The 57671-nt window shown below is 38.9% G+C and carries 48 protein-coding genes (2 of these 48 cut by a window edge); 24 read left to right on the top strand and 24 right to left on the bottom strand.

Translation table 11 applies throughout. The features are described from left to right. The 4 genes from K2X50_06735 to K2X50_06720 form a co-directional block, all read left to right on the top strand. Positions 1–371, top strand: the end of a protein-coding gene (locus tag K2X50_06735; protein ID MBX9586939.1) for an acyl-CoA dehydrogenase. Its footprint begins 2056 nt before the window's first position; the window shows 371 of its 2427 coding nt (coding positions 2057–2427); its start codon lies beyond the left edge, outside the window; the stop codon is at positions 369–371. 73 nt (positions 372–444) lie between these two features. Beyond that, the gene (locus K2X50_06730; GenBank protein ID MBX9586938.1) at positions 445–1743 is read left to right on the top strand and encodes an acetyl-CoA C-acetyltransferase; all 1299 of its coding nucleotides are present in this window, start codon (positions 445–447) and stop codon (positions 1741–1743) included. 19 nt (positions 1744–1762) lie between these two features. Beyond that, entirely contained in the window at positions 1763–3847 is a 2085-nt protein-coding gene (locus K2X50_06725; protein MBX9586937.1) for an enoyl-CoA hydratase/isomerase family protein, read from the top strand. A gap of 27 nt (positions 3848–3874) precedes the next feature. Further along, positions 3875–4267 carry an acyl-CoA thioesterase gene (locus K2X50_06720; GenBank protein MBX9586936.1) on the top strand — a complete coding sequence of 131 codons (393 nt, stop codon included), beginning with the start codon at positions 3875–3877 and terminating at the stop codon, positions 4265–4267. A 76-nt stretch (positions 4268–4343) separates the two neighbouring features. On the opposite strand, the gene K2X50_06715 is transcribed toward K2X50_06720, so the two are convergent. From K2X50_06715 to K2X50_06695, 5 genes are read right to left on the bottom strand one after another with little or no spacing between them, the layout of a single operon-like run. Further along, positions 4344–5057, bottom strand: coding sequence for a dienelactone hydrolase family protein (locus tag K2X50_06715; protein ID MBX9586935.1), 714 nt, complete (start codon positions 5055–5057; stop codon positions 4344–4346). A 2-nt stretch (positions 5058–5059) separates the two neighbouring features. Continuing rightward, positions 5060–5146, bottom strand: coding sequence for a cytochrome bd-I oxidase subunit CydX (gene cydX, locus K2X50_06710; protein MBX9586934.1), 87 nt, complete (start codon positions 5144–5146; stop codon positions 5060–5062). A 17-nt stretch (positions 5147–5163) separates the two neighbouring features. Further along, a complete protein-coding gene (gene cydB, locus K2X50_06705) occupies positions 5164–6303 on the bottom strand; it encodes a cytochrome d ubiquinol oxidase subunit II (GenBank protein MBX9586933.1) in 1140 nt (379 codons plus the stop codon). Beyond that, positions 6293–7870 carry a cytochrome ubiquinol oxidase subunit I gene (locus tag K2X50_06700; GenBank protein ID MBX9586932.1) on the bottom strand — a complete coding sequence of 526 codons (1578 nt, stop codon included), beginning with the start codon at positions 7868–7870 and terminating at the stop codon, positions 6293–6295. Before K2X50_06700 ends, cydB begins: the two co-directional genes overlap by 11 nt. Beyond that, positions 7854–8039, bottom strand: a complete 186-nt coding sequence (locus K2X50_06695) for a hypothetical protein (GenBank protein ID MBX9586931.1) — start codon at positions 8037–8039, stop codon at positions 7854–7856. The genes K2X50_06700 and K2X50_06695 overlap by 17 nt, the downstream gene beginning before the upstream one ends. A 136-nt stretch (positions 8040–8175) precedes the next feature. Between K2X50_06695 and K2X50_06690 the strand changes: the two genes are divergently transcribed. From K2X50_06690 to K2X50_06675, 4 genes are read left to right on the top strand one after another with little or no spacing between them, the layout of a single operon-like run. After that, the gene (locus tag K2X50_06690; GenBank protein ID MBX9586930.1) at positions 8176–8658 is read left to right on the top strand and encodes a L,D-transpeptidase; all 483 of its coding nucleotides are present in this window, start codon (positions 8176–8178) and stop codon (positions 8656–8658) included. 51 nt (positions 8659–8709) lie between these two features. Next, the gene (locus K2X50_06685) at positions 8710–9324 is read left to right on the top strand and encodes a DUF924 domain-containing protein (protein MBX9586929.1); all 615 of its coding nucleotides are present in this window, start codon (positions 8710–8712) and stop codon (positions 9322–9324) included. Next, positions 9321–10301, top strand: coding sequence for a beta-N-acetylhexosaminidase (nagZ, locus tag K2X50_06680; GenBank protein MBX9586928.1), 981 nt, complete (start codon positions 9321–9323; stop codon positions 10299–10301). Before K2X50_06685 ends, nagZ begins: the two co-directional genes overlap by 4 nt. A gap of 11 nt (positions 10302–10312) precedes the next feature. After that, on the top strand, positions 10313–10873 hold the full coding sequence (locus K2X50_06675) for a hypoxanthine-guanine phosphoribosyltransferase (GenBank protein ID MBX9586927.1): 561 nt from the start codon (positions 10313–10315) through the stop codon (positions 10871–10873). Between the two features lie 21 nt (positions 10874–10894). Here K2X50_06675 and K2X50_06670 read toward each other — a convergent pair whose 3' ends face one another. After that, positions 10895–12862, bottom strand: coding sequence for a DUF2779 domain-containing protein (locus K2X50_06670; protein MBX9586926.1), 1968 nt, complete (start codon positions 12860–12862; stop codon positions 10895–10897). Positions 12863–13150: 288 nt separating this feature from the next. On the opposite strand from K2X50_06670, the gene K2X50_06665 reads away from it, so the two are divergent. From K2X50_06665 to K2X50_06655, 3 genes are read left to right on the top strand one after another with little or no spacing between them, the layout of a single operon-like run. Then, positions 13151–15973 (top strand): N-6 DNA methylase, encoded by a 2823-nt coding sequence (locus K2X50_06665; protein MBX9586925.1) that lies wholly within the window; start codon positions 13151–13153, stop codon positions 15971–15973. Beyond that, positions 15966–17885 carry a DEAD/DEAH box helicase family protein gene (locus tag K2X50_06660; protein ID MBX9586924.1) on the top strand — a complete coding sequence of 640 codons (1920 nt, stop codon included), beginning with the start codon at positions 15966–15968 and terminating at the stop codon, positions 17883–17885. Before K2X50_06665 ends, K2X50_06660 begins: the two co-directional genes overlap by 8 nt. Before the next feature lie 12 nt (positions 17886–17897). Next, a complete protein-coding gene (locus K2X50_06655) occupies positions 17898–18605 on the top strand; it encodes a hypothetical protein (protein MBX9586923.1) in 708 nt (235 codons plus the stop codon). Positions 18606–18624: 19 nt separating this feature from the next. Here K2X50_06655 and mfd read toward each other — a convergent pair whose 3' ends face one another. Then, the gene (mfd, locus tag K2X50_06650) at positions 18625–22068 is read right to left on the bottom strand and encodes a transcription-repair coupling factor (protein MBX9586922.1); all 3444 of its coding nucleotides are present in this window, start codon (positions 22066–22068) and stop codon (positions 18625–18627) included. A gap of 86 nt (positions 22069–22154) precedes the next feature. Between mfd and K2X50_06645 the strand changes: the two genes are divergently transcribed. Then, a complete protein-coding gene (locus K2X50_06645) occupies positions 22155–22907 on the top strand; it encodes a hypothetical protein (protein ID MBX9586921.1) in 753 nt (250 codons plus the stop codon). A 5-nt stretch (positions 22908–22912) separates the two neighbouring features. Here K2X50_06645 and mnmA read toward each other — a convergent pair whose 3' ends face one another. After that, positions 22913–24010 carry a tRNA 2-thiouridine(34) synthase MnmA gene (gene mnmA, locus K2X50_06640; protein MBX9586920.1) on the bottom strand — a complete coding sequence of 366 codons (1098 nt, stop codon included), beginning with the start codon at positions 24008–24010 and terminating at the stop codon, positions 22913–22915. 20 nt (positions 24011–24030) lie between these two features. Next, complete coding sequence (locus tag K2X50_06635) at positions 24031–24615, bottom strand: pseudouridine synthase (GenBank protein MBX9586919.1); 585 nt, start codon at positions 24613–24615, stop codon at positions 24031–24033. A 102-nt stretch (positions 24616–24717) separates the two neighbouring features. Between K2X50_06635 and icd the strand changes: the two genes are divergently transcribed. From icd to clpA, 3 genes are all read left to right on the top strand, one after another. Beyond that, positions 24718–25974 carry an NADP-dependent isocitrate dehydrogenase gene (gene icd / locus K2X50_06630; protein MBX9586918.1) on the top strand — a complete coding sequence of 419 codons (1257 nt, stop codon included), beginning with the start codon at positions 24718–24720 and terminating at the stop codon, positions 25972–25974. Positions 25975–26613: 639 nt separating this feature from the next. Beyond that, entirely contained in the window at positions 26614–26940 is a 327-nt protein-coding gene (gene clpS, locus K2X50_06625) for an ATP-dependent Clp protease adapter ClpS (GenBank protein MBX9586917.1), read from the top strand. 24 nt (positions 26941–26964) lie between these two features. Continuing rightward, positions 26965–29247, top strand: a complete 2283-nt coding sequence (gene clpA, locus K2X50_06620) for an ATP-dependent Clp protease ATP-binding subunit ClpA (GenBank protein MBX9586916.1) — start codon at positions 26965–26967, stop codon at positions 29245–29247. A 10-nt stretch (positions 29248–29257) separates the two neighbouring features. On the opposite strand, the gene infA is transcribed toward clpA, so the two are convergent. From infA to K2X50_06595, 5 genes are all read right to left on the bottom strand, one after another. Beyond that, the gene (gene infA, locus K2X50_06615; protein ID MBX9586915.1) at positions 29258–29551 is read right to left on the bottom strand and encodes a translation initiation factor IF-1; all 294 of its coding nucleotides are present in this window, start codon (positions 29549–29551) and stop codon (positions 29258–29260) included. A gap of 71 nt (positions 29552–29622) precedes the next feature. Next, entirely contained in the window at positions 29623–30576 is a 954-nt protein-coding gene (gene trxB / locus K2X50_06610) for a thioredoxin-disulfide reductase (protein MBX9586914.1), read from the bottom strand. 179 nt (positions 30577–30755) lie between these two features. After that, positions 30756–31793 carry a hypothetical protein gene (locus K2X50_06605; protein ID MBX9586913.1) on the bottom strand — a complete coding sequence of 346 codons (1038 nt, stop codon included), beginning with the start codon at positions 31791–31793 and terminating at the stop codon, positions 30756–30758. Positions 31794–31826: 33 nt separating this feature from the next. After that, positions 31827–32210, bottom strand: coding sequence for a hypothetical protein (locus tag K2X50_06600; protein ID MBX9586912.1), 384 nt, complete (start codon positions 32208–32210; stop codon positions 31827–31829). Positions 32211–32583: 373 nt separating this feature from the next. Then, the gene (locus tag K2X50_06595) at positions 32584–33597 is read right to left on the bottom strand and encodes a hypothetical protein (protein MBX9586911.1); all 1014 of its coding nucleotides are present in this window, start codon (positions 33595–33597) and stop codon (positions 32584–32586) included. A gap of 780 nt (positions 33598–34377) precedes the next feature. Between K2X50_06595 and K2X50_06590 the strand changes: the two genes are divergently transcribed. From K2X50_06590 to K2X50_06570, 5 genes are read left to right on the top strand one after another with little or no spacing between them, the layout of a single operon-like run. Further along, entirely contained in the window at positions 34378–36777 is a 2400-nt protein-coding gene (locus K2X50_06590; protein MBX9586910.1) for a DNA translocase FtsK 4TM domain-containing protein, read from the top strand. Then, complete coding sequence (gene lolA, locus K2X50_06585; protein MBX9586909.1) at positions 36778–37407, top strand: outer membrane lipoprotein chaperone LolA; 630 nt, start codon at positions 36778–36780, stop codon at positions 37405–37407. 16 nt (positions 37408–37423) lie between these two features. Continuing rightward, positions 37424–37723 carry a DUF190 domain-containing protein gene (locus K2X50_06580; GenBank protein MBX9586908.1) on the top strand — a complete coding sequence of 100 codons (300 nt, stop codon included), beginning with the start codon at positions 37424–37426 and terminating at the stop codon, positions 37721–37723. A gap of 26 nt (positions 37724–37749) precedes the next feature. Next, positions 37750–39024, top strand: a complete 1275-nt coding sequence (gene serS, locus K2X50_06575) for a serine--tRNA ligase (protein ID MBX9586907.1) — start codon at positions 37750–37752, stop codon at positions 39022–39024. Positions 39025–39059: 35 nt separating this feature from the next. Next, entirely contained in the window at positions 39060–41279 is a 2220-nt protein-coding gene (locus tag K2X50_06570) for an ATP-dependent RecD-like DNA helicase (protein MBX9586906.1), read from the top strand. A 90-nt stretch (positions 41280–41369) separates the two neighbouring features. Here K2X50_06570 and K2X50_06565 read toward each other — a convergent pair whose 3' ends face one another. Then, positions 41370–42530 (bottom strand): HlyD family type I secretion periplasmic adaptor subunit, encoded by a 1161-nt coding sequence (locus K2X50_06565; GenBank protein ID MBX9586905.1) that lies wholly within the window; start codon positions 42528–42530, stop codon positions 41370–41372. Further along, positions 42514–44697 carry a type I secretion system permease/ATPase gene (locus K2X50_06560; GenBank protein MBX9586904.1) on the bottom strand — a complete coding sequence of 728 codons (2184 nt, stop codon included), beginning with the start codon at positions 44695–44697 and terminating at the stop codon, positions 42514–42516. The genes K2X50_06565 and K2X50_06560 overlap by 17 nt, the downstream gene beginning before the upstream one ends. Positions 44698–45184: 487 nt before the next feature. Between K2X50_06560 and K2X50_06555 the strand changes: the two genes are divergently transcribed. From K2X50_06555 to K2X50_06545, 3 genes are all read left to right on the top strand, one after another. After that, positions 45185–45382, top strand: a complete 198-nt coding sequence (locus K2X50_06555; protein MBX9586903.1) for a hypothetical protein — start codon at positions 45185–45187, stop codon at positions 45380–45382. An 82-nt stretch (positions 45383–45464) separates the two neighbouring features. Continuing rightward, a complete protein-coding gene (locus K2X50_06550; protein MBX9586902.1) occupies positions 45465–46337 on the top strand; it encodes a DUF692 domain-containing protein in 873 nt (290 codons plus the stop codon). Further along, positions 46334–47119 (top strand): DNA-binding domain-containing protein, encoded by a 786-nt coding sequence (locus K2X50_06545; protein ID MBX9586901.1) that lies wholly within the window; start codon positions 46334–46336, stop codon positions 47117–47119. The genes K2X50_06550 and K2X50_06545 overlap by 4 nt, the downstream gene beginning before the upstream one ends. Before the next feature lie 785 nt (positions 47120–47904). Here the strand turns inward: K2X50_06545 and rmuC are convergent. The 3 genes from rmuC to K2X50_06530 are packed head-to-tail and all read right to left on the bottom strand — an operon-like array spanning position 47905 to position 52276. Beyond that, on the bottom strand, positions 47905–49170 hold the full coding sequence (gene rmuC / locus K2X50_06540) for a DNA recombination protein RmuC (GenBank protein MBX9586900.1): 1266 nt from the start codon (positions 49168–49170) through the stop codon (positions 47905–47907). A gap of 15 nt (positions 49171–49185) precedes the next feature. Continuing rightward, a complete protein-coding gene (locus K2X50_06535; GenBank protein ID MBX9586899.1) occupies positions 49186–50253 on the bottom strand; it encodes a hypothetical protein in 1068 nt (355 codons plus the stop codon). 19 nt (positions 50254–50272) lie between these two features. Further along, complete coding sequence (locus tag K2X50_06530) at positions 50273–52276, bottom strand: hypothetical protein (GenBank protein ID MBX9586898.1); 2004 nt, start codon at positions 52274–52276, stop codon at positions 50273–50275. 541 nt (positions 52277–52817) lie between these two features. Between K2X50_06530 and K2X50_06525 the strand changes: the two genes are divergently transcribed. Next, positions 52818–53651, top strand: coding sequence for an FKBP-type peptidyl-prolyl cis-trans isomerase (locus K2X50_06525; GenBank protein ID MBX9586897.1), 834 nt, complete (start codon positions 52818–52820; stop codon positions 53649–53651). Between the two features lie 97 nt (positions 53652–53748). Here the strand turns inward: K2X50_06525 and K2X50_06520 are convergent, their stop codons facing one another. The 5 genes from K2X50_06520 to K2X50_06500 all read right to left on the bottom strand — a co-directional run. Further along, on the bottom strand, positions 53749–54357 hold the full coding sequence (locus tag K2X50_06520; protein MBX9586896.1) for an ABC-type transport auxiliary lipoprotein family protein: 609 nt from the start codon (positions 54355–54357) through the stop codon (positions 53749–53751). A 1-nt stretch (position 54358) separates the two neighbouring features. Next, complete coding sequence (locus tag K2X50_06515; GenBank protein ID MBX9586895.1) at positions 54359–55222, bottom strand: MlaD family protein; 864 nt, start codon at positions 55220–55222, stop codon at positions 54359–54361. A 150-nt stretch (positions 55223–55372) separates the two neighbouring features. After that, a complete protein-coding gene (locus K2X50_06510; protein MBX9586894.1) occupies positions 55373–56143 on the bottom strand; it encodes an ATP-binding cassette domain-containing protein in 771 nt (256 codons plus the stop codon). After that, complete coding sequence (locus K2X50_06505) at positions 56143–57261, bottom strand: ABC transporter permease (GenBank protein MBX9586893.1); 1119 nt, start codon at positions 57259–57261, stop codon at positions 56143–56145. The genes K2X50_06510 and K2X50_06505 overlap by 1 nt, the downstream gene beginning before the upstream one ends. 12 nt (positions 57262–57273) lie before the next feature. Then, positions 57274–57671 carry the 3' portion of a peptidyl-prolyl cis-trans isomerase gene (locus tag K2X50_06500; GenBank protein ID MBX9586892.1) on the bottom strand. The gene runs 103 nt beyond the window's last position, so the window shows 398 of its 501 coding nt (coding positions 104–501); its start codon lies beyond the right edge, outside the window — the gene reads right to left on this strand; it ends in the stop codon at positions 57274–57276.

Here is a 57671-nt window from a genome sequence, read left to right as displayed (position 1 = left end):
CTCATTATAAGATGCCTAATGATGATTTAGCACTGCAAATTGCTAATGCAATGATGAAACCGGGTAGTCAGCGAGATCGATTAACGCAATTTTGCTTTATTAGTAAAGATCATAAAGATGCTGCCAATATTATGGAAAGAACCTTTATCGCTGCGGTTGAAACTGAAAATAGTTTGCTTAAAATTAAACAAGCGGTCAAACAATCTAAAATAGCTGCTGATTTATCAGTTGAAGAAAGAGTAAATAAGGCTCATGAGCTTGGCATTATCACATCAGAAGAAGCAGCACAGATCAAGGAATTCTACCAGTTACAAAATGAAGCTATTCAGGTGGATGTTTTAGAAGGGTTTGGGGTTAAGGAAAATCCTTAACCGGGAGATGCTTGATGTGTTGGAAAGTAAAAGTGTGTAAACTACCAGAAGTCTGTAAGAAAAAGGATTTACTATGACTGTAAAACAGGGATATCAACGAGATGTCTATATTATTGATGGAAGCCGAACCCCTTTTTTAAAAGCACGCGGTGAACCCGGACCCTTCAGTGCTTCTGATTTAGCGGTGAATGCAGGTCGGGAATTACTTGCACGACAACCTTTTTCACCTACTGAATTTGGAGAGGTCATTCTTGGTTGCGTCAGTCCCAGCGAGACAGAAGCTAACATAGCACGGATCATTGCATTGCGTTTAGGCTGTGGGAAATCAGTTCCTGCATGGACTGTGCAAAGAAATTGCGCTTCTGGTATGCAAGCCCTAGATTGTGCAGCCCAAGACATTGCTAGTGGACGTCACGATCTTGTTCTGGCAGGTGGTACTGAAGCCATGAGTCGAGCTCCACTGATTTGGAATAAAAAAGCTACGCAATGGTTTGCTGGATTAAGTAATGCGCGTAAACCTGTCGATAAATTAGCGAAATTAGCTGAATTTCGTTTCAATTTTTTACAACCTATTATTTCTATTCTTAGTGGATTAACAGATCCCGTTGTCGGTATTTCAATGGGGCAAACAGCTGAAAATTTAGCGGCTCGTTTTGGAATTACTCGTGAAGAAATGGATTCATTTTCGCTGCGTTCAAATGAACGCGTTGCTAAAGCACAAGCAGCAGGATTATTTTCAGAACTTGTACCCATGATAGGTTCGGATGGAAAATTATTTGGTTATGATGATGGTGTTCGACCCGATACTACAATGGAAAAATTAAATAGCCTCAAACCTTTTTTTGATAAGAAATTTGGTCAAATTACACCCGGTAATAGTTCGCAAATTACAGATGGCGCTGCGTTGGTGATTTTAGCCAGTGAAGATGCCGTCAAACGTTATAATTTACCTATAATGGGGCGTATTGTGGACTGCGAATGGGGGGCTTTAGACCCAGCGCAAATGGGATTAGGGCCTGTGTTTGCTGCAACCCCGATTATCAAACGACATCAATTAGCTCTAGAAGATATAGGTTGTTGGGAAATTAATGAAGCGTTTGCTGCACAAGTAATTGCCTGTCTTCGTGCCTGGGAAAGTGAAGAATTTTGTCAACAAGAATTAGGCTTAACGAAAGCATTTGGAAAAATAGATGAGAATTGTTTAAACGTTGATGGTGGTGCAATCGCTATGGGACATCCTGTAGGCGCAAGTGGTGCTCGAATAGTACTGCATTTACTCAATGTATTAAAACGTAAAAATGCTAAAACCGGAATGGCAGCGATTTGCATTGGTGGTGGGCAGGGCGGAGCAATGTTAATTGAATCACGTTGAAAATGAAGGAGACGCAAGGATGAAACAGACAGCTCACTATCAGCACTGGAAAATAGATCAGGATCAACAAGGTATTATGTGGGTCACATTCGATCGTCAGGATTCTAAAGTGAATACTTTAGGGAAAGCAGTATTAGAAGAGTTAAAAAATCTTGTAGAGAATATACCACCCACAGCAAAAGGTATTGTTTTTCAATCAGGAAAATCAACAGGATTTATTGCGGGTGCTGATATTACCGAGTTTGAGAATATTACCAGTGAAAAAGAGGCACTTGATTTTGTTGCTCGTGCGAAAACGACTTTTAATTCTATTGAAAAATTACCTATTACCACTGTTGCTTTAATTAATGGGTTTTGCTTGGGCGGCGGTTTCGAATTTGCATTAGCGTGTGATTATCGTATTGCACTCGATGATCCCAGCGTCCGAATTGGCTTACCAGAAGTTAAGCTTGGAATTTTGCCCGGTTGGGGAGGAACAGTACGATTACCACGATTGATAGGTGTACTGAATGCAATGAATATTATTTTACCGGGAAGTGCAGTTGATGCGTATAAAGCAAAAAAACTGGGGATGATCGATGATATTGCTCGCACAGATGACTTGTTAAAACGAGCGGCTGTTTATTACATAAACACAACGCCTCCCAAACATCAGCCTAGTTTTTTTCAGAATCTATTAGCACACAATTTATTGCGTTCGTTTGTTGCGAATCGATTAACTCAATCGGTCGCCAAAAAAGCCCCCCGCGAACATTATCCAGCTCCTTATTTAGTTATTGAAAATTGGCAACGTGATGGCGCTCAAGGTGAAGAGGCGATGGAACACGAGTCCAAAGCGATCGCAGAATTATTTTTTCATCCATCGACAGCGAGTTTAGTTCGCGCTTTCTTATTGCAATCACGTCTAAAAGAACAAGGTAAAAAACTGTTAACACCGATCAAGCATGTTCATGTGATTGGTGCGGGTACAATGGGTGGAGATATTGCATCCTGGTGTGCATTAAATGGTTATGCCGTAACATTACAAGATCAAACACCAGAAAAAATCGCACCTGCTATTAAACGCGCTTATGACTTATATCTGAAAAAATTAAAACAACCCCGAGTGGTTCAAGCCGCGATGGATAGATTGATGCCTGATACTAATGGATACGGTGTCAAACATGCGGACGTGATCATTGAAGCGATTTTTGAAGATCTTGAGGTGAAAAAAGCATTATATAAATCCTTAGAACCCAATATGAAATCGACTGCAATTTTAGCGACTAATACATCGAGTTTGCCGCTTGAGGAATTGTCTGTAGGATTAAAAAATCCAGAGCGATTAGTCGGTATACATTTTTTTAATCCGGTTTCATTGATGCAATTAGTAGAAGTTGTTCGTGGTAAAAATACGAGTGATGATACCTATAACCAAGCATTGGGATTCGTCACAAAAATAAAACGGTTACCATTACCCGTAATGAGCAGTCCTGGATTTCTTGTGAATCGTATATTAATGCCTTATTTACTCGAAGCGATTCAGCTATATGAAGAGGGTGTTGCACCCATGGCGATAGATAAAGCCGCCACTGATTTTGGAATGCCTATGGGACCTGTGGAGTTAGCCGATACAGTGGGCTTAGAAATTTGTCTATCAGTAGGCGAAATTTTATCGCATCATTTTTCAGTGCATATTCCAGAGTTATTGCGATCACGTGTACAAGAAAAAAAGCTGGGTCGTAAATCTGGACAAGGTTTTTACCAATATCGTGATGGCAAGCCAGTGAAGGTGCCTCTGTATCAAAATGCCGAAATTCCTGCCAATCTCACTGATCGATTAATATTACCGATGATTAACGAGTCAGTACGTTGTTGGCATGAAGGAATCGTGTCAGAAGAAGATTTTATCGATGCTGGTCTAATCTATGGAGTTGGATTTGCTCCATTTCGAGGTGGACCTATGCATTATATTGAGACAGAAGGTGCAGAAACTATTGTTCAAAGACTTGAAGATTTAGTGAAAGAATGCGGAGAGCGATTCAAACCTGATGCAGGTTGGCAAAAATTAATTAAACATCCGACTAAATCAGCATCAACTAAACAGTCGGTGAAAATAGAGTAAATAGGAATTCATGGAAGGAGTCTTATCATGCATGATCAAGAGTATATAGACAAACAACCGACATTACGTGTTACCACAATGCCTAATGACGCTAATGCTGCTGGCGATATATTTGGTGGCTGGCTGATGTCACAAATAGATATTGCTGGTGCAATTGAAGCTAAAGTACGAGCAAAAGGGCCTGTTGCTACGATCTCAGTAAAAGAATTAGTCTTTAATAAGCCTTTATTTGTTTACGATTTAGTGAGCTTTTATACTGATATTACTCGAGTAGGGACGACGTCAATAGAAGTTGCTGTAGAAGTATTTGCTCGACGTATGCGCGAAGGTGAATTTCAAACGATAAAAGTTGCATGGGCTACTTTTGTGTATGTTGCTATCAGCAAACCGGGTGTTAAACGAACTGTTCCAGCAGAATAAAATACTTCATTAAAGACGTTCGTGAAACAGGAATTATTTTTGACGATCTGGTAAAAAAATCTATTTTCGCATTTATTTACTCTGAAAAAATTTCTGCAAAAAAGTTTTTCATTGCTTGCCATGATCGCGTATCGGCTAATTTGTCGTAAATAAGTCCCAGTTTTTCATCGTGCGCTTGAGGATTGGTGAAAGCATGTTGAGTATTGCCGTAGGCATGAATTTGCCAATCGGCTTGAGCATTGGTCATTTCATCAGCAAAAGCGAGCAATTGATCAGGTTTTCCCATAGGATCATCATAGCCATGCAGAGCAAGGATTTTTGCAAGAATTTTTTTGTTGGTTGATGGCTCTGGTGCAGATAATAGCCCATGAAAACTGACGACACCTAAAATATCAGCGCCACTGCGAGCAAGATCTAGAACACATAGTCCTCCAAAACAAAATCCCATGGCAGCTATTCTTTTTGTATCGACTTGTTTTAAACTTTGTGCGGCATTCAATGCAGCGGTGATGCGTTGAGATAATAAGCTGCGATCGTGCATAAAGGGCGACATGAGTTCTGAATTTTCAGCATTTGATTTCCCCACTGTCGCGTTGCCATACATATCTAAAGCAAAGCCAATGTAGCCTAATTTAGCGATAGCTTCAGCTTTTTGACAGGCAAACTGATCGCGTCCTGCCCAGGCTGGTGCAATTAAAACAAGCGGGGCAGGCTCAGATGATTGAGGATATGCCACGTAGGCTTCGAGTGTAACATCACTATCTTGATAATTCAGAGTTTGAGTCGACATAATTAATTCTTTAATTCAAGCCACATTGCATTAAGGATTGAAAAAGTGCAAGCAAATCCAAGTCCTAAAATCCAACTAAAATACCACATTATGGGTTACCTCCAAATTAATATAATGTTTTATCATTACCTTTGATTTCTTCAACTGTAATAGGGCCACGCATTACTCTGATTACCCAGGAGGTGTAGATGAGAATAATGGGAAGAAAAATAGCTGTTGCATAGAGCATGATTGTCAGTGTGATCTGGCTAGATGATGAATCCCAGACGGCTAAACTTGCGGATGGAGTACTTGAAGATGGTAATATGATCGGAAACATACTAACACCGACAGTTGAAATAATTCCAAAAATACTCAGGCTGCTAAAAACCATCGATAATTTACTTCTCCACAATCCTGATAAAAGCATTGCGAATAGTGCGCCAGTAAATCCTAAAATAGGTGCAAGCAAAGTCCATGGTAATGCTGCATAATTTTTCAACCAGGCTCCGTTTTGTAATGACACGACTTTATGTAAGGGATTCGAAGGCCCTTCAGTTCCTAAGCTTGTGATGATGGTATAACCATCCAACTGTGAAATCCAATATCCGCCGGCTGCAAATAATAAGATAACGAGAAGTGACATTAATCGTGCGCTGAAGAGTGCGCGATTTCGAAGAGGCGCTTCTGTTTTAGTAGAGAGATAATAACCGCCTTGCATAATGATCATGGCAACGCTGAGAAGGCCGCATAAAAGTGCGAACGGATTTAATAATTGCCAAAAAGTACCGGTGTAAAACACGCGTAAATCGGGTGTAAAATGAAAGGGTACACCTTGCAACACATTACCTACAGCAACCCCAAAAATTAATGCACCAACAAATGCGGCGCCTGAGAGCAGACCATCCCATGTGTTTCGCCAGATTTTTTGTGGCATTTTTGAACGATATTTTATCGCGACGGGTCTTATAATAAATGTACACAGTAAAGCAAACATTGCGAGATAAAATCCAGAAAATGATACAGCATACAATGTTGGCCATGCCGCAAAAATTGCACCGCCACCTAAAATAAACCACACTTGATTACCTTCCCATACAGGTCCGAAGGTATTGATAATTACACGTCTTTCGTCATCAGTTCTTCCAACAAATGGAATTAATAGGGCAGAACCTAAATCATAGCCGTCCATGATGGAAAATCCGATGAGTAGAAGTCCTAACAGAACCCACCAAATTACTCGTAAAGTTGCGTAATCAAGCATAATCTGATCCTTTTGAAATGATTTTCTGATCGTCACCGCTGTTATAGTTCATTCCTTCAGGTCCCAATTTAATGTATTTCACCATCAAATAGAATTCAACGATGGCTAAGACCGAGTAAAATACTATAAATCCTGAAAGCGAAGTCCAAAGTTGTTGAGTAGTGACTGATGATGTTCCCATGAAAGTGGGTAATACACCTTCGATTACCCAGGGTTGACGACCGTTTTCAGCAATAAACCAACCTAATTCACTGGCAATCCAAGGCAACGGTAAGGAATATAAAGCGAGTCTGTGATACCAACGAACAGAAGTAATTCGTCGACGAGTAGTTAAATAGAAACCATAACCAAAAAATAAAATAAAGAAAAATCCACAGGCGACCATTAATCGGAATGAGAAAAAAATCGGTAGTACATTGGGAACTGTAGACCATGCAGCTTTATCAATTTCTTCTGTGCCTGCTTTAGCTGGATCATCAATGAATTTTTTCAATAATAAGCCATAGCCTAAATCATTAGCGTTGTCTTCTAATATTTTTTTCGCAGCAGAATTGGTAGGATCTTTTTGAAGTGTATTCAAAGCAACGTAGGCTTTCATTCCGTTGGCAATTCTAGGTTTTGAAGCTTGTACTAGCTCAACAATTCCTGGCAATTGTTCGTCAATTGAGCGAGTGGTAATTAGCCCTAACAGGTAGGGGATTTCAAGTTTGTAATGGGTTGTTTGAGAATCAATATCTGGTATCCCGAATACGGTAATCGCTGCAGGAGCCGGTTCTGTATGCCACATGGCTTCCATTGCAGCCACTTTCATATGCTGATGTGAAGTTGCTAAATATCCACTTTCATCACCCAGTACAACTACTGAAAGTGCTGTCGCTAATCCAAATGAGGCTGCAACAGTCATGGAACGTTTTGCAAATTCAATATTTCGTTTACGCAATAAATAATACGCGCTGATTGACATTACAAACATAGCTCCAGTGACATACCCAGCGCTGATGGTATGGACAAATTTGGCTTGCGCTACGGGATTAAAAAACACCTCAGAAAAATTCGTAATTTCCATTCGCATGGTTTCAAAATTAAATTTTGAACCTACAGGATGTTGCATCCAGGCATTAGCAATTAAAATCCACAATGCAGATAAACTTGAGCCTAATGCGACCAGCCAAGTGACAATGAGATGTTGTATTTTTGATAATCGTTTCCAACCGAAAAAGAATAATCCGACGAAGGTGGCTTCTAAAAAGAAAGCCATAAGTCCTTCAATAGCAAGTATGGAACCAAAAATATCGCCTACATAGTGAGAATAATAAGCCCAATTTGTGCCAAATTGAAATTCCATGGTGACGCCCGTGGCGACTCCCATGGCAAAATTAATGCCAAAAAGAACGCCCCAAAATTTTGTCATGTCGCGCCAAATTTCGCGATTAGTCATTACATAAACAGTTTCCATAATCCCTAATAAGACTGACAATCCTAGTGTCAGAGGCACAAAAATAAAGTGGTACATTGCCGTTGTGGCAAATTGCAAACGCGATAACATTACAATATCAAGGGCCATCATGATCACCTATGTAGTTACGGTCTATTAGTAAATGTTGGGTAGTCGTCTTATTGTTTACGGAATGGGTTAATGAATGCGAAAAACACAATTTCCAAAGCAACCACAAAAGCGCCACCTTGAGCACTAATGCTGCAGCAATTTCCCAGCGTAAATGACTTAAACGGTTCGTCATTAAATCACCCTATATATCATTACATTAACCATCATACCGTTATGGATTAGTTATATGCAAGTAATTATCATAAATAATAATGGTGATCATTCTCATTATCAGTTAAAATATAGTAGATTTTATAGAGGAGATAATTGTGACTGAACGCAATTTATTCATTGATGTTCCATCTCAGCAATTGAGATATATGATTGGCGACAAGGTAGAAAAAACTTATAGCATTGCTACTGCGTTGAAAGGTCTAGGCGAAGAAGAAGGCAGTGAGTGTACTCCACGAGGGTGGCATGCTATTCATCAAAAAATTGGTGAAAATGACCTGTCGGGAACAGTTTACGTCGGAAGAAGGCCAACGGGTGAAATCTATTCTCCTGACCTTGCCCAAGCTCATCCACAACGTGATTGGATCATCACGCGGATTCTCTGGCTAACCGGGCTGGAAGAGGGTAAAAACTTGGGTGGAACGGTTGATACCTTGAGCAGATACATTTATATTCATGGTTGCCCTGATGAGATAGAATTAGGCAAACCTTCTTCTCATGGATGCGTGCGTATGCACAGCGCGGACATTATTGATTTATTTGACCGCGTAGCTGTTGGCACAAAGGTTTTGATTATCTAATCCCAGGACTTACCGATTAACAGATTAAATGAAATTTTTTGAGAGAGCGTTATGGAACAACAAGAGATGATTGATACAGTTTTGCATTTTTGGTTCGGTCATATTGAAAGCACAGTATTACCTACACAAGAGAGGACGCGAATTTGGTTTGGCGCAACCCCTGACGGTGATCAAGAAATCATTGATCAATTCAAGAAAAATATTGAAGATGCTATTTGCGGTAATTTCGATACTTGGGAATCGGAACCACGTGGTAGTTTGGCATTAATAATTATTCTTGATCAGTTTTCACGCAGTATCTTTAGAAAATCTGCAATGGCTTTTACACAAGATCAAAAAGCATTGGATGTTTGTATTCGCGGAATTGAACGTCAATATGATCACGAATTAAGTCTGATTGAGAGAGCATTTTTCTATATGCCTCTTATGCATTCGGAAAATCGTGAGATGCAAGCAACATCTGTACGTGCATTCAAAATGTTAGTCGATTTATCTTTTCCAGAAGCTCGGTCGATTTATGACAATTTCTTTGAATACGCACTACATCATTTTGAAATCATCGAAAAATTTGGACGATTTCCTCATCGTAATGCCATTATGGGTCGCACTTCCTCAAAAGAAGAAGAAGAGTTTCTAAGCAAAAGCAAAGAGGGCTTTGGGCAATGAAAAAATTGAATATTGGACAGGTGATGTTGGATGTTGAAGGGCTATCACTCTCACCGGAAGATGAAATTATTTTACAGCATCCACAAGTGGGTGGCTTTATACTTTTTCGTCGGAATTATTCGAATAAAAAACAAGTGAGTGAATTAATCTCACATATAAAGTCAATTAATCCGAATATCATCATTGCAGTCGATCAAGAAGGTGGACGCGTACAGCGTTTTATAGAAGGATTTACTCGACTAGCGCCTTTGGGTGATTTAGGAAATATCTACAGTGAAAATCCTGAACAAGCATTTGCTTTAGTGAAAGACCATGCTCTTACCATGGCAAATGAATTAATAGATGTCGGTGTGGATTTAAGTTTCACTCCAGTTTTAGATCGTAATATTGGTGTGAGTTCAGTAATCGGTGACCGTAGTTTTCATGCAGAAACGGATGTTATTGTCGCATTAGCGGGCGCCTATATTAGTGCTATGCATGAAGCGGGAATGCCTGCAACAGGAAAACATTTCCCTGGGCATGGCGCAGTTGTGGCAGATTCACATATTGATCTTCCCGTAGATACTCGCGATTTCGCTACGATTTGTGCCACTGATTTAGTGCCGTTTAAAGCACTTGCTTCGCAACTGGATGCCGTAATGATTGCTCATGTAGTCTATCAACAAGTCAGTGATTTACCAGCAGGGTTTGATCATTTTTGGCTTAATGATGTGCTTCGAGATCAATGCGGATTTGAAGGCGTTGTGTTTAGTGATGCACTGGATATGGGTGCTTTGAAAAATAGTGGATCTATGAGTCAACGGGCAGATCTAGCATTACAGGCTGGTTGTGATATGGTGCTAGTGTGTAATGATCGTGCAGGTGCAATAGAAGTGCTTGAACATTTAGGCGATAAATTTAATCCTATTGCTCAACAGCGTATACAAAAGCTCTTGAATCGAAAATCCGCTAAAACAGAACTCGCAGAGAATTATTAGGAGATATGACAATGAATTTACCTCAAGATATTAGAGATGTTTTTTCTAAAGCAAAATGTCTTTTTACAAGAGACCAAATCGAAACAGCGCTTGATGAGATGGCGAAACAAATCAGTGAAAAATTAGCGGATAAAAATCCCGTATTTCTCTGCGTAGTGATTGGCGGAATTGTACCGTTAGGTAATTTACTCCCACGACTAGATTTCCCTTTAGAAGTGGATTATGTCCATGCAACGCGTTATCGCGGCGCAACATCGGGTGGTGAATTAGTTTGGAAAGCAGAACCAACAAATAGCCTACAAGGTCGAACAGTCATAATTGTTGATGATATTCTGGACAGTGGATTGACTCTCGCTGAAGTAGTCAATTATTGCCAAAAGAAAGGCGCGAGTGAAGTATATACTGCTGTGCTCGTTGATAAAACCGAAGCTCGACAACCCGGTGGATTACCAACAGCAGACTTTAAAGGTGTTGATGTTGGAGATTATTACGTTTTCGGATACGGTATGGATTACAAAGAATACCTGCGCAATGCACCTGGAATTTACGCTGCGGCTCCGGAGCATATGTAAATAGGTCGATGTTAGGGCACATTAACGTATGATATCCACCCAGCCCTCATAGAGCATTACCATTGCCAAAGTATCGAGTTCACAGTATCTGAGCAAACCTTGACATAAAGCATCGCGCTCTTCATTACTTATATCTATAAATTGCAGTCGGGCATAGGCGGTTGATGCAGCTCCACCATGTTGAATTTTATCTTCTTGACTCATTAACTCCAACTTTTCTTGATCTATCTCATCAAAGAGTTTAGGTAATCGATCATAAGGATTAACTATCTTCCCATTGACTTCTTGAAGCCAAGTCCAGTCATGGAAATTAAGACTAGATATCCCACCAGCAGCACCGTAAATAGGTTTATTGTATTTGGTTTTTAGCCATGATGATGAATTCAATAATGCTGGCAGAACATCTTTAATTGAGTTGGATCCAAGAGTAGCTGGATCATAATAATATGTTTTGACTAGATCCAACATATCCACCATGCAACGAGGACCACTCCATACTTTCTTCCTATTTTCCCTTAATATAGTTATAGATTTGATAAAAGCGATTAGCTCATTTTTATCTTCTGGTGGATGATTATCAGTCAATAATTGCCGGACTATTTCATTAAGTGTCGTGTTTTCATGAGTAAAATACTGAAAAATAGTCCCATCGTCCTGTGATAAATTCTCGCGTAAATGACGCACAAAGTCATAGTTAGGAAACTCACCTTGATTCACATTCAAATATTGTCCAGCATGGGTGACAGTACCATCAGCATCAACTCTATGATGAGAAAATTGAAAAGCAATAAGCTCGTAAGGATGCCGGCCTTTAACAAAAGGAATCGCAGGCTTTGCTGTTTCAAAATCAATGAAATGCAAAGGAAATACCCATTGTTTCATTTGTTGTTTTAACCCAGGCAGATCAATATACGGTGAGTTATCATTATTCTTAACCTTTTCGACTTGTAACCATTGGCGTTGAGACTGCGATAGAGTTTTTTCTTTTTCGGGTATCGGTTCTATATCTTGCTCTTCAACATCCGCTAACTTTACAATTCCACGAGAAATTAAAGTATCGAGCTTTTCTCTCAAGTTCCAAATTTCAAGAACATTGGGCTGAGAAAAATCGCTCTCGTCCCACCCAAGTACTTCCACCCAACATTCTTTAAAACCAGACTTCATTTGATTTTCTTCATCACCAGTGCACGTAAATTCACATTTTTTGCATTTGCTACCAAGTTCGGGCTTAATTTTTTTCCCTAAGCTATGTTGTTCGGATAAAAAATTTACTTGATCTGAAAAAGTTCCATGTTGATAGTCCGATCTTTCAAAAATCTGTTTAACTGCCTCGTCAACAGGCAGTTGGATTAGTAGTTTAGTGTCTAAATCAGCTTCACTAAGGTTGCTGCTAACTTTAACGGCTTTCCTATCATTACTATCTTGAATTATTCTAAATTTTTGGTTCATTCCTGAGGTAGTGGCTATAGCATTTTTATCCGCTAACATTAAGAAACTTTTGATCATAGCTTGAGGATAGACTAAGCTAAGAACATATGTCTGATAGGCTACATCAGTGATATAAGGACTCCATTTTGAACTTACGCTCCCATCATTATTCAAAATTTTTGTGGTGTTAACATCATATGATTTTGCCTTGACCTCGATTAGGTCAAAATGATTGCCGTCTTTTATAAGAATATCAACACGCGCGAATAAATTATTATGACGAATGGCTGCTTCAAAGATAATGGCCTGATCTTCATTGAGTAGACGTTGTGTTTCGGTAATCTGCTCTTCTATTGAGTGTGCTTTGATTTCAACACCACCTGGAAAGTACTGTTTTGCAAGCTCACCCACTTGATGGCCACTATCTGCCAATTCTTCTAGAAATGGATCAATATTTTTTTGATTAGCATATTCAGATGACCTAGCTGCATAATAGAGTTTCGTTGGGCACTCCAAGGCCGATTTAAGGAGGGATTTTGTAAGAAATTTCATTGACATTATTTACTCTACTCAAATCGCGAAGTTAGTAATTCTGCTTCGCACCTCATTAAAAACTAGCCAAAAAACATATTGCCCCATTTATTGATTATAGGATCGAAATGCAAAGCGTCAAATCGCAGAAAAGATCTGCCTTCATGAGTCACATTAATTTCAGGTTGGCTTTCTTATTTTATGCTATATTTAAACATATAGAGCATCAATTTCCTCTATTATGGTATTTTTAGGTGCATTGATAAAGGCTCAATGCCTTAAAAGATGCGATAACAAAGACAAAAAGGTAGAACAGCTATGGACATGGTACAGATTGAGAACAAACTTAGTGGATTGGTGAAACATATCTCAGACGAGACCTTCGTATTTGACTTTCTCAGAGCATACGGAGTTGCAAAAAGTGAAATAAACTTAATGAGATTTGGAAAGCTTAATCCTTCTAAGAAAGATGACCAACTTATTTACAGGAATAAATTGCTTTTTCAAAAAGCGACAAGCCAGGATATCGATGACCGCTTCGCCACTCTTTGCGATGACTTGACTGAGCACAAAAATAAACCGAGATTGATCCTAACTACTGACTTCAAAAGACTTCTAGCGTTTGACAACAAAACGAATAAGAAGATAGATATTCATATTAAAAATCTTAATGACTATTGCTCATTTTTCGAGTCATTATCACCTGGCATGGTGAATGAACGTAAAAAAAATGAATATGCTGCAGATCTCAAAGCAGCAGAGAAAATGGCAAAACTGTATGATAAAATTCAAAAAGATAATCAATTCAAAAGCAAACAAGAAGAACACGACTTAAATATCTTTTTTTCAAGACTTATATTCTGTTTCTTTGCCGAAGACATTAAAATCCTTAGCAAGAATACCTCCGAAGAGGTTGTTTTCACCAGTTACATCTATAAATATACAAAAGAAGATGGCAGCGATCTTGATAAGAAACTAAATGAACTTTTTAGAGTATTGAATACCGAAGAGGAATTACGAAAAAACACCCAAGACTATCTAAATAAATTTCAATACGTGGATGGCAGCTTATTCAACAATGGGTATCACATCCCAAAATTCACAGGTAAATCTCGTAAAATGATCATTGAATGTGGTGATATTGATTGGTCCGAAATCAATTTAGATATCTTCGGGTCTATGATGCAAGCCGTTGTTAATAAGAAAGATCGCAGTAGATTAGGAATGCACTATACATCACTCGAAAATATCATGAAAGTAATAAAACCACTCTTCCTTGATGAGTTAGAGGAAGAATTCAATAAAAACAAAAGCGATCCCGGGAAACTCAATAACTTACTTCAAAGGCTTACAAAGATTCGTATCTTTGACCCGGCTTGCGGATCCGGTAATTTTCTTACCATTACCTATAAAGAGCTATGCAAACTAGAAATGGAGATTCTTGAATGCCTAAGGTATCTGGATACAACAATGGATATTCCATTTTCGGTGATTTCACTACGTCAATTCTATGGTATAGAAGTTGATGATTTTGTACGAGAGATAGCTACTCTTTCACTTAGCCTGTCAAAAATTCAATTTAATAAACGTTTTCAAAAGAAATTTAATAAATCACGGAAATCTTTGCCCCTTGATAAAAAGAACAATATTTATCTTGGAAATGCTACTCATATTGACTGGGAAAACATATGTCCTAAAGAAAAAGGTTATGAAATATACATAGTTGGGAACCCTCCCTATCAAGGACATACCAAACAAGGAAAACAGCAGAAAAAAGATATGGATATTGTATTTAAAAACAACGGAAACTATAAAAATTTAGATTATATTTCTTGTTGGTTTTTAAAAGGGTCAGAATATATTGCAAACACAACCTATAGTTTAGCATTTTTAACGACAAAATCTATATGTCAGGGAGAACAAGTGCATGTGCTTTGGCCGAAAATATTCTCAAAATGTCTCGAAATATCATTCTGTTACAAACCATTTAATTGGATAAACTTTGCGAAGAATAATGCTGGAGTAACTTGCTCAATAATAGGTCTTTCATCAAAGAAAAGTACTAGAAAAAAAATATATAGCAGTGGTAGATACAAAGAAGTGAATAGAATTGGCCCTTACCTTTCCGAGTCCAACATTGACACTATGATAATAGGCCGTAGACAACCTCTATCAAATATCCCAACAATGGTTTTTGGAAACATGCCAAGAGATGGTGGCCATCTGCTTCTATCTAAAAATGAAATGAACGAAATAATCAAAAAAAATATGCTGTCGAAAAAATATATTAAACGAGCTCTAGGTTCGCGCGAATTTATAAATGATATTAGGCAATGGTGCCTGTGGATTAAAGATAATGAGGTAAATGATGCAATAAAAAATCCCCTGATAAAGTCAAGATTAGAACAGGTTTCAATTATGCGTAATGCTAGCAAGGCAAACTCAACTAGAGCCTTCTCTAAGAAACCACATCGATTTATACAAATAAGCCATAAAGAGACTTCAGCTATTATCGTACCAAGAGTTTCATCAGAGAAAAGACATTATATTCCTATAGGCTTTATAGAAAAAGGTATTATTGTAAAAGATCGTGCTAATGTCATCTATGACGCTCAACTCTGGTTATTTGGGATTTTAACATCTCAGATGCATATGGCATGGGTTAGAGCTGTAGCATGTAGCCTTAAGAATGATTACAGTTATTCAGCCACGCTTTGTTATAACACATTCCCAATTCCTGAACTCTCAGACAAACAAAAAAACATCATCGAACACCTCGCGAACAACGTGTTAGCAGAACGAGAAAACCACAGTGAAAGAACCTTAGCTGAACTCTATGATCCTAAAAAAATTCCTTTAGGTCTGAAAAAGGCTCATGAACAACTCGATTTAGTTGTAGACCAGTGCTATCGTTCAAAACCGTTCGCATCTGACGACGAGCGTTTGGAATTACTATTTAAACTTTATGATGAGATGATTGCTAATGAAAAAGCCGAAAATAATGAAAAAAAGATACACACTCACAAAGTTGTCAAAAAACTCGCCCATAAAATGAACAAAGATGAGCATCATCAAAAGAAATTGACGGAGACTGTTTCTGAAAATGTTGCATGGTACCAAAAGAGGAAAAAACGTGCGTAACATAATTGACATTAACTATGCTCAAACTAGTCAGAGCACAAAACTTAACACACTGGGTATGCGCGAAATGCAAGAACGTGCTTACGCTGTGCGCGATGCTCAATATCTCCTCATAAAAGCACCTCCAGCTTCTGGGAAGTCACGAGCGTTGATGTATATTGCGCTCGATAAACTTGCGCACCAAGGCATCAAAAAGGTCATTGTAGCCGTTCCCGAAAGATCAATTGCGGGTTCATTTAAACCTGTGGATCTTAAGTCTCATGGTTTCTTCGAAGATTGGCAACCAAATCCAGAGTTTAACCTGTGCTTAGGAGGTGCTGATAAAAGTAAAATAAAAACGTTTATTCGCTTCATGAACATCGATGAAAAAATTCTTATTTGCACCCATGCTACCCTTCGATTTGCTTTCGATGAAATCGATACAGAGCAATTTAATAACACTTTAGTCGTTATCGATGAATTTCACCACGTCTCTTCCGATAGTGACAATAGTCGATTAGGACGTCTTTTGCACGCAGTGATGGAAGGTTCGAATGCCCATGTGGTTGCAATGACTGGCTCATACTTTCGTGGAGATGCTGTTCCGGTGCTGATGCCCGAGGATGAAGAAAGATTTACTAAAGTCACCTACAATTATTATGAACAACTTAATGGCTATACTTACCTCAAATCATTGGGATTGGCTTATCCATTTTATCAAGGTAAATACACTTCTGCTATTGGACATATTTTAAATACAGATCAAAAAACCATCTTGCATATCCCAAATGTGAATTCAGGTGAATCTACCAAAGATAAATACCAAGAAGTTTATGATATTTTGGACATTATTGGGGAAGTGGATCATCAAGATCAGGAAACAGGGATCATTTATCTCAAGCGTCACTCCGATGGTAAAATGCTTAAAATCGCGAATTTAGTTGAAGAATCACAACGTGATCGAGTCATTAACTATCTGCGAAACATCAAGAATGTCGATGATATGGATTTGATTATTGCACTAGGAATGGCGAAAGAAGGTTTTGATTGGCCTTTTTGTGAACATGCTCTCACAGTAGGTTGTCGTGGTTCCTTAACAGAGGTCGTTCAGATAATTGGACGCTGCACTCGAGATAGCCCGAATAAAACCCATGCTCAATTTACTAATTTATTAGCACAACCTAATGCCACTGATGATCAAATCACTCTATCGGTAAATAACATGCTTAAGGCGATTACTTGTTCATTGCTAATGGAACAAGTTTTGGCCCCTAATTTTAAGTTTAAGACCAGATCGTCAGATCACAATAAATCAAAATCCGGTGAAATACATATCCGTGGATTTAAAGAGCCCAGTACGGCGCGAGTTGAAAAAATTATTGAATCAGATCTTCCTGATCTAAAAGTTTCAATCTTGCAAGATGACACGATGATAAGGGCAATTTCTGGAAATCTCGATCCTGAGGTTATTAATAAGATTATTATTCCAAAAATAATTCGACTTAAATATCCTGATCTTTCAGAAAATGAAGTAGAAGAAGTACGTCAATATGTTGTCGCTGATTCCATTGTTAAAGCAGGTGTAATACAAGCAAATGGCAACCAACGATTTATTCGTATAGCAGAACACTTTATCAACATTGATGACTTACATATTGACCTTATTGATCAAATCAATCCCTTCTACCAAGCCGTGGTCTATTTATCAAAGACGGTCACGGCAGACGTCTTGCATTTAATTCAAGAAGCTATAGAAGCCACACGAATTGATATGAGTGATGAAGAGGCCATGTTGTTATGGCCAAAGATCAAGCAATTCGTTAGGGATCATAATGGAAATCGACCAGACATAAATTCCTCAGACCCGCTTGAGAGAGTGTATGCTAGTGCACTGATTTATCTAAAAAAAGCACGTAGAGAGCAACATTTGTAATAGGAGGTTGTTGTGGAAAGACAAAAATTACTCCGATTAATCGAAGACGACGATCTAGAACTATTAAAATTAGAGCCTGAAAAACCACCTCCAGTTACCGAGAATGAAAGACTGCTAATTTCATTTCAAGAAATTAATAGATTTGTCTCATTACACGGACGCGAACCTCAGACAGGTAATGATATTCAAGAAAGCAAGCTTTTCGCTCGTCTCGAAGGGATACGTAAAAATAAAGAAAAAATTCAAATTCTTAGAGAATTTGATATACACGATTTATTGAATGTTGAAGTTAAAGAACTCAACACTATTGAAGATGTGTTCGCAGATGACGATCAAGGACTTTTAGAGGATGATGCCAACAACATTTTCAAATTGAACCATGTTCCTCAAAAAAAGAGGACGCCAGACTATATTGCTGTTAGAAAACCCTGTAGAGATTTTGAAAAATTTCACAAATTATTCACAGATTGTCAGGATGACCTCGCTTCAGGCATGCGAAAACTGGTACCTTTTAGGCTTGAGCAAACTATTGATGAAGGACATTTTTATGTTCTCAAAGGAGTTCTTGTTTATGTTGCTAAAATCGGCAAGCGCCAGATCAATGGTGTCAGAATAAATCCTCGTCTTCGCTGCATCTTTGAAAACCAAACGGAATCAGACTTATTATTACATTCCTTAGCTGCGGCTTTATATAAAGATGGTAAACGCGTTACCGATTAGCTCGATCAGTATCTAATTTTTATGTAAGGTTAGAGAGTAATTGCTGAATTGAAGAAATCTTAGAGGCGGTATCTGCCTTTTGTGTATTGAATCGAATGCAATTAGCGCCTTCAAATCGATATTTTGTAGGTTGTGATTGAATTAATTTAATTAAATTCTCGACGTTGATTTTGGGTTCTGGTTCGAGATCGAGACGCCCGTTTTGTTGTCGAACAAGAATTTTTGTAATACCGAGTCGTGTAGCGAGAAGTTTGATTTCGGCAATAATAAAAAGATGACGCGCAGGGTCAGGAAGCTGTCCAAATCGATCGATAAATTCAACTTGTAACTCTTGAAGCTCTTCATTATTTTTGCAACTTGACAGCCGTTTATACAGTGTCAATCTTAAATTAATGTCGTGTACGTAGGTTTCAGGAATTAAAGCGCTAATTCCCAAATCGATTTCTGGACCATGATTAATTTCACGATCAAGATCGATACTTTCGCCCGATTTAAGGGCTTTAACAGCGTTTTCGAGCAGCTCAGTATAGAGGGTAAAACCGACTTCTTGAATGTGTCCACTTTGTTCTTCACCCAATATTTCTCCAGCACCGCGAATTTCTAAATCGTTGGTCGCCAGCGCGAAACCTGCACCGAGATCAGAGAGACTAGCAATAGCTTCTAAGCGTTTTTGAGCATCAGCAGTGAGAATGTTCTCCGGTGGTGTGAGTAAATACGCATAGGCTTGATGGTGCGATCGACCGACACGACCACGAATTTGATGCAATTGCGCCAGGCCAAATTTATCGGCTCTATTGATAATAATGGTATTGGCGGAAGGTACGTCAATACCGGACTCAATGATTGTTGTGCAAACCAAAACACTAAAACGGCGATGATAAAAATCTGCCATCACTTTTTCTAATTCACGTTCACGCATTTGTCCGTGAGCGACCCCTGTTTTAGCTTCAGGAACTAATTGTTCAATTTCGTCAGCGATTTTTTTGATGGATTTAACATCATTATGCAAATAATACACTTGTCCGCCACGTAAAATTTCACGCAACATAGCTTCTTTGATCAGTGCAGGGCTATATTCATGCACAAAAGTATTAATTGCCAGACGACGCGCTGGCGGTGTTGCAATAATTGATAAGTCTCTAATGCTCGACATTGCTAAATTAAGTGTGCGTGGAATGGGAGTCGCTGTTAGGGTTAGAATGTCAACGTTAGCTCGTAATGATTTAATTCGTTCTTTTTGTCTGACACCAAATCGATGTTCTTCATCGATAATCAATAAGCCAAGATTTTTAAATTTGATATCGGGTTGTAGTAATTTATGTGTGCCGATAATAATATCAACTTTACCTTCAGCACAATTTGCGAGAATCGTTTGTTGCTCTTTTTGACTTCTGAAACGAGAAATCATTTCGATTGTTACCGGAAGTTTTGCAAACCGATCCCTAAAATTGTTGAAATGTTGTTCTGCAAGTAACGTTGTAGGGACCAAAACAGCGACTTGTTTTTGATGGTACGCAACAATAAACGCAGCACGCATCGCAACTTCTGTTTTACCAAATCCGACATCACCACAAATTAATCGATCCATAGGACGCGTTTTTGCCAAATCATTAATGACCATTTGAATGGCTTGCTGTTGATCGGGCGTTTCTTCAAAGGGGAAGGTGGCGGCAAAATCAACATATTCGGTCGGTAAAGCACCGTAGCTGTCGCGTATTTTACTTTCACGTCGAGCATAAATATCGAGTAATTCGGCAGCGGCATCGCGAGCTTTTTCAGCTGCTTTTCGTTTCGCTTTTTGCCAACGGCTGGATCCGAGTTGATGCAAGGGTGCGGTATCAGTATCTGCTCCAGAATAACGACTGACTAAATGTAATGAACCAACAGGCACATAGAGTTTATGTTTTTCAGCATATTCTATTGTTAAATATTCAGCTTCGATTCCGTCTGTAGTAATACTTTGAAGCCCTAGATAACGACCTACACCGTGATCAATATGCACGATGGGAGAGCCAATTTGAAGTTCAGAGAGGTTGCGAATGAGTGTATTAGGATCAAGACTACGTCCTTGTCTGCGACGTTGTTGAATGACTTTTTCTCCGAATAATTCGCCTTCAGTAAGAATCAGTATATTCTTGTCTTTTAAATTTACACCTTGAAATACAGGTGCAGTAGTAATGCCGTGTTGAGTTGAGCTGGAGATAAAATTCTCAAGATAATCGAATGTCTCGGGTTTAATGTTGGTTTTTTGTAATAAATCGTATAGTACTTGTTGACGACCTGCTGATTCAGCTACCCAAAGCACACGAATATTATCATCAAATAATGATTTTAGGTGGTGAGAAAATTCTTTTTTTTCTTCTATAGATACACTTGGTTTTTGAAGGTGTAAATTAATACGTCCAGGCTTATCTTCAACTTTTTCGTGAGTAATTTTAATCTGAGGGAATTTTTTAATATGTCCAAATAATTCATCGATAGCCAGCGTTATATCATGAGGAGCTAAAATAGGTCGTTCAGTATCGTAGCGAAGTTGTTCATAGCGAGAGAGTACTTCTTGACGAAAATGTTCTGCACCTGTTGCAATATCTTCAACAGAAATGACAAGTGATTGAGTGGGTAAATAATCAAATACTGATTCTAATTTGTCGTAAAAAAGAGGGAGGTAATATTCAATGCCGGGTGCAGTTAACCCATCGCTTATTGATTGGTATAGAGGAGATTTTGCAGGATTACCTGAAAAATTTTCGCGCCAGGACTGTCGAAACTGTGTTATGGCTTCTTCAGTGAGAGGATATTCTTGTGCTGGAAGTAAGGCTATTTTTTCAACAATTTCGAGAGAACATTGAGTATCAGGATCGAAGGTTCGAATGGTTTCTATTTCATCATCAAACAAATCGATTCTGTAAGGCAATAAGCTTCCCATCGGATAAAGATCAATGATGGATCCTCGTTGAGAATACTCACCATGCTCTAAGACTTGTGAAGTTGCTCTGTATCCAGCACGGATTAAGCGCTGTCTGAATGCGTCGCTATCAAGACGCATGCCTTTAGTAATAGAGAAAACGTGAGCTTCTAAATGCTGACGAGGTGCAATACGGTGCATTAAGGTGTTTACAGGAACAATCACAATCGCTCTTTTTGTCTCAGGAAGTTGGCTCAAGGTGAGTAAGCGTTCAGAGATGATGTCTTGATGCGGTGAAAAATGATCGTAGGGCAAAATCTCCCAGTCTGGCAAAAGGTACAATGGTAGTGGATCTGTTGGAGAGTTAACAAAGAGCAATTCATTGTGTAAGCGTTTAGCGCTGAGAGAATCGGAGGAAATTATTAACACTGGTCCGGATGCCTGATGTGCTGCAGATAGTATAGATAGGGCAATGCCGAGCCCAGAGACTTCCCCCCAAGACTGTACTTCACCAGGATTCTTTGGCAAATTGAGTGTAAATAGTGTATTATTTTTCATAGATAGCGCCCCTTGGGAAGGCATTTTAGCATTATTTATGCTAGAATACTAAGCATCCGGTATCTTACATCTTAGAAGGAGTTGAGATGTTTACGTTCAAAACGAAGGCTCAGTCATTGAGTGAAATCATTATCAGTGGTTTATCTTTATATTTAGCAGGATTAAAATCACTCTGGCCCTGGTTCCTTTTATTAGCCCTGATGTCTGGAATTCCTAGTTTGATTATGGGGTATTTGCTTAGACAACATTATCCTGAATCTGTTCTTATAGTGACGGGAATTTTGATGCTGCTTGTGTTACCCATCATTATTTTTCTTGTAGGCTTTATCCTTCATCAACTATTCCTGGTTGGTACTCAAACCACGATGAGTTTTCAAGAGTCTTCACAATATGTACTAAAAAAATTACCTCGATTATTAATTGCATTACCCATTATTTCCATACTGAGTTGGTTTGGATTGATCTTCTTAATTGCGCCAGGGGTTTTTATTGGCGTAGCATTTGTATTTGTTGCGCCATTAATTCTTCTTGATGATTATTCAGTCGTTGAGTCATTCCGCAACAGTTGGTTTTTAGTTTGGAACAGTTGGTGGAGAACATTTTCAATTATTGTAATTCCATTAGTTCTGAGTATTTTAGTTTCGCCCTATAGTTACGCTCAAATCCCTATTTTTTCATTCGGCCGAGTTGCGCTTAGTGTGATTGAAACATCTTTAATTAATCCGTTGTTTTTTTCGCTGATGTTGACGATGTACTATGATTCTAAATTACGTCATCATATACCCATGCGTCTTCCGCGAAAGAAAAAAGGAGAGGTTCAAACATCTGCTACAAGATAAGACGTTCAGCGACTGAGGTTAAGTGGGTATTCTGAATGGATAACCCCACCTCCTAAGCAAACATCATCTTGATAAAATACGATGGATTGCCCTGGAGTGATTGCACGTTGTGGCTGTTCGAAAATGACTTGATATTCCCCATCAGATATAGCGTTAACCTTACAGTTTTGATCGCTGCAGCGATAGCGTATTTTTGCTGTACATTTCAAGGGTAATTGTGGCGTTGCTTCATCAATCCAATGGATGTCCTGACAAATCAGAGAATTACTCATTAATAGAGGATGATCATGTTGTTGGGCTACGATTAGAGTATTTCTTGCAAGATCTTTTGTGACTACATACCAAGGTGCTTCAGTAAAATTATTAAGACCACCGATTCCTAAACCTTGTCTTTGTCCTAAAGTATAAAACATTAAACCGCTGTGTTTTCCTATTATTTTTCCATCGTCAGTTTCAATGTTACCGGGTTGTGCTAATAAATATTCACTGAGAAAAGATTGGAACTTTCTCTCACCTATAAAACAAATGCCTGTACTATCTTTTTTAGCATGATTGATAAATCCATAGTTTTGAGCCATTGTCCGCACTTGTGTTTTTGTTAATTCACCTAGTGGAAATCGACTGTGAGCTAATTGATGTTGGCCTAACGTATACAAGAAATAACTTTGATCTTTATTGGTATCTATGCCTCGTAATAATTGAAAGCGGTTACCTGCGTGAATGCGTGCATAATGACCGGTAGCAATAGCATCTGCACCTAAGGAGAGGGCATGATCTAAAAATGCCCGGAATTTAATTTCTTTGTTGCACAAGATGTCTGGATTTGGTGTTCGACCTGCGGCATATTCATCAAGAAAATGGCTAAAGACCTTATCCCAGTATTCTTGGGCGAAATTGACGGTTTTTAACGGAATATTGAGTTTGTCGCAAACGGTTCTGGCATCGGTTAAGTCTTGTGTGGCAGTACAATAAGGATCTTTATCGTCGCTGTCCCAATTCCGCATGAAAAGACCAGTGACTTTATAGCCTTGTTCACACAACAAGGCGGCAGTGACAGAAGAATCAACACCTCCCGACATTCCAACGATGATGTGCTCTTTCACAACAATTCCAACTCCAAAATCTAACTCGAGGTTTCCTCTTCGAGGGTAATATCATCATCTGAGAGTGAGGGTTTAATCTCACACCATTCACCAGGAGCAAGACCCGCGAGCGTCCATTCTCCGATTTTAAATCGAATTAAACGCAACGTAGGGAAGCCTACGGCAGCCGTCATACGACGAATAAGTCTATTTCTACCCTCACGAACACCAATTTCAAGCCAACACGTTGGTATAACTTCTCGAAATCGAATGGGTGGATCTCGATCCCAGACAGTGGGAGGCACGATGAGCTTAACTTCAGCCGGTTTTGTCGGTCCATCGTTCAGCTGAACGCCGAGTTGAAGTTGATTAATAGCATCGTGGTTGGGTTTTCCCTCGACTTGAACCCAGTAGGTTTTTGTCAGCTTAAATTGGGGATCTGAAATTTGATGTTGAAGTTTACCATCATCGGTTAAAACGACCAAACCTTCACTATCTCGGTCTAATCGCCCGGCAGGGTATACATTTTTGACTGGAATAAAGTCTGCAAGGGTAGAACGCCCTGATTTATCCGTAAACTGAGTTAAGACTCCATACGGCTTATTGAATAAAATCAGTCTGCTCATCGTTCAAACCTCAATCTTAGTAATTTCTATCATTCCAAAAGCGTGCTGTGATTGGTATAGTATACAGGATTTTACATTCGATTTGATAGAGGGAGTGACTCAATGAGCGATAAGAAAATTCAAGTGCCTGCGGAAGGTGAAGCAATTTCTGTGAATGCTGATGCTACGTTAAATGTACCCAATAATCCTATTGTACCTTTTATTGAAGGTGATGGTATTGGTGTGGATATTACTCCAGTGATGAGAGCTGTAGTTGATGCTGCTGTAGAAAAAGTCTATGGAAATAAGCGAAAAATTGCATGGATGGAAATTTATGCCGGTGAGAAAGCGAATCAGGTCTATGGTAAAGATGTTTGGTTGCCGGATGAAACATTGCAGGCAATACGAGATTATGTGATCGCAATTAAGGGCCCTTTAACGACTCCTGTTGGTGGTGGTATTCGTTCTTTGAATGTAGCCCTTAGACAAGAATTAGATTTGTACGTGTGCCTACGACCAATACGCTATTTTGATGGAACACCAAGTCCAGTGCGCGAACCTCAGAACACAAATATGGTGATTTTCCGTGAGAATTCTGAGGATATTTACGCAGGTATTGAGTGGGCTGCTGATACGGATGCGGCAAAAAAAATCATTAAGTTTTTGCAGCAAGAGATGGGTGTGAAAAAAATACGTTTTCCAGAAACTTGCGGAATCGGAATTAAACCTGTTTCTAAAGCGGGAACAAGTCGGTTAGTTCGACGAGCAATTCAGTACGCAGTTGATAACAATCGAGATTCAGTAACATTAGTTCATAAGGGCAATATTATGAAATTTACTGAGGGCGCATTTAAAGAGTGGGGTTATCAAGTTGCTCGTGAGGAGTTTGGTGCTCAGCCTTTGGAAGGTGGACCTTGGCATGTGTTTAAAAATCCTAACACTGGAAAAGATATTGTCATTAAAGATGTTATTGCTGATGCATTTTTACAGCAAATTTTGTTACGTCCTATGGATTATGATGTGATTGCAACGTTAAATTTAAATGGTGACTATATTTCTGATGCGCTCGCAGCACAGGTCGGTGGCATTGGAATTGCACCAGGTGCAAATTTAGGTGATACCGTGGGAGTTTTTGAAGCAACGCATGGTACTGCTCCAAAATATGCCGGAAAAGATGCTGTGAATCCAGGTTCATTAATTTTATCGGCTGAGATGATGCTCAGACATTTTGGATGGATTGAAGCGGCCGATTTAATTATTGCATCGATGGCACGTACTATTAAAGCAAAAACAGTGACGTATGATTTTGCGCGTATATTAGAAGGCTCGACGCAATTAAAAACGTCTGAATTCGGTCAAGCGATGATTAAACAATTTTAATCAAGAAATTTTTTACATAGAGCTACAATGATTTATCCTGTGGCTCTACGCTGCTGAAAAAAATTGATGTTGTGGAGATGGACTGGGCAAGACAACCTTTTCAAGACCGCCGTAAATACATCCGTGTAGTCTTCGTTCGGACATCCATGTCCTCAACGATCTTGAAAAGGTAGATCTTGCCCAGTCTTCTCAACTTGGTGCTAAATTCTTATTTTTGCGGCTCTGGAAAGCTTTTTAAAAAAAGTTCCGGAAATATTTTGAATTTTCTTGTGGCAAAAATTTAATTATCCTGAGTCGTGTAGGCGAAGAATCCAACTTTCTTGGAGGAAAATAAAGCGCAGCGAGGGGGACCCGAGCGAGCCATTTCCGGAAAGACAGTCGGATTCTCGCGCCGACTTTGAGAACTCAATAAAGTTTAGTGCTACTGCGGCGGTCGTGAAAAGGTAGATCTTGCCCAGTCCAACTCCTTATATATTTTTAGTAAAACAATACTAATAAATAGCAAATATAATGCGTTATGAGTCGCGGGAAAATGAAAATGCGGTGGTGCCCGGCGAGCACTAAATACTCAAAATTGCCTATGGCTACCGCGATACGACAAATTTTAAATATCTACTATAATGACAGTAAGAGGCATGTATGAATGAGAAGTTGGCGCCAGTTATAGAGAGCGAAGTAGAGGTTGGTGAATTATCTGCCGACCTGAAGGTGAAGAAGCCATCAATGTATGTGGTCATACTCATCAATGACGACTTTACACCGATGGAGTTTGTAATAGAGGTGCTTATGAAATATTTTGGTAAAAGTGCAGAGTTAGCAAGATTGATTATGTTACAGGTGCATTATCAAGGACGTGGAGTATGTGGGGTTTTTACACGAGAAATTGCAGAAACCAAAGTTACTCTTGTTAATGCCTTCGCGCGTAGTCATGAACATCCACTGTTGTGCACTATGCAAATTGCATGACAGAATTTAAAGGAGTGAATGGCCATGTTTAGCAAAGCATTGGAAGTGACATTGAATTCAGCCTTCTCACGAGCACGTGCGAAGCGACACGAATTCATGACAGTTGAACATTTATTTTACGAACTTCTCGACAACCCTGAAGCTCTAGAAGTACTCGTTGCATGCAACGCAAACGTAGATAGACTTCGTGCTGGAGTTGGTATATTTATAGACGAAACGACACCATTATTACCACCTGGTAACGATAAAGATATCCAACCAACACTCGGATTTCAACGCGTATTACAACGCGCAATATTTCAGGTTCAATCATCTGGTCAGGCAGAAGTCAGTGGAGCAAATGTACTCGCTGCAATATTTGGTGAACAAGAAAGCCAAGCCGTTTACTTTTTATCACAAGAAAAAGTGAGTCGCTTAGACGTTATTAATTATATTTCACACGGAATATCAAAAATACAACACATGGGTGGAGCAACACACCTCGAACATTCAGTCGACATGGGAATGGGTGGAGACCAAAACTTCCAAGAAAGTTTACTCGAACGTTATACCGTCAATCTAAACGATCAAGCTATGCTTGGAAAAATCGACCCTCTCATTGGTCGACAAGATGAAATTGACAGAACTATTCAAGTTCTATGCAGAAGACGAAAAAATAATCCATTATTTGTTGGTGAAGCAGGTGTGGGAAAAACAGCAATTGCTGAAGGACTCGCAACGAGAATCGTAAATAAAAAAGTTCCAGAACCGATGCTCAATGCTGTCATTTACTCACTCGACTTAGGTGTATTGCTCGCTGGAACAAAATACCGTGGCGACTTTGAAAAACGATTTAAATCTGTACTAAAAGAGCTAAAATCTATTCCGGGTGTCATTGTTTTCATCGATGAAATTCACACCATTATTGGTGCAGGTGCTGCATCAGGTGGAACCATGGATGCATCAAACTTATTAAAACCATTATTAAGTAGTGGCGAATTACGTTGCATGGGATCAACAACATTCCAAGAATATCGCACTATTTTTGAAAAAGACCGTGCATTGACACGACGATTTCAAAAAATTGATATTAGTGAACCTAGCGTAGAAGATACCTATCAAATACTGCAGGGATTGAAAACGCGCTTCGAAAGTTATCACGGAGTGAAATATACAAAAGAAGGTTTACGTGCTGCAGCAGAATTATCAGATCGATACATTAATGAACGTCATTTACCTGATAAAGCAATTGACGTTGTAGATGAAGCCGGTGCATTTCAACGACTACAACCAGTGAATAAACGTAAACGCACTATTGGAAAGCGTGAGATAGAAGAAATGGTTGCTAAAATAGCACGAATTCCATCTCGTAATGTTACTGCTACTGATAAAGAAGTGTTGCAAAACTTAGAACGCGATTTAAAAATGCTCGTTTTTGGACAAGACCATGCCATCGAATCACTTGCAACTGCAATAAAACTATCACGTTCTGGATTACGTGAACCACAAAAACCAGTAGGATCATTCTTATTTGCTGGACCAACCGGTGTTGGTAAAACGGAAGTGACTCGACAATTAGCAACTACTTTAGGGGTAGAGCTTGTTCGGTTCGACATGTCAGAATATATGGAAAGGCACAGTGTTTCCCGATTAATTGGTTCACCTCCAGGTTATGTTGGATACGAAGAAGGTGGTTTACTCACTGAAGCAATTACAAAACATCCTCATGCCGTATTACTCTTGGATGAAATTGAAAAAGCGCATACCGATATTTTCAATATTCTCTTGCAAGTAATGGATCACGGAACATTAACTGATAATAATGGACGGGTAGCTGATTTTCGACATGTTATTATTGTGATGACAACAAATGCCGGAGCAGATTTATTAGAACGCTCATCAATGGGATTTTTAGATGCTGATGTCACAATAGATGGCAGTGATGCAATTAAACGTATGTTTGCACCTGAATTTAGAAATCGATTAGACGCTGTTATTCAATTCCGACATCTTGATCCTGCGATATTAAGTCGAGTGGTAGATAAATTCTTAACAGAACTCGAAGTTCAGCTCGCTGCACGAAACGTTGTGATTGAAGTAGATTCTACGGCGCGTGAATGGTTAGCAATACATGGCTATGATCGAAAAATGGGTGCACGACCAATGGCAAGATTAATTCAAGAGCAAATTAAAAAGCCATTAGCTGATGAATTAATTTTTGGACGCCTTGTTGAGGGTGGAAATGTATTTGTCACAATCGAAAATGACAAAATTGTTTATAAAATTAGAGAGCTAGTAACGAGTAGATTAGCGACTCAAAAACAATAGATGCAGGACATTACTTTTTGTCCGCATCTGTTTGTGGTTCATCTGTAGTTGTTTCTGCGGGTGGTATCGCCCCAGGCTTTCTTTTTTCTGTACTACGGTAGGTAATTCGACCTTTCGTCAAATCATAAGGCGTTAATTCGACTCTCACTAAATCTCCCGTAAGAATTCGAATATAATTTTTACGCATTCGACCAGAAATATGGGCGATAACAGTGTGACCATTCTCGAGTTTCACGCGAAACGTGGTGTTGGGCAGGGAGTCAGTAACAACCCCTTCCATTTCTATATGATCATCTTTTGGCATGTAAATCCTACTATTTGTAATCAAATCGTTGATTTTGCCTTAAATACCCGAGAAATACAATCAAATGCTCATCATTTAAGCGCATCGAGATATTTTTCAGCATCTAGTGCTGCCATGCACCCCGTGCCGGCAGAAGTGATCGCTTGACGATAAATATGATCAGAGACATCACCTGCAGCAAAAACCCCTGAAACATTAGTTTCAGTGGCGTTTCCAGATTGGCCAGTGTTAACTCGAATGTAGCCATTATTCATCTCTAATTGCCCTGCAAAAATCTCAGTATTAGGTCGATGGCCAATCGCAATAAAGACACCTTGAACATCAATTTTCTGTGTATTCGTAGAATCAACTTGTTTGATGCGCAGCGCATTAACGCCTTTATCGTCGCCTAAAACTTCATCCAGCGTATGATTCCAGGCAATTTCAACTTTCCCTGATTCTACTTTTTGCATTAAGTGATCGATCAGAATTTTTTCTGCTTTGAATTTATCGCGTCGATGTATCACAGTCACTTTGCTTGCAATATTGGATAAATACAGGGCTTCTTCGACAGCGGTATTTCCTCCACCCACTACAGCAACGGGTAAGTTACGGTAGAAAAAACCATCACACGTTGCACAGGCAGAAACACCACGCCCCATGAAAGCAGTTTCAGAGGGTATCCCCAAATATTGAGCTGAGGCGCCAGTGGCAATAATTAATGCATCACAGCTGTACTCCACGCCAGTATCGCCTACCAGTAAAAAAGGACGTTGGGATAGATTACAGCTCACAATATGATCGCGAATGACCTGGGTGTTGAATCGTTCAGCATGTTTAAGCATGCGGTCCATCAAAGCAGGCCCTTGCAAACCTTCCACATCGCCTGGCCAATTATCGACATCTGTAGTCCGCGTTAGCTGACCGCCGGGTTCCATACCCGAAATCATGACAGGGTTTAAATTGGCACGGGCAGCGTAAATAGCCGCGGTGTATCCGGCCGGTCCTGAACCTAAAATTATTAATCGATGATGCTGTATTGGCATAGTAGTACCCTATTTTTTGCAGGTGATAAGTTTAACATGAAGAGTAGGGCAGGTCTAATGTAGAGAAATCGATTAGCGCCGAAATCTTAACCAGTAAAACCCGCGAACGTTCTCACCAGTTTTGTTTTACCATTCTTTCAATTATTAAGAAAATGACATTGCCAGGTAGTCTTCTTGATTTAAAACTTGTTGCGCAAATTACTTAAATCATCTTCTTGAATACTTATTTCAATATTCTGATAGCTTGGTTGTAGTGACAGTGATTTAAAAAATTCATAACAAAAATCAGTGATGGGAAAGCCATGACTTAACTCTGGATGATCCTTATAAACCCGTTTAACGAAATCATAGTATCGGTCTTGACCCATTCCCACTTTAAATAAAATTAAAACTGCAGTGGTACAAACATGAATAAGTTCTTGTTCTTTGTCTAATTCTAGAAATGGCGTGTTTTCAACACTTATCATTTTTGTTATAAGCTTATGTTCATCGAGCATGGCTTTTGCGAAGTAGGCGGCTGAGGGTAAGGCTGTTTCGAGAACTATTACATTGTTTTTTAGAACAGGTATCATCATCTCAAAACATTGCTCAACAATCTTCAGGAAATCTAAGTCACCCGCGAATTGTTGAACAAAATCGGGTTTACCATAATTCGACACGTCAGCTTGGAAATTATTATTAAATGCGGGGTATTTATAACGAAAGAAATTGCGACTTAACGCCGCCTTCCCTCTATCAAGGATGTAATCATCAGTACTCGTGCGCCCACGCCATTCTTCTGCCTCTAGTTCAGAGAATTTACCAAGGAGAGGTTTGTCATGATCTGGATATAAGCTCAAATAACATTCTAACCCTTTAATTTCAAGGGAGTTTTTGAGGCTCACTATCTTATTAATAATCGCTAGTTCACGAATTCGTTCTCTGAGTTCTTCATTGATACGAGGATTACTGCAATCTATTAAAAGCCTTCCGGCACTGTGTCCTAAAGGATCTATTAATGGGCCTACGCCTCTAACACGCTGAGCATACAGTCTCTTGGCTTCTGTTGTAGATAATACCTCTCGGCTAGTAACTTGCTCTGTCACATCATCAAATATTTTTTTAGAAGGTAACCAAATTAAAGTCTCTAATGTAGTGTGTGGTTTAACGCTATTATTTCTGTGCTCAAGAGTTGATGACATTCGTGTAAAAAACTCCACGATACTTCGTGTCCTCATGATAATTTTCTCGCTATTTACGGTGAATAATAATCAATACTTATTTTTTGGTAAATTTTCATTAATCAGGCTTGAAATTTCTGTTATTCTGTAAAAATCTTTGCCAAGGGCTGCTGGTAAAACATCCACCCTAGCTAAGTTTGAGTAGGCGTCGTCTGCAGTGATTCGGGCGTTTTTGTAATCTTTTTGTTTTAAATAACCTAAGGTACGGTGATAAGAAACTAAATATTCTTTATAATATTGCTGTGACTTAAGATCATCCTGCATGAGGTTGATAATAAACGAGGAGCTATGTTTTTCTAAATATAGACGGTTTGCTAACGACTCAGGTTGTGCAGTTGCGAGTGGGGTTTCGACAAGATTGTGAGCAGATCTCTTACCAGTCATGAATAAGCCAAATAAGCGGTTCTTTTTCACTTGATATTCCCTCACTAAACTAAATTATAATAAAAGATACCTGCTTTTAAGTATACCCTATAAAGGTTTGACATATCAATAGCTAGAGTTTTCCGCTGTAGGCAGCAGGGCAATTGTCCAAAATAGGTAGTACGCCCTGTAGGCTTCGGTCGAAACATCCTGTTTCTCACGATCTTGAAAAGGGTGATCTTGCCCAGCCTTCATAATCCGTGTTTGCTTTTGTTTATTTAGCTCTGGAGAGAATTTCAAGACCACTTCAAATCTTCAGATTGATTTGTGCTCTTAAATCAAATGGTTCTTAATCCCCTAAGATAGTCTTCCTTGCCACATTCTAATATAAAAATCTAAAAATTAGGAATGAATAGACGAGACCTTATTCAATCTTAGTTATAACTTTAATATTATTGAAAGCAACAGCCATACCAAAATCAAGATTTTCTTGTAAGCTAATATCGCTATAATGTCCAACTTGTAAATTTAGCATTTTGACAAGGCTATTCTTGAATTCTTGATCTAATTGATTAAACCAGGGTGGCTCAATTACGATATTGTCGTTATTGAAGAAAAAAATATTAATAAAATAGTTTGTTAACTTCTCAATCGGCATTGACTTGAGTGATTTTAAGTATTCACTGTGAATGTTATTATGTAAGGTATTAACTGTAGCAATTAATATGTATGACTCATTCTTCAGTGTGATCGCATTATATATGAATCCAAGTTGCTTTCGCCTTATATTTTGAACGGCCTGCCCGATAGGATTTATTAACGGAAAGTAGACACCAGTAGCTAGTATTGGAAGCCTTTCTAATTTGATTAAAAGATAACTTAGTCCGCCACTTTTGACCTTCATAATTTGATTATAGAGAAACTTATGATCTTTCATCTCTTGAATAAGATGTTTTTGATGCTCCTTAAAATAACTTGATTTCGTATACCCTGTTCTATCGAGACTTTTTAGATCTCCATCGCTTACTTTAATAAAAAATTGATGCAAACATTTCTTCAAAAAATATTCTCTGCATAATGAACGAAATGTAATATCATATATTTGATTATATAATCCCTGAAATGGTTCTTTCTCAAAAGAGCTGAACAATCTATTATCGTGATATTGACAAAAACCAGGCATAGTTGTTGCACTGTGAATATGTTTAAGCTGAAATTCAATCAAATTGTTACTCTGATTACTTGAGTATTTAGGAAGATATACTCTGCCATTTTCCGCAACAGATTTTAAGTACATTTTACTTATTCTATGTGATTGAACAATTTCTCCAGAACATGATTCTTTTGAATAGGCCATGCAATATTTGTCGTCAAAAAAGTATTTCTTAGCCATATAGTCTGGGGTGTGTATACATTTCAGAAATTCTTTCATATCCATTTTTTATCCCCCAATTAAATATGTAACTTAAGTTCAGTTCAGTGAGTCACGCAAGTGAAAGATATAGTAGTCAAATACAGGCATTGTGAATTCTCAAAAATCTAATTATCAAGACTACATCATGCCTAGACTTTTAACTCGCACTTGCTCACCTCATAAATACCCAAGAAGGTAAGCGCCAATATATCTACACACTTAATTATACAACATCTCTAAATTATGCCACCAAAATCATTAGGGAATTGGGGTAGAGGTTAGAGCTTTGACTGATGATTAGTGAACACATTTTTTTAGCTATAATGTCTTTTATAGCAGAATCCTTATCATCGACTAGTATGCCTAGAGCACTGGGAATAGAATATCCATGGATAATAACAAATTAGTCAAGGAAAGATCTGACTCTTGACTCTTTAAGCCAGAAAGGTCTTTCATTATGGAGGCTAATACTAATAATAGGTTAGCTTTGCGTAATGTTATCTAGAGTCAAAAAAATAAAAATGGCACGGAGTATCAGGACTGGGCAAGATCACCCTTTTCAAGATCGTGAGAAACAGGATGTTTCGACCGAAGCTTCCAGGGATGGATTTACGGCGTTCTTGAAAAGGGTGATCTTGCCCAGTCTAACACCTCAGTATCTCTACAATCGACCACCAATCGCTTTTCCTTATCCAGTGATTGCCTACAGCATATTTTGATCGAATCATTTTTTGCTTTTTTTCCCTCTTCTTTTTAGCAGTATGAAGACGTATAATCAGGCGTTTTAGGAATAAAGGAACCACAGTGGCTAGAGCAGGGCGCAAAAAAGAAGCTGACGAATTGTTCGCTGAACATTTTTATAAACGCTTGCGCGAAGGAATTTTGATCATCATTTCGGCAATAGCTGTTTTTGTGATGATCGGGTTAGTAACATACCATTCTTCAGATCCCAGTTGGTCTAATCTAGGTGGCAACGATCAGATTTTGAACGCTGAAGGTGCTGTAGGAGCCTGGGTAGCGGATGTATTGTTGTATTTATTAGGCTATATGGCTTACGGATTACCGGCGGCATTTTTTTTCGGCACCTGGTGGTTTTGGAGTGAGCAACATCAATCCGATCTTCCGTATCATTATCCCTTATTATGGTTGCGAATTTTTGGTGCCATTTTAGCGATTAGCGGATTCTCTGGCCTTTTGAGTTTGCATTTTCATGGATCACCCAATTGGGTACCCTTCACCTCAGGTGGTGTATTAGGCAATATCGTTGCGGCGCATTTAGTGTCTATTTTGAATGGTGCCGGAACTTCATTAGCTTTATTAGCGATCACTTTGGTGGGTGTAACCTTACTAACCGGATTATCCTGGTTACAGGTTGCCGATCGTATCGGAGAAAAAACACTGGCACTTTGGGATCTGATTGCAGAGCGATTTCAAGCGCACCGCGAACACTCTCAATCATTGAAAAAAGAGCTTGAACCCGAAATTCCCCAACGTTCACCGGGAAAATCTAAAATACGACGTGAACCGGAAATTCGATCAACAAGCAAAATTGATATTCAGCCCGATATAATCACTGTTGAACCTAAAATTGTGAGAGCGGCTCCAACGGAAGATGACGAACTTCCCTGGGACGAAATAGCTGTCGCTGCGCCATCAAAACCTCGTATTATGGCTAAACCTAAACCAGAGAAAGTTCATTTCGATTCGGCATTAGCAGGTACATTGCCGCCTCTTGAATTATTAGATCCTCCTGATCAAACAGAACGCAAAGGCTATAGCAATCAACAATTGGAAGAGATGTCTCGTTTAGTTGAATTACGGCTGCAAGATTTTGGTGTCATTGTCAAAGTGGTCGCTGTACATCCTGGACCCGTTGTAACACGTTATGAATTGCAACTCGCTGCAGGTACTAAAGTCAGTAAAATAACAGGATTAGCCAAAGATTTAGCGCGCGCATTATCTGTCACAAGTGTACTTATTGTTGAAGTGATTCCGGGTAAATCTGTGATAGGTTTAGAATTACCTAATGCATCGAGAGAAACAGTTCGTTTACGAGAAATTCTTGCATCGCAACGCTATGCTGCAGCTAAATCTCCGTTGGCCTTAGGCATCGGAAAAGATATTGCAGGTCATGCGGTGGTATTAGACTTAGCTAAAATGCCGCATTTGCTCGTTGCAGGTACTACTGGTTCAGGAAAATCGGTGGGATTAAATGCGATGCTTTTGAGTTTGTTGTACAAAGCAACGCCTAAAGAATTACGCATGATTATGATTGATCCCAAGATGTTGGAATTATCAATATACGATGGCATTCCTCACTTACTCACTCCTGTTGTGACGGATATGAAAGATGCGGCTAATGCATTGCGTTGGTGTGTCGCTGAAATGGAACGTCGCTATCGTCTCATGGCGTCACTCGGTGTTAGAAATTTAGCGGGTTACAATCAAAAAGTGGCGAAAGCCATTGCGGATGGTGAACCCATTTATGATCCACTCTGGTTGCCAAATTCTACAACAGACAAACCAGGTTATTTAGAAGAATTACCCTATATCGTTGTATTGGCAGATGAATTTGCCGATATGATGATGGTTGTGGGTAAAAAAGTTGAAGAGCTCATTACACGTATAGCACAAAAAGCACGGGCTGCAGGAATACATTTAATTTTAGCGACTCAACGTCCTTCAGTGGATGTTATCACCGGGTTAATAAAAGCGAACATTCCTACTCGCATAGCATTTCAAGTCTCTTCCAGAATTGATTCACGAACAATTTTAGATCAGTCGGGTGCAGAACAATTATTAGGTCATGGTGACATGTTGTATTTACCACCTGGAACTGCAGTACCGGTTCGCGTGCACGGCGCTTTTGTGGCAGATGAAGAAGTGCATCGTGTCGTGAGTGATCTTAAACGACGAGGGCAAGCCGAATATCTGGAAGATGTGATTGCTGGAGGTGGACTAAGCGATGCCAGTGAATCGGGTGGATCTGAGACTGATGACGGTGAACAAGATCCCATGTATGATCAAGCGGTTCAAATTGTTTTAGAATCTCGCCGAGCTTCAATTTCTGGTATTCAACGACGCTTGAAAATAGGATTTAATCGAGCTGCTCGATTAGTCGAATCGATGGAAGCAGCGGGAATTGTTGGGCCCATTGAAAATGGTGCACGTGAAGTGTTGATTGCTGCTCCAATAGAGGATTAAATGATGAAAAATTATGCTCGAGTTATATTCACTGTGTTGATGAGTTTTATTTTTAATTTCACTGTTAATGCAAGCAACCCATTACAAGAACTACAACAAAAATTAAATTCTTTTCACGGAATGCGTGCAAGTTTTCAACAAGCACTCTTTAGTGATGAACGAACTCCACCTCATCGTTCAAGTGGTACCATGGCTATCCAACGTCCCGGAAAATTTCGATGGGAAACTCAAAAACCTAATGAGCAAATTCTTATTGCAGATGGCAGTTTATTATGGATTTATGATGTCGATTTAGAACAAGCCACTAAGCAAAAAGTCGACACCACAGATAGCAATAGTCCCGCATTATTTTTAAGTGGAAATGTCGTCGATATTCCAAAACGCTTTACCGTTAAAAATGAAAATAATGCTAACAGTGTTGGATTTCATTTAGCGGCAAAATCAGCAGATGATATGTTTCAATCTGTAACCATTTTTTTTCAAGCCGATAAATTAAGTAAAATGGTAGTGGATACCCGTATCGGGCAACGAAGTGAATTTACGTTTTCCAAAGTGGAAATTAACCCCACGTTTTCAAATAATACATTTCACTTCAAACCACCGGCAGGAGTGGATGTTTTGACTAATTAATCCAAGGAGAGGAATTATGGAATCGGCGATGAAATATGCACGTGTTTATATAACTGAAGGCGATAAACTATTACCATTACTGATGGAATACTTACATAATGATGCAAAGGTTGCAGGGGTAACTGTGATTCGCGGTTATAGTGGATTTGGTAAATCAAAAGTGCTTCACAGCAAAGAAATACCCTATGAAGCAAACAATTTACCTTTGATAATAGAATTTATTGATACTGTAGAAAAAGTCGACAGCGTCATTCGGCACTTTAAAGATATGTTCAGATTAGGACATATTGTCTCATGGGCTGTGAATGTTGATTAATATATTCTTAGAAGAAGTGAGATAAAATGCTAGATCCTAAATTATTGCGAAACGACATTGAAAAAACAGCAGCAGCGTTATTGCAGCGTGGTGTGACGTTAGATGTTGATCGCATCACTCAGCTCGAATCGCAACGAAAAACCTTAGAGATAGCCACGCAAGAATTGCAACATACACGTAATTCTCAATCCAAATTAATTGGACAAGCCAAAGCAAAAGGTGAAGATAGTGCCCCTTATATGGCCATAGTCAATGAGTTATCAGATAAGTTGAAAGCTTCCGAAGAAAACTTAAAAGAACTTCAACAAGAACTGAATTCTATTTACTGGAATATTCCAAACATTCCTCATGTTTCAGTACCTGTAGGGAAAACAGAAAAAGATAATCAAGAAATTCGTCAGTGGGGCAAGATTCCGACCTTTGATTTCATACCTAAAGATCACGTTGAGTTGGGTGAAGGAATGTCTCAAATGGATTTTGCCAGTGCGGGTAAAATCTCTGGTGCTCGTTTCGTCGTGTTATCAAACAAGTTGGCTCGACTGCAGCGTGCTCTCGCTCAATTTATGCTGGATTTACACACTCAACAGCATGGCTATCTAGAAATGTATGTCCCCTATCTCGTCAAAAAAGAAAGTCTTTTCGGCACAGGGCAACTTCCAAAATTTTCAGAAGAATTATTTCATATTGATGGCGATCAAAAATTATCGTTAATTCCTACTGCCGAAGTACCACTCACTAACTTAGCAGCAGATACCATTTATGAGAATGATCAACTGCCAATCAAAATGGTTGCACAAACACCTTGTTTTAGAAGTGAGGCAGGATCTTACGGAAAAGATACTCGCGGAATGATTAGACAGCACCAATTTGAAAAAGTCGAATTAGTTCAAATAGTACGGCCGGAAGATTCTTATCAAGCTTTAGAAGAATTAACAGCCCACGCAGAAAAAGTACTGCAATTACTTGAGCTTCCGTATCGTGTCGTAGCATTATGCACAGGCGATCTTGGTTTTGCATCGTCTAAAACCTATGATTTAGAAGTGTGGTTGCCAAGTCAAAAAATGTACAGAGAAATCTCATCTTGCAGTAATTTTGAGACTTTTCATGCAAGAAGAATGCTAGCACGATATCGACATCCCGAAACACAGAAAACTGAATATGTTCATACCATTAATGGTTCAGGATTAGCGGTAGGACGAACATTAGTGGCGATCATGGAGAATTATCAGGATAATCGAGGGCGAATTCGAGTACCTGAAATTTTGCGCCCTTACCTACCCGGTATTGAAATAATTGAATAATCTGCTACGGTTTCCCTATTTGAGGATTTTATCGTATGTCAGAATCGACTGATAAAGTGAAATCATCGAGTTTACACGGCAGTATAGAACGAATAACTTTTCATAATGCGGACAATGGATTCTGTGTATTAAAAGTCAAAGTACCAACACAAGAAGAATTGGTAGTGGTTGTTGGTAATGCCCATGTAGTTACGCCGGGTGAATACATCGAGTGTAGTGGCGAGTGGATTTATGATCGTACTTACGGCCAACAATTCAAAGCCGACGAATTAAAAATTATCCCACCTACTCATGTTGAAGGTATGGAAAAATATTTAGCTTCAGGTGTCGTTAAAGGAATTGGTCCTTCCACAGCAAAATTATTAATCGAATCTTTTGGATTAGATGTTTTTCAAGTCATCGAAAAAGCCCCTCAAAAATTACTTGAATTACCGGGTATTGGAACAAAAAAACTAGAAATGATTACGACCGGATGGGATGAGCAGATGCGAGTGCGAGAAATCATGGTATTTCTGCAATCACATGGCCTTGGAACTGCTCGTGCAATGCGCATCTATAAAACCTACGGCGACCAAGCGCTTTTAAGAGTCAAAGAAAATCCGTATCGATTAGCACTCGATATTCCTGGAATAGGGTTCAAAACAGCAGATGAACTTGCATTAAAAATGGGAGTAGCACGTGATTCAGTGCTAAGAGCTCAAGCCGGTGTTCGTCATGCATTACAAGAGTGTTGTGCTAAAGGCCATTGTGTTGCTTCAAAAAAAGATTTAATCCAGCAAAGTATTAAATTGTTAGAATTATCAGAAGACCAAATTGAAAATGCTATTTCACAGGAAGTTCAGGCGGGTAATTTAATCGCTGAAGAAATTTCAGAGCCAGGTTCAATAGGAGATGATCAAACTATTTTTATATTGCCCAATCTCTATCAAGCAGAGTGTGGCGTCAGTCTGCATTTTGAGCGGTTATTATGCGAAAAAACGCGATGGCACGATATGGATGTTGAAAGTGCATTACCTTGGGTTGAGAGTCGTACAGGAACGGTCTTGTCAGATTCACAGAGGCATGCCGTCATTACAGCGATTCGATCAAAAATTACAGTAATAACCGGTGGCCCTGGTGTTGGTAAAACAACGATAGTGAATAGTATTTTGCAATTAGTTCGTAGTCGAAGTGCCAGTGTCGCATTGTGTGCACCTACAGGTCGTGCCGCAAAACGTTTGAGTGAAGCCACCGGATTAGAAGCAAAAACAATTCACCGTTTACTGGAATACGATCCTGGAACGCGCGATTTTAAGCGAGAAACAATTAATCCACTCGAAGCTGATTTAGTGGTTGTCGATGAAGCTTCAATGATCGATATCCTTTTAATGTATCATTTAATAAAAGCGATTCCGGCCACATGCTCATTGATTTTAGTGGGTGATGTGGATCAATTGCCCTCTGTGGGACCTGGCAGTGTGTTGGCTGATATTATTCAATCACAAACGGTAGAAGTGGTTAGGCTCACAGAAATTTTTCGTCAAGCAGCGAGTTCCAGAATTATTTTAAATTCACATCGAATTAATCAAGGTGAAATGCCCATAGAAAATCTGGAAGGAAAAGAAACGGATTTCTATACCATTCTCGCTGAATCATCAGCTGAAATTCACGCGAAACTTCTAACAATAGTCACGCAACGCATTCCTTCGCGATTCGGATTTGATCCTATTCGCCAAATTCAGGTTTTGACGCCTATGCATCGTGGAGATTTAGGTGTAAGAGGGCTCAACGTAGATTTACAAGCACGATTAAATCCATCAGGGCAGCCGCGTATTGAACGTTTTGGATGGACCTTTGCCTGTGGTGATAAAGTGTTGCAGACAGTGAATAATTACGAAAAAGAAGTTTTTAATGGTGATATCGGATATATCACTCATTTTAAATTAGATGAACAAGAAATTCTTATTGATTTTGATGGTCGGTTAGTGGCCTACCGATATGACGAGCTCGATGAAATTGTATTGGCTTATGCAACCACCATTCATAAGAGCCAAGGATCTGAATATCCTGCGGTAGTCATTCCACTTTCTATGCAACATTACACGATGTTACAACGTAATCTTATTTATACGGCTGTAACGCGCGGAAAAAAATTAGTTGTTCTTATTGGCCAACAAAAAGCGATCACCATGGCTGTGCAAAATTTTAATGCTCAACAGCGACTTACTCGGCTTCGTGAAAGATTGAGTGAACAGATGACAGCATCTCCCAGTTAAGGATTCAAGGGAAATCTTATAACATCCTGAATGCAGATGATTTTCTTAGCTGAGCAATTACTGATCAGATGAAATAATCCTAGATTTAGTTTACCGTTCCTGCAGAGCACTATGTTTGGCTTTGAGGATAGGCTTTAGCATGTAGGATAATACCGTTTTTTTGCCTGTTAGAATATCAACTCGAGCGGTCATACCGGGAATAATTTGCAGAGGATTTTTTTCGTTACTTAAGTGATTTTTTTGTGTTCGAACCAAAATTTCATAATAGCCTTCTTCATTTGGCTTGGTATTATTGTCCATTTTTGTATCAGCACTTATTAACTCAACGTTACCTTTAAGTCCACCATAAATGGAATAATCATAGGCACTGATTTTGACCGTAGCACTTTGACCAGGATGAATAAAACCAATGTCAGAGGGCTTCACTTTGGCGGATACTAATAATGTATCATCCAAAGGTACAATTTCCACTAGATCCATACCTGGATTTACAACACCACCAATAGTATTGACACGCAATTGCTTGACGATGCCTTTGACTGGTGACCGAACTGTTGTACGATCTAATCGATCTTTTAGCGCAACTTCATTTTGCTTAACTTGAGACAATTCAGTTTTTACTTTATTTAATTCATCTAAGGCTGCGCTTTGAGCGCTCGAAATTTTTGATTCAGTTTCACTCGCTTGTTGCTCTAATTGTAGGACTTCAACTTGAGACACAGCACCGCTTTTTAACAAGGGTTTTGTCATATTGATTTGACGCTGAATTAACGCTAGATTATGGTTTAAATTCTGCATCTCACGTCGCTTTGAATCATATAATTCTCGTTCGGAAGTCACCAAATCAGGTACTTCAGTTGCAACAACCGATGAGGGGGTATAGAGTTGATTATTCATTTGAGCAGTAATACGTTCAATTTTTGCGGTTAAAGCCAATTCTTTAAGGCGATTTTCTTTATAACCACCCGAAAATCGAATGTCATCTAAAACCATCAATATCTGATTTTTTTGAACCATTTGACCTTCATGTACAGCAAGATCTCTAACAATTCCACCTTCTAAATTTTGAATTATTTGAATTTTTTGAGAAGGAATGACTTTTCCATCACCATGTGTCACTTCATCTAATTTTGCAAAAAAAGCCCAGGTAAAAAAACAGATGAAAAATAACAATATCGACCATAAGATGATATGACCAAATCGATTCGGTCCTTTTAGCTCATCGAAATATTCTTTAAGCTGGGGATGCATTGTCATGAGAATTTACCTTCAATTGACCGTCAGAAAGTTGCTTTAAAACACGCTCTTTTGGCCCATCTGCCAAAAGATAACTATCATCTATCACAATGAGTCTATCCACTAATTTTAACAGTGACGCTTTGTGGGTAATCAGTATCAAGGTTTTATTTTTCAAAACGGCTTTTAATCGCTCAATCAATAGAGCAGTATTGGTATCATCTAAGCCATTGCTAGGTTCGTCAAAAAGTAAAATAGGTGGATCCAATAATAGCGCTCTGGCAATTGCAATCGCTTGACGTTGTCCGCCTGAGAGTCGTTCACCCCGTTCACCGACTTCACGATCAAATCCTTCTGGATGTCCTTCTACAAATTGCGAGACACCACTTAATTTTGCTGCGCGAAGCAGAGTAGCATCATCCACATGTGGTGCGCCAATCACAATATTGTCTCTGATACTGCCATGAAATAAAACCACATCTTGAGGAACATAACCAATATGATAACGTAATTCAGCGGGATCGATTTGGTGTAATTCAGTTCCATCAACAAGAATATTACCGTTGTCGGGTTGATAAAATTTCATTAGCATTTTTTCAATCGTTGTTTTACCTGAACCGGTACGACCAATAATCCCAACTCTCTCACCAGGGTTTATTTTAAATGAAATATTTTTTAGTGCTTTTAGAGCAGCAGCAGGATATTGAAATGTCACATGATTAAATTCAAGACTTCCGGTTAATTGCGGCCTATGAATAAAATGGGCATCAGCAGGTCGTTCGACGGGAGATTCCATCATATGATTTACTGCAATAAATCCCGTTTTGGCTTGTTGATATCGATTAATTAGCGCAGCGATTTGAGTAATGGGTGATAAGGCTCGCGCACTTAAAATAGTACAAGCGAGTAGAGCGCCCATCGTGATGTCGCCTTCAATGATTTTGTAAACACCGACAATCACTAATAAAACTGAGGCCAATGTTTGTGCGAAAACTGCAAAATTACTGGCAAGATTCGCTAAGAATTTAGTTTTACTCGTAACCGAAGCGGATGCTTTGGTCATCGCTTCAAATCGTCGTTGCATAGGACTTTCTGCTCGCATGGCTTTAATTGTTTCAGCGCATGAGAGTGATTCAATTAATACGGCTTGTTTTTCAGCGGAATGTTTAAATGATTCATTGATTAATTTGGAGAGAGGGATTTGGATGGCAAGACTGATTGACAAAACAATGGGTATAGCAATTAAAGGGACTAACACCAAGTTGCCCGCTAAGAGCCCAATAGCACACAAGAAGATAAGAACAAATGGTAAATCAACCAGAGTACTTATTGTAGCAGAAGTTACGAACTCACGAAATCCATCGAATGCCTGAACAGAATGAGCTAACGATCCAACCGATTTAGGTCTAGATGCCAATTCCATTCCTAAAATTCGTTCGAAAATAGTTCGCGATAATTTAACGTCAATTGATTTTGCAAGATGATCGATAAAATAGGCTCGAACGTTTCGAAGGACAAAGTCGAATATAAAAGCAATTAATACCCCGACTACGAGCACCCAGAGGGTATCAAGAGCCTTATTTGGTATTACTCGGTCGTATACATTACGAACGAATAATGGGCTTGCCAGTGCGAACAGATTGATAAGCAATGAAGCGAGTATCACTTCAGAATACACAGGCCAACTCGCGCGGACCACATTCCAGAACCAATGATCAGTTTTAGCCGGGCTATGGTCCTCAGCGCGTGAGTCAAAACGATACTGTGGTTTAATGAAAATTGCATAGCCGCTGTACTGTTGTTCAAGATCTTTTAATGATATGGCTGTCACACCCTGTCCGGACTCGGGTTGGATAATTTCAGCGATCCCAGCTTCGTTGATATTCATTAATACGCAAGCGCGTTGTTCTTTGAGTAGTAAGATGGTGGGTAGTAAATCTTTATCCATCGATTCAAGTGATTTTTTGATAATTTTTGCTGATAATTTACCTCTTTCAGCAGCGCGTAAAACGAGTTCAGGCGTAAGTTGTTGATTAACAGTTGGTAATCCAGCACGTAAAGTCTCATGAGAATATGGATTATCAAAATGTTTAGTTAAGATGACTAAGCATTCGAGAAGTGGATCAAAAATAGATTGGGTTTCAGCAGAAAATTGCCATTCCAGTGCAGATTCAGTCGTCATAAGTCTTCCTTGACTAAAGAGTAAATTCTGAATATTGCATAAATAATCTACTGCGAAGCACAAGATTACTATATCTCCAGATGATTTGAGAAAATTTGTTTGGTCACATAGTGTCAACTATGCTCCCGGCAGAAATTTTCTCAAATCATCAGTATATCCAGCACTCTTGTGCTTCTCGCGACGATCATTCATGCAATATCCAGAATCTGTAGTTTAGTAGAAAGCTTCAAATTTTGCCAGTTCGAGCAAATTTAGGCTGGCCTAGTACGTATACAAGGGCTTGAGCAATCAAAGCATCCCGAACCTTTAATGTAGGTGATGCCGAACAAAAACTTGCTTTTTTAATCAGAATAGTCTAAAAATAACCCTGTACCGGAGAGTTATTTAGTCTTTCAGGTTAAGAACCTCCGAGACAAGCATTGAATAAATGCAATATTGGAAGCTTTCAATGAGCATTTTTTGTATTTAACAAAAGAGGGATTTGGTTATGATTATGAATAACTTCGCTAAAGTTGGTTTAGTTCTTGCTGCTGCAGCTGCTGTTGCGTTTTCAGCAGGTTGTGCAAGCACTGGTACCGGCGGTGCTGGTGGTTGTGGCGTTAAAGCTGCTCCAGCTCCAGCTTGTAAAGGTGTGGCATCTTGCAAAGGCACCAACAGTTGTGGTGGCGATAGCTGCAAACACTAAGATATTACTTCGGTAATTTTCTTTGTTGACTACCGGTTATGGCAACATAGCCGGTAGTGCTTTTTTGGAAGAGAGCTTTTTGATGCCACGGTATGATTATTTAGGTTTTGGATTAGGTCTTCGGCCTAAACATTACGACAGAATTCTTGAAACATTACCCTCAGATATAAATTGGTTTGAAATTATTTCTGAAGATTACATGGTTGATGGGGGCAATCAGCATCATTATTTATTCAAAATTCGCGAGCATTACCCTATTGTTATGCACGGAGTATCTCTTTCTATTGGCACGTGTGATCCTATTGATTTTCAGTATTTAAACAAACTAAAAACCTTGGCTGAAAGAGTAGAGCCCGCTTGGATTTCTGATCATTTTTGTTGGACAGGTGTGAATGGAAATAATTTACACGATTTGATGCCATTGCCTTATACTGAAGAAGCATTAGATCATGTCGTAGATCGAATTAAGCAAGTTCAAGATTTTTTAGGACGTCGAATTTTATTAGAAAATCCTTCCAGTTATGTCACTTACACTGATACGAGTATGAGTGAGCAAGATTTTATTCGTGAAACAGCTGAAAGAGCTGATTGTTTATTGTTACTCGATGTGAATAATGTCTATGTTTCTTCGTTTAATCATAATTTTGATCCTATCGAATATCTAAATGCGATTCCCATTGAGCGAGTCCAGCAGATCCATATGGCCGGTCATTTAAATCTTAAAACACACATTATTGATACGCACGATCATCCAATCATTCAAGATGTGTGGGATTTATACAGTGTGGCTGCGAAGCGTTTTGGAAAAGTTTCTGCGATGATCGAACGCGATGATAACATTCCTCCCCTAGAAGAATTGATAGAAGAATTAAATACGTTGAAAAAAATCGCTTTTGCTGCGTGGGGTGAAGATTTAAATCAACAAAATATTGTTGGTGAAGAGGCTGCAGCATGAGTCGTTTACGTGAATTACAAGAGCAGTTTCAAACGTATGTTCATCAGAAAAAAGCTGAGATCAAAGATAAAATTGTTAACGCGCCTCAAATCTCTGTAGAAGAACGCGTTGAAATATATCGAGAAGGATATTATTTGCGTTTGATCGATATTTTAGAGCGTGAGTTTTCAGCGCTTAAAAATTTGTTGGGTAAAGAAAAATTTGATGCTTTGTGTCATGAGTATATTGATGCGTACCCCTCAACAAATTTTTCTGTTCGAACGTATGGCAAGAATATGGTTTTGTTTTTGTCGAATAGACCCAATACTGATCCATTATATGTTGAGTTGGCAAAGTTTGAGTGGCCCTTTGGAAAGGTAATTGATGCGCCTGATGGCCCGCAGCTCTGTGTTGAAGATTTGGGCACCATTCCACCAGAAGCGTGGGCGACTTTGCGTTTAGAGTTTCATCCGTCTATGCAGATGATTTCCCTGCATTTTAATACGCCTGAGATTTGGCAGGCGTTGTTTAATAATAATCCTGATGAGTTCCCAGTACCTGAGCAAGTGCATTCTGAGGAGCCTCAATATTGGCTCGTGTGGCGTTTTAATCAGCGGTCTCATTATTTGCATGTTAATTCGCATCATAAGGTGATGATTGATGCGATTCAATCCAATAAAACTTTTTCAGAGATTTGTGAAGCCTTGTGCGATCACATGGAGGTTGACCATGTTGCACAGTTTGCAGGTGAATCTCTTCGCGACTGGGTCAGCTCTGGCCTTATCGCACGTTTTTCTTACTAATTTTTCAATAACGCCACCCAAGAATAAACTTTTTTGAGCTCTTAAAGTCGGCGCCATAATCCGACGACTTCTTGCCTAACCAAAAAATATTGAAGAGTTAAAGAAAACCTAAGGAGTTGGACTGGGCAAGACAACCATTTCAAGAACATCTTCGTTTCGTAGAAATTCGTTGTGTTCTTTTAGTCGGCGTGAGAATCCGACTGTCTTTCCGGGAATGGCTCGCTCGGGTCCCCCTCGCTGCGCTTTATTTCCCTCCAAGAAAGTTGGATTCTTCGCCTACGCGACTCAGGATAATTATATTTTATTGCCACCAGCAAAGCTAATGGAGTGTGTTCGGGTTTTTTAAGAAAACTTTCCAGAGTCAGCGAAATGAGAATTTAGCACGGAGTTGAGAAGACTGGGCAAGATCTACCTTTTCAAGATCTAGCCTGGCTATTGCATAAACTAATCGTAACGAGAAGCGCAAGAGTGCTGAAGATACAGAAGATTTGAGAAAATTTGTGATGGGAGCATAGTTGATTCTATGTGACCGAACAAATTTTCTCAAATCTTCTGGAGATTCAGTATTATTGTGCTTCGTAGTAGATTGTTTATGCAATAACCAGGCTTAGGACATGGATGTCCGAACGAAGACTATACTGATGTATTTACGGCGGTCTTGAAAAGGTAGATCTTGCCCAGTCCAACTCCTAAGAATTCTTTAATTCTTCAATTTTTTTTGTTTCGGCGGAAAGACAGTCGGATTGTAACGCCGAGTTTGGGAACGCAACGAATTTGTACGAATTTTAAACCGATTCAGTTGATTCTTCTTCGAGGAGAGAAATTTCGTCGTCTTCAGGAAGTATCTCGGGGTCGATGTGAGGTTCGAGCTCAACATTTTCAATTTTAGAAAATCGTTGAGTGATTTTACGCGAAGATTTATGGATATCTTCAACATCTTGTTGAGCCTGAGTAATATGCCTCGACAAATTATCCATACGTTTTTGAAAACGAGCAAAATCAACGCCCAATTTAGATAAATGCTCTTGAATAATATGAACCTGCTTTCGTGTGGCGTCATCTTTTAATACGGCACTTGCAGTTGTTAAAATTGCCATTAACGTAGTAGGGGAGACCACCCAAATTCGTCGTTGATACGCATATTCAATTAACTCGGCATAATGGGCATGAATCTCTGCAAAAACGGCTTCTGCTGGAATAAACATCACAGCCCCATCAGCTGTTTCTCCAGCAATAATATATTTATCTGCGATATCATCAATATGACGACGAATATCGATGCGGAATTGTTGCTCAATTAATTTTCGATCGCTAGAAGCTAAATCAGTATTTTGCAACTCTCTATAACGTTCCAGCGGAAATTTTGAATCGATAGCGATATGTCCACTCGGATTTGGCAAAAATAACATCGCATCCACTCGACACCCGTTTGAAAGGGTATACTGTAATGCAAAATGCTGCTCTGGTAGCATATTATGAATCAAATGCGACAACTGTACTTCACCAAACGCTCCTCGCGAACGTTTATCAGATAATACTTCTTGTAAACTCACCATACTGCTTGATAATTCTGTTAATTTAGCTTGAGCTTGATCGATTAACGCAAGGCGTTTAATCACATCACTGAAAATTGCTGTAGTTTTATCAAATCCTTCGGCGAGTCTCTTTTCAACTTGACCACTGATATCTTTCAAATGTTGATCAGTATTTTGGGTTAAATGACGTACCTGTTTCGTTAATTGTTCACTGTTTTGATTTAAAGTGAGCGTGATATTTTGCTGAATCGAAAACACACTTTTCGAAATCGTTTCTTGGAGACCTTTTAAACTATCTAATTGGTGTTTATCAAAACGTTCTCTCTGTTCATGAATATCCTTTTCATGTTGCTTAATAAGCCTATGAAAAGATTCTTGAATTTCGATAAGTTGTTCTTCTTTGGTATTGAGTTTATCGAGAATTTTTTTTAATTGTTTATGTAGGCTAAATCTAACGGCAGCAAAAGCAACGAGTACTGTTAGAAGAACAGTATAAAAGGCAAAATTATTAATCATGTCGATGAAAACTATTTATGAAGTGAAATAAGTTGGTTGGTAAGTTACAGGCTCATCATCTGTACTTAGGTGTTTCTGTTCCCTAACATGACTGTCAGGAGTGTAAAAAGCTTCAAACAAATGCCGAGCTGGAAGTCCTGATTTAATCGGACTAATACCGCTGTCCTCTTCAATAAGAAAGTCTTCTGAAGAGGGACGCCTCTTAGTAAGAACACCTTCAACTTTTTCGAGTTGATCTGCAGAGATTGTCTTAAACTGATTAAAGTTTACAGGGACTCGCGCAGGAGCAGGCTTGTTAATCTCGGGATGTGTAACAATGGTATCTAGAAGTTTTGAGGTGATGGGAGGAGTGTTAAACATTAAATCGCCTAGCGTCGTAGAGACAGAGGCGATTATTAACTTAAGTAAATTCCTAAATTGCCATCTAAGAGATTTAAGTTCGGCCTTGAATTCAGAGGGCAGAGTGTTTCGAGATAACACAGTACGTGCGATAAACTCAATTTTAAAGTTTTCAGGATTCCTCAGCAACATCAATGATATTGTAGGGTAGGTCTCGTAGCTGTTAACTAGGAAACTACGAAGGCCTTTGTTGTGGTAAGGAATGTGAAGAGGAGGGTTGCAAGGCGTATTAGTCATATAACCTAGTAATAGCGTTTCAAAATCCTTTGCAAGAGCCGGAGTCTTTGTAATTTGCTCGAGTAGAATTCGATATTCAGACGCTATATGCGAACAATCCCGAAGTGATAAAAGAAACTTTATTCGAAGTTCAGAATCATGCTGAAGTTGATTGACTACAAACACAGAGTGTTTTTGTACCAACTTGGCTAACTTCCGTTGTTTATCAGCGGAAACCGGAGATTCTAAAAGACTGTATAACTCACTGTAGAGTCGTAAATGAGGATTTTTTTCCTTTAGAAGAGTATCCCTTTCACTTTGAATAAGATGCTCTTGAAAAGAGCTCCAAATTTTAGCTGATTGCTTGCCATCTTCCATTGCTTTAGAAAGAGAGCGAGCATTGAGCTTACCCTCTATGAGCCAGATATCATGGCTAAGCTTATCAAATTCAATCGGAGCTCTTTTCATAACAAATATCCTTTACAACTTAGTGACTACCCGGACCGCCATTCATAGAAGTAACGGTAGTATTTCCAAGATCTTTTGTAGCATCCAAGACGGAAGTATTTATACCATTGGCCGGTGCGGGGTTCAATTTAGTATAGATAGAAGTAAAGTGAGTACTCATATCTTTAATTTGAGCTACCTTGACAAAGAAATTGGCAAGTGCCCAATAGATGATTGGAGTTTGGAACTTTTCTCCCTGAGGTTCTGTTACAGCTAGTGTTGTGAGCACTTCATTATATTCATTTAATAAAGGCTCTGTTAGGTCCCCAGGTTTCTCATCATTGAGTTTTTTATATACTGATTCGATAGTATTTGCATCAGGAGCCACGAGCAATTTGGTAGCATCAACCAAGGATTTATAGAGAGCGTTGTTAGCGTCAGGTTTGATAACTCCTTTATCAGTAAGATATTTGGTGAGGAACTTACTGATCGCTAAAATAGCTTCAAATCGAACTTCAGAGATGCGATCTTTACCTACGATTTTAGGTTTAAGAAATTCTAAAGCTTCTTCTGATGTTTTCGCATCCGCAATTTTGGTAATCTTTTGGCCATTTCCAGTGGCGGGAGCAGTAGCTACTGCTGCAGTCTTTGCTCCAGGAGTTTTGAAATGTCCTGCTTGACCAGCTGCCTGAGCTGCTGAATGACCTGGTGCCTGGGTTTTCGGAGCTTTAGCTTTATGTTGTTTGATCTCTCTAATACTTTCATTAAGTCCTAGAGCTTTTCTACCTGAAACGGAAACATTACTGAATGATTCTTCAACGAGTTGAATACGAGCTTCATGGGTGGGGGCTTCTGGGGCTGCTGTCATTAGTCTATGGATAACTTGACCAGCTTCCCGAACATGAGATTCTGCTTCTTGATGCGCTGCTTGGAAGGCTATCATTTTTTCAACGATAACAGTTTCGCGAGCAATCAAATCTTGGTTTGTTTTTTCTGTGGCTTCAAGTTTACCATCAACTCTTCCCTTCTCAACAGCGATAGTTTCCTTTGCTGATCGAATAGTATCTAATTCAGCCGCTGACTTATCTCTGGCTGCCTCAGCTGCTTCAAGCCTAGCTTTCAGAGTTGCATTTTCCGAAGTCGCTTGATAAGAGGTTTGTCTCAATTGTTGCAATTCAGCTTCGAGTTTTTCTATTCGAGTTTTTTGAGCTAAGGAATCTTCTTTTAATTGAGCGATAAGAGCATCTTTAGATCCATCAGTGGCTTTCAGTTGTATGTTAGAGACGTTTAAAGAAGCAATTGTTTCAGCCTGCTCACGAATCTTTACTTTGTCTGCATCAGCTTCTTTAGTCAACCTGTCTCTGAGCTCTTCAAGTGCCTTAACTGCTTGCTTTAGTTGCTCTAATTGAAATTTATTAGATTCTAAAGTGATAAGACCATCTTGATTAGTTTTCCTTAATTGAGACAATTCAGTTTTTTGTTGAGCTATTTCACCACTTAGGTTATCAATTTCTCTCGATTGAGAGCCTACTTTACTACTAAGACTACTTTTTTCAAGTTCAAGGGTCGTAATGCTACCTTTAAATATAGCGATTTCCGCTCTAAGGTCTTCAAGCAGCTTAAGATGTGATTGGTCTTGTGATTGAACCTTAGCTGATTGAGCAGATGGGGCAGGTGCATCAAGAGAAGCAAGTTCTTTATTAGTTATACTATCGATTATTAAGTTAGTGTGGGTAGTGAAGATATCAACTAATTTATTAATAAAATTGCGAGTCCCCTTGCCAAAACCTTCATCGAGTTTAGCGTCAGTTAACCAATTAGTTAGTTGTCGAAAGATTTCAGCAGGTGTAGCAGCAGGATTTTTATGAAGCCATGGCTTTATTTTGCCACAAACTATAGTCGCATTTTCTAAACCGAATGAGTTGCTTGCTGCATCTTCAAGAGCGCTGATAAAATCTTTGCGTAGTTTGCCGAAAGATGATGCATCGAATTTGGCAAGTAATGCTTTTTCCTCAGCAGATAATTCTCGTGGTTTACCTTGCATAATTATTTTCTCCCTGTAAAAGTTTGTAAAAATATCAACTCGCACATAATAATCAGTAATAGGTAAAAAAGCAATAGATAATGCCAAGAAAAATATTTAATTAATAAAATTAGAATAATATTGTAACACCATGTTAAATAGCGATTTTTATCCATCATGATTATATGCCGTTTCCTACTATATGATTTAAAAGTAAACGTCATAATAATGGTTATGAGTAACGGCTCGGGATGTTAAGCCTCGGCATGTTCAGATCACAAAGAGAGTAGAGTTGATTTTATCAGATTATTTTTGAATGGTTCTTATGATTCAAAAAAAGCAATTTTAACAACTTATATACAACTCTATTTCCTGTAAATTTCCTTACAGGAAATAGTGTGATAGGTCTATTTTCATACTTTTCTCAGTGTAAATATGGCCTATTTGCTCTATACTTTAACTCCTGGCTTAGATATTGCGTAATCAATCAGCATGTATACGCACTGGATTGTTTATGCCCTATCCGAATTACGAAGTTTACTATTAAATTAAGGAGATACTTATGCAAGTTCGTTATTTATCTATTGCGCTGTTTACAGCCACTGTAATAGGCGTTTCATCGGCATTTGCGATTCCAGCTTCAAAGAATGCTCAAACTAATTCAACTGTTCAAGCAGTACAACCTACAAATCCAAGTAATGCTCTTAATAATGCTGCTGACCAAAATGCACAACCTGCTGATATCAATAAGGTGAGTTTTTCAATTGGATACACTATGGGTTCAAATTTGATTGAACAATTTAAGCAATTAAATCAAAGTGAATTACTCAAAGGTTTTCAACAAGGTCTATCAGGAGCTCAGCCTACAATTAGCAAAGAAGATATGCAGCGTCAGTTGATCAATTTTCAACGTCAAGCTATGCAGCAACGATTTGAAGATTTAAAAAAATTAGCCGATACCAATAAACAAGAAGGTGATAAATTTCTATTAGAAAATAAATCAAAACCCGGTGTTACTATCACAAAATCTGGTCTTCAATATAAGGTCCTAGCAAAAGGAAATGGTCCTACGCCTAGTGAGACAGACAGAGTTTTTGTTAATTACTCAGGGCGCTTAATTAATGGCGAAGTTTTCTCAACGAGTCAAGAATTAGGTGATAAACCTGCAGCGTTTACTTTAAATGGTGTAATTCCTGCTTGGAAAGAAGCCCTGAAATTAATGCCTAAAGGTTCAAAATGGGAAATTTATGTGCCTGCTGATTTAGCTTATGGTGCTCGTGGAACTCATGGCAAAATTGGACCAAATGCGACACTTATTTTCACTATTGAGCTAGTCGATGTCCAAAAAGCGAATGCTCAATCTTCAAAATCACCTACAACTGCAAACAATAGCTAATTTCTCGTAATGCTGAACGCGGGTGTGTATAAGCATCCGCGCTCTACTCTACTCTACTCTACTCTACTTTCTTCAGTCAAAAAACAGTCTTTCTAAGCTAGTGATTAAGTGATCGAACCGTGAACTCAGCGATTTGATTTAGTAGTAAATCCACTGCTTTATTTGCGGCCAAAACACCACCGTACGGTGTATTTTGTGAAGCCCTAATAGAAGTATTAAATGTCTGAGTTTTAATCACTTTATTATCATTTGAGGTTAATATTTCAGCTTGAATTTTCATTTGAATTTGGCTCGGTTGCACAGCAAAATTTTGTTGTAGTTCTATTAAGTGAAGTCTTAAAACATATTGTGGATTAGAATTGTATTCATTGCTCATAACCGCATTAAATTGACCAGTATCGCGCAATTTTTGAACCAAAATCGGATGCATCATTTCTGATGGAGGAGCTGCCCATTGGTTTAAAGCAAAGTGGGTTAATTCATAGCGTTTTTTTGAGTAAATCATTTTGCGTGAATCATAACCAGTGACTGCTGTAGGTGTATTCACTATTAATGTGATCTTTTTAGTTTTATGAGTTGTGGCATGATAAACTCTATCATGGGCAGAAAGAGTATAGGTTGATATTTCGGGTGTTTTTTGCGGAGAGAATAAACTACAACTGCAAATAAAAATTGAACATGTTAATGGTATCAACATTTTTTTCATACTATTTTTCTCCTGGGCCTTTTGCAACTGGAGCTTTACCTCGAATTAACATTGAAGGATTTTTACTCAATTCATCTGTTAACTCTTCGATGTTATCAAGCGACCGTTTGAATTTTAGAATCATCTGGTCTGCAGCGGGTAAAGTTTGTTGTGATAAACTTTGCATGCTTTGTTTACCTGCTTTTAAGGAGGTTTCTAGTTGAGTCATTAATGCAGGTAATTTATCACTTGCTTTAGCACTGTTATCGATTAATTTATTCAATGATCTTAAAGTATCGTCGATGTTTTGTGAGTTTTTTTCGAATGTGGCAGTGATTTCTTGTAGATTTTTTAAGCTACCTTTCAAGGATGATTTGTTTTCATCACTCATTACGTCATTTAAATTTTTTGCTACGGATGTGATATTTTCAGACATTGATTGCACTGTTTGATCGAGTCGAAATAATAATGATGGTTTTGATTGAATTACAGGATACATTTCACCAGGTTTTATTTTTAAGATCGGCGCATGCGTTTTTTCAGCTGTCAGCCCTACAAATGCAATGCCCGTTAGACCTTGTACGAGTAAAGAAGACCGAGTCGCTTCATTAATAGGTGTGCGCTCTTGAATTTTTAACAATAATCGCACTTGTTGTGGATTTTGAGGGTTTAAATTAATTTTATCGACGAAACCAACTTCAACTCCATTGAACTTGATGGGTGCTTTTTCACTTAATCCAGTGACGGCTTCATCCATATAGGTGACGTAAGTATTATAACGATGGGTGCTATGAATACCAGCAAGCCAAATCGTTGCACCGATAATGGCAAGCGTTAGGATTGCCATAAACAAACCAACAATGATGTAATTAACTTTGGTATCCATACTCCAGTCCTTGGGTATCTCTGGGTTATTTTAGCAGATTATTACTTAGTTATCGAGCAGTGCAGCATTTCTCTCCGCTAATATATCTGATCGCGAGTTGATCTTCTAAACCTTGAATGCAAATGATTATCCTTCGGCGAAAAATACCGCCTATTCTCTCTTTTGTCTTACCTGCCCACGTGGCCCTTTGAAATAACTTTTGATGATAGGATTAGGGTTCTCGATGAGCTCCGCCATGGTTTGCTCTGCCAGCACTCTGCCCTCGCCTATAAAGGCTACTTTGTCCGAAACTCCCCATAGCGAATCGAGGTCGTGACTAACCATGACGATGGTTAAATTAAGCGCTTCCTTCAAAGCTTTTATTAGCTCATCAAATTCGTCAGCACCTTGAGGGTCAAGTCCAGATGTTGGCTCGTCTAAAAAAAGTAATTCTGGGTCTAGAGCAAGAGCGCGTGATAAAGCTGCTCGTTTCAACATTCCGCCGCTCAGCTCACCGGGTAATTTATACGCTGCATCTTCATGCAATCCGGTGAGAGCAATTTTCATCATCGCGATTTCTGTCAATAATGCTGGACTTAATTTTGTAAATTCTTTCAAAGGAAATAATACATTTTCCAAAACAGTCAATGAGCTAAACAAAGCACCATGTTGAAACAACATTCCCCAACGATGTCGAACATGTTGAGCATCTTTTGCTGATGCATTTACAACATCAATCCCGAATATTTTAATTGTTCCGCTTGTTGGTTTTTGCAACATCAACAAACTGCGTAAAAGTGTCGTTTTACCACTTCCACTACCGCCCACTATGGCATAGAGTTCACCCTTTTTAATTGTTAGATCAAGATTTTTATGTACCCAATTACCGCCTAGAAAATTACAGAGTCCTCGAACTTCAATGATTGTTTCGTCGTTCTTCATCAAAGACCTGCCCAGCTATAAAGTACGGAAAAAATTGCGTCTATTACAATGATTAAAAAGATTGCTTGGACCACGCTCATAGTAGTATGGGCTCCAATACTTTCAGCAGTATAGTTCACTCTAAAACCTTGAAAGCAGCCGACCAAGGCAATTGCGATACCAAATACGGGTGTTTTACCTAATCCAGTCCATAATGTCGTTGCATCGATGCTATCTGCAAAGCGAGATAAAAAATCTGCCGGGGTAATTCCGAGCATGTTTCTTGCCATAACCATACTGCCAAAAACAGCAAAAAAATTTGCCCAGATAGTTAAAAGAGGAATTGAGAGAATGGTCCCTATCAATCGTGGAACGACTATTCGATTCAGTGGTGATAGTCCTAAGGTTTTTAATGCATCGATTTCTTCGTTGACTTTCATTAATCCAATTTGAGCAGTAAAGGATGATCCTGTACGTCCTGCGACAATAATAGCTGTGATTAAAGGTCCAAATTCACGTAAAATTGCCATGCCTGATAAATCGACAATATAAATATTGGCACCATAAGTTTCGAGTTGTCTCCCAAGTTGGTAGGCTAGCACGATGCCAACTAAAAATGAGAGTAAAGCAATGATGGGCAGTGCATGATAGCCAGCGTCTTCAATAATCCGAAGAATGGCTTTACCTTGAAACCGTCTAGCTCGACCAAAAATTCCGCGAATAACAATACTGACTTCACCCACAAAAGATAAAAATTCTAGCGCTCCGATCACACGCTTTACGGTTTCTTTTCCAATTAATGAAAAAAAATTGTACTGTTCAATAGGTTTTTCTGAGTGTGTGAGTGATTCCATTTTTTCTTGAATTAAGGAAAATAAATTGGTTTGTTGTTGACTAAAATTTTCCAGCGTAGAACTGATTTTGGTTTTTTTGAGACGATTAATGGTTCTGTAAATTAACCAAGCTCCACCACTATCCAAATAGGTGAGTTCTCCGCCATCGATGATGACAGGAGATTTGATAATTTCCAAAATGGCCTTAATTTGGTTTTCGACATTGCTTAATTTTCCAACTCGCCAGTCACCTTGACAATAGATAATATTGTTTTGTTGATCATACCTGATCGAGTGGGCATTCATTGTTTTCACGGATTATTGTGAGTCGAGCATTTCAATTGATTGTATAATCACGTCTTCGCTTGGTACATCAGCATGTCCTGCACGAGAAGTTGTTTGGACCAGGCTGATTTTGTTAACGACATCGATCCCGTTAACTATTTCACCAAAAACACAATATCCCCAACCATCTTCCTGGGTTGATTTAAAATCGAGGAAATGATTGTCAGAAACGTTGATAAAAAATTGTGAACTTGCGGAATGGGGATCCGAAGTACGTGCCATCGCAATGGTTCCAATTTTATTTTTCATTGATTTAGGCGCTTCGTTTTGGATGGGCTCTTGGGTAGGTTTATGAATCATTCCTTGCTCAAATCCACCACCTTGGATCATGAATCCTTTAATAACACGGTGAAATATTGTCCCATCATAAA

The organism is Gammaproteobacteria bacterium (genome assembly GCA_019748175.1).
In the GTDB taxonomy this organism is placed as follows: domain Bacteria; phylum Pseudomonadota; class Gammaproteobacteria; order JAIEPX01; family JAIEPX01; genus JAIEPX01.
Note: the sequence above shows the minus strand (reverse complement) of the source record. Positions and strands in the feature narration are given on the sequence as shown.

Bases quoted from the DNA above. Each gene is read 5' to 3' on its own strand.
- K2X50_06730 (MBX9586938.1), top strand. From the start codon at position 445: ATGACTGTAAAACAGGGATATCAACGAGATGTCTATATTATTGATGGA.
- K2X50_06725 (MBX9586937.1), top strand. From the start codon at position 1,763: ATGAAACAGACAGCTCACTATCAGCACTGGAAAATAGATCAGGATCAA.
- K2X50_06720 (MBX9586936.1), top strand. From the start codon at position 3,875: ATGCATGATCAAGAGTATATAGACAAACAACCGACATTACGTGTTACC.
- K2X50_06715 (MBX9586935.1), bottom strand. From the start codon at position 5,057: ATGTCGACTCAAACTCTGAATTATCAAGATAGTGATGTTACACTCGAA.
- cydX (MBX9586934.1), bottom strand. From the start codon at position 5,146: ATGTGGTATTTTAGTTGGATTTTAGGACTTGGATTTGCTTGCACTTTT.
- K2X50_06695 (MBX9586931.1), bottom strand. From the start codon at position 8,039: ATGACGAACCGTTTAAGTCATTTACGCTGGGAAATTGCTGCAGCATTA.
- K2X50_06685 (MBX9586929.1), top strand. From the start codon at position 8,710: ATGGAACAACAAGAGATGATTGATACAGTTTTGCATTTTTGGTTCGGT.
- nagZ (MBX9586928.1), top strand. From the start codon at position 9,321: ATGAAAAAATTGAATATTGGACAGGTGATGTTGGATGTTGAAGGGCTA.
- K2X50_06675 (MBX9586927.1), top strand. From the start codon at position 10,313: ATGAATTTACCTCAAGATATTAGAGATGTTTTTTCTAAAGCAAAATGT.
- K2X50_06665 (MBX9586925.1), top strand. From the start codon at position 13,151: ATGGACATGGTACAGATTGAGAACAAACTTAGTGGATTGGTGAAACAT.
- mfd (MBX9586922.1), bottom strand. From the start codon at position 22,068: ATGAAAAATAATACACTATTTACACTCAATTTGCCAAAGAATCCTGGT.
- K2X50_06645 (MBX9586921.1), top strand. From the start codon at position 22,155: ATGTTTACGTTCAAAACGAAGGCTCAGTCATTGAGTGAAATCATTATC.
- K2X50_06635 (MBX9586919.1), bottom strand. From the start codon at position 24,615: ATGAGCAGACTGATTTTATTCAATAAGCCGTATGGAGTCTTAACTCAG.
- icd (MBX9586918.1), top strand. From the start codon at position 24,718: ATGAGCGATAAGAAAATTCAAGTGCCTGCGGAAGGTGAAGCAATTTCT.
- clpS (MBX9586917.1), top strand. From the start codon at position 26,614: ATGAATGAGAAGTTGGCGCCAGTTATAGAGAGCGAAGTAGAGGTTGGT.
- clpA (MBX9586916.1), top strand. From the start codon at position 26,965: ATGTTTAGCAAAGCATTGGAAGTGACATTGAATTCAGCCTTCTCACGA.
- infA (MBX9586915.1), bottom strand. From the start codon at position 29,551: ATGCCAAAAGATGATCATATAGAAATGGAAGGGGTTGTTACTGACTCC.
- trxB (MBX9586914.1), bottom strand. From the start codon at position 30,576: ATGCCAATACAGCATCATCGATTAATAATTTTAGGTTCAGGACCGGCC.
- K2X50_06605 (MBX9586913.1), bottom strand. From the start codon at position 31,793: ATGAGGACACGAAGTATCGTGGAGTTTTTTACACGAATGTCATCAACT.
- K2X50_06595 (MBX9586911.1), bottom strand. From the start codon at position 33,597: ATGGATATGAAAGAATTTCTGAAATGTATACACACCCCAGACTATATG.
- lolA (MBX9586909.1), top strand. From the start codon at position 36,778: ATGATGAAAAATTATGCTCGAGTTATATTCACTGTGTTGATGAGTTTT.
- K2X50_06580 (MBX9586908.1), top strand. From the start codon at position 37,424: ATGGAATCGGCGATGAAATATGCACGTGTTTATATAACTGAAGGCGAT.
- serS (MBX9586907.1), top strand. From the start codon at position 37,750: ATGCTAGATCCTAAATTATTGCGAAACGACATTGAAAAAACAGCAGCA.
- K2X50_06570 (MBX9586906.1), top strand. From the start codon at position 39,060: ATGTCAGAATCGACTGATAAAGTGAAATCATCGAGTTTACACGGCAGT.
- K2X50_06565 (MBX9586905.1), bottom strand. From the start codon at position 42,530: ATGCATCCCCAGCTTAAAGAATATTTCGATGAGCTAAAAGGACCGAAT.
- K2X50_06560 (MBX9586904.1), bottom strand. From the start codon at position 44,697: ATGACGACTGAATCTGCACTGGAATGGCAATTTTCTGCTGAAACCCAA.
- K2X50_06555 (MBX9586903.1), top strand. From the start codon at position 45,185: ATGATTATGAATAACTTCGCTAAAGTTGGTTTAGTTCTTGCTGCTGCA.
- K2X50_06550 (MBX9586902.1), top strand. From the start codon at position 45,465: ATGCCACGGTATGATTATTTAGGTTTTGGATTAGGTCTTCGGCCTAAA.
- K2X50_06545 (MBX9586901.1), top strand. From the start codon at position 46,334: ATGAGTCGTTTACGTGAATTACAAGAGCAGTTTCAAACGTATGTTCAT.
- rmuC (MBX9586900.1), bottom strand. From the start codon at position 49,170: ATGATTAATAATTTTGCCTTTTATACTGTTCTTCTAACAGTACTCGTT.
- K2X50_06535 (MBX9586899.1), bottom strand. From the start codon at position 50,253: ATGAAAAGAGCTCCGATTGAATTTGATAAGCTTAGCCATGATATCTGG.
- K2X50_06530 (MBX9586898.1), bottom strand. From the start codon at position 52,276: ATGCAAGGTAAACCACGAGAATTATCTGCTGAGGAAAAAGCATTACTT.
- K2X50_06525 (MBX9586897.1), top strand. From the start codon at position 52,818: ATGCAAGTTCGTTATTTATCTATTGCGCTGTTTACAGCCACTGTAATA.
- K2X50_06520 (MBX9586896.1), bottom strand. From the start codon at position 54,357: ATGAAAAAAATGTTGATACCATTAACATGTTCAATTTTTATTTGCAGT.
- K2X50_06515 (MBX9586895.1), bottom strand. From the start codon at position 55,222: ATGGATACCAAAGTTAATTACATCATTGTTGGTTTGTTTATGGCAATC.
- K2X50_06510 (MBX9586894.1), bottom strand. From the start codon at position 56,143: ATGAAGAACGACGAAACAATCATTGAAGTTCGAGGACTCTGTAATTTT.
- K2X50_06505 (MBX9586893.1), bottom strand. From the start codon at position 57,261: ATGAATGCCCACTCGATCAGGTATGATCAACAAAACAATATTATCTAT.